The 55,914-nt window shown below is 67.1% G+C and carries 62 protein-coding genes (2 of these 62 cut by a window edge); 14 read left to right on the top strand and 48 right to left on the bottom strand.

Annotated elements, in window-relative coordinates; translation table 11 throughout:
• Window positions 1–402, top strand: partial view of a DUF389 domain-containing protein gene (locus tag ACFXJL_RS28260; RefSeq protein WP_358876468.1) — the 3' portion only. 543 nt of this gene lie to the left of the window's left edge; the window shows 402 of its 945 coding nt (coding positions 544–945); its start codon lies off the left edge, out of view; it ends in the stop codon at window positions 400–402.
• A 214-nt stretch (window positions 403–616) separates the two neighbouring features.
• Here the strand turns inward: ACFXJL_RS28260 and glmM are convergent, their stop codons facing one another.
• From glmM to rplM, 3 genes are all read right to left on the bottom strand, one after another.
• Entirely contained in the window at window positions 617–1,975 is a 1,359-nt protein-coding gene (gene glmM / locus ACFXJL_RS28255; RefSeq protein ID WP_358876469.1) for a phosphoglucosamine mutase, read from the bottom strand.
• A 171-nt stretch (window positions 1,976–2,146) separates the two neighbouring features.
• The gene (gene rpsI / locus ACFXJL_RS28250) at window positions 2,147–2,665 is read right to left on the bottom strand and encodes a 30S ribosomal protein S9 (RefSeq protein ID WP_358876470.1); all 519 of its coding nucleotides are present in this window, start codon (window positions 2,663–2,665) and stop codon (window positions 2,147–2,149) included.
• 41 nt (window positions 2,666–2,706) lie between these two features.
• A complete protein-coding gene (gene rplM, locus ACFXJL_RS28245; RefSeq protein WP_358876471.1) occupies window positions 2,707–3,150 on the bottom strand; it encodes a 50S ribosomal protein L13 in 444 nt (147 codons plus the stop codon).
• A gap of 642 nt (window positions 3,151–3,792) precedes the next feature.
• Between rplM and ACFXJL_RS28240 the strand changes: the two genes are divergently transcribed.
• On the top strand, window positions 3,793–4,371 hold the full coding sequence (locus ACFXJL_RS28240; protein WP_384696965.1) for a hypothetical protein: 579 nt from the start codon (window positions 3,793–3,795) through the stop codon (window positions 4,369–4,371).
• A 32-nt stretch (window positions 4,372–4,403) separates the two neighbouring features.
• Here the strand turns inward: ACFXJL_RS28240 and ACFXJL_RS28235 are convergent, their stop codons facing one another.
• Window positions 4,404–6,026 (bottom strand): ABC-F family ATP-binding cassette domain-containing protein, encoded by a 1,623-nt coding sequence (locus ACFXJL_RS28235; RefSeq protein WP_384631761.1) that lies wholly within the window; start codon window positions 6,024–6,026, stop codon window positions 4,404–4,406.
• Window positions 6,027–6,082: 56 nt separating this feature from the next.
• Here ACFXJL_RS28235 and ACFXJL_RS28230 point away from each other — a divergent pair, with 56 nt between their 5' ends.
• On the top strand, window positions 6,083–7,021 hold the full coding sequence (locus ACFXJL_RS28230) for a hypothetical protein (RefSeq protein ID WP_384631763.1): 939 nt from the start codon (window positions 6,083–6,085) through the stop codon (window positions 7,019–7,021).
• Here ACFXJL_RS28230 and truA read toward each other — a convergent pair.
• From truA to ACFXJL_RS28045, 37 genes are all read right to left on the bottom strand, one after another.
• Entirely contained in the window at window positions 6,992–7,861 is an 870-nt protein-coding gene (gene truA / locus ACFXJL_RS28225) for a tRNA pseudouridine(38-40) synthase TruA (protein WP_384696961.1), read from the bottom strand. The genes ACFXJL_RS28230 and truA overlap by 30 nt on opposite strands.
• Before the next feature lie 100 nt (window positions 7,862–7,961).
• Complete coding sequence (rplQ, locus tag ACFXJL_RS28220; protein ID WP_358876476.1) at window positions 7,962–8,468, bottom strand: 50S ribosomal protein L17; 507 nt, start codon at window positions 8,466–8,468, stop codon at window positions 7,962–7,964.
• Window positions 8,469–8,601: 133 nt separating this feature from the next.
• Window positions 8,602–9,624: a DNA-directed RNA polymerase subunit alpha gene (locus ACFXJL_RS28215; RefSeq protein WP_003956430.1), complete on the bottom strand. Its 1,023-nt coding sequence runs from the start codon at window positions 9,622–9,624 to the stop codon at window positions 8,602–8,604.
• Between the two features lie 125 nt (window positions 9,625–9,749).
• Window positions 9,750–10,154: a 30S ribosomal protein S11 gene (gene rpsK, locus ACFXJL_RS28210; RefSeq protein ID WP_003956432.1), complete on the bottom strand. Its 405-nt coding sequence runs from the start codon at window positions 10,152–10,154 to the stop codon at window positions 9,750–9,752.
• Between the two features lie 98 nt (window positions 10,155–10,252).
• A complete protein-coding gene (gene rpsM, locus ACFXJL_RS28205) occupies window positions 10,253–10,633 on the bottom strand; it encodes a 30S ribosomal protein S13 (RefSeq protein WP_146481856.1) in 381 nt (126 codons plus the stop codon).
• 194 nt (window positions 10,634–10,827) lie between these two features.
• Window positions 10,828–10,941: a 50S ribosomal protein L36 gene (gene rpmJ / locus ACFXJL_RS28200; RefSeq protein ID WP_003956441.1), complete on the bottom strand. Its 114-nt coding sequence runs from the start codon at window positions 10,939–10,941 to the stop codon at window positions 10,828–10,830.
• 58 nt (window positions 10,942–10,999) lie between these two features.
• The gene (gene infA, locus ACFXJL_RS28195; RefSeq protein ID WP_003956442.1) at window positions 11,000–11,221 is read right to left on the bottom strand and encodes a translation initiation factor IF-1; all 222 of its coding nucleotides are present in this window, start codon (window positions 11,219–11,221) and stop codon (window positions 11,000–11,002) included.
• Between the two features lie 357 nt (window positions 11,222–11,578).
• Window positions 11,579–12,415: a type I methionyl aminopeptidase gene (map, locus tag ACFXJL_RS28190; protein ID WP_358876539.1), complete on the bottom strand. Its 837-nt coding sequence runs from the start codon at window positions 12,413–12,415 to the stop codon at window positions 11,579–11,581.
• A 143-nt stretch (window positions 12,416–12,558) separates the two neighbouring features.
• On the bottom strand, window positions 12,559–13,209 hold the full coding sequence (locus ACFXJL_RS28185) for an adenylate kinase (protein WP_358876477.1): 651 nt from the start codon (window positions 13,207–13,209) through the stop codon (window positions 12,559–12,561).
• Complete coding sequence (gene secY, locus ACFXJL_RS28180) at window positions 13,209–14,528, bottom strand: preprotein translocase subunit SecY (protein WP_358876478.1); 1,320 nt, start codon at window positions 14,526–14,528, stop codon at window positions 13,209–13,211. The genes ACFXJL_RS28185 and secY overlap by 1 nt, the downstream gene beginning before the upstream one ends.
• Before the next feature lie 234 nt (window positions 14,529–14,762).
• Complete coding sequence (gene rplO, locus ACFXJL_RS28175) at window positions 14,763–15,218, bottom strand: 50S ribosomal protein L15 (protein ID WP_329022223.1); 456 nt, start codon at window positions 15,216–15,218, stop codon at window positions 14,763–14,765.
• A 1-nt stretch (window position 15,219) separates the two neighbouring features.
• Window positions 15,220–15,402, bottom strand: a complete 183-nt coding sequence (gene rpmD / locus ACFXJL_RS28170) for a 50S ribosomal protein L30 (RefSeq protein WP_358876479.1) — start codon at window positions 15,400–15,402, stop codon at window positions 15,220–15,222.
• On the bottom strand, window positions 15,402–16,007 hold the full coding sequence (gene rpsE, locus ACFXJL_RS28165; RefSeq protein WP_005313527.1) for a 30S ribosomal protein S5: 606 nt from the start codon (window positions 16,005–16,007) through the stop codon (window positions 15,402–15,404). Before rpsE ends, rpmD begins: the two co-directional genes overlap by 1 nt.
• A gap of 46 nt (window positions 16,008–16,053) precedes the next feature.
• Window positions 16,054–16,437, bottom strand: a complete 384-nt coding sequence (rplR, locus tag ACFXJL_RS28160; protein ID WP_329022220.1) for a 50S ribosomal protein L18 — start codon at window positions 16,435–16,437, stop codon at window positions 16,054–16,056.
• Window positions 16,438–16,440: 3 nt separating this feature from the next.
• Complete coding sequence (gene rplF, locus ACFXJL_RS28155) at window positions 16,441–16,980, bottom strand: 50S ribosomal protein L6 (protein ID WP_358876480.1); 540 nt, start codon at window positions 16,978–16,980, stop codon at window positions 16,441–16,443.
• A 20-nt stretch (window positions 16,981–17,000) separates the two neighbouring features.
• Window positions 17,001–17,399 (bottom strand): 30S ribosomal protein S8, encoded by a 399-nt coding sequence (gene rpsH / locus ACFXJL_RS28150; RefSeq protein WP_329022216.1) that lies wholly within the window; start codon window positions 17,397–17,399, stop codon window positions 17,001–17,003.
• Between the two features lie 264 nt (window positions 17,400–17,663).
• Complete coding sequence (locus ACFXJL_RS28145) at window positions 17,664–17,849, bottom strand: type Z 30S ribosomal protein S14 (protein ID WP_003948630.1); 186 nt, start codon at window positions 17,847–17,849, stop codon at window positions 17,664–17,666.
• Between the two features lie 3 nt (window positions 17,850–17,852).
• Window positions 17,853–18,410 (bottom strand): 50S ribosomal protein L5, encoded by a 558-nt coding sequence (gene rplE / locus ACFXJL_RS28140; protein WP_250923446.1) that lies wholly within the window; start codon window positions 18,408–18,410, stop codon window positions 17,853–17,855.
• Complete coding sequence (gene rplX / locus ACFXJL_RS28135) at window positions 18,410–18,733, bottom strand: 50S ribosomal protein L24 (protein WP_250923445.1); 324 nt, start codon at window positions 18,731–18,733, stop codon at window positions 18,410–18,412. The genes rplE and rplX overlap by 1 nt, the downstream gene beginning before the upstream one ends.
• Window positions 18,734–18,735: 2 nt before the next feature.
• A complete protein-coding gene (gene rplN / locus ACFXJL_RS28130; RefSeq protein WP_023539336.1) occupies window positions 18,736–19,104 on the bottom strand; it encodes a 50S ribosomal protein L14 in 369 nt (122 codons plus the stop codon).
• Window positions 19,105–19,200: 96 nt separating this feature from the next.
• Complete coding sequence (rpsQ, locus tag ACFXJL_RS28125) at window positions 19,201–19,485, bottom strand: 30S ribosomal protein S17 (protein ID WP_329022213.1); 285 nt, start codon at window positions 19,483–19,485, stop codon at window positions 19,201–19,203.
• Complete coding sequence (gene rpmC, locus ACFXJL_RS28120; RefSeq protein ID WP_329022211.1) at window positions 19,485–19,709, bottom strand: 50S ribosomal protein L29; 225 nt, start codon at window positions 19,707–19,709, stop codon at window positions 19,485–19,487. The genes rpsQ and rpmC overlap by 1 nt, the downstream gene beginning before the upstream one ends.
• The gene (gene rplP / locus ACFXJL_RS28115) at window positions 19,709–20,128 is read right to left on the bottom strand and encodes a 50S ribosomal protein L16 (RefSeq protein WP_072485538.1); all 420 of its coding nucleotides are present in this window, start codon (window positions 20,126–20,128) and stop codon (window positions 19,709–19,711) included. Before rplP ends, rpmC begins: the two co-directional genes overlap by 1 nt.
• Before the next feature lie 5 nt (window positions 20,129–20,133).
• Window positions 20,134–20,967 carry a 30S ribosomal protein S3 gene (gene rpsC / locus ACFXJL_RS28110; protein WP_358876481.1) on the bottom strand — a complete coding sequence of 278 codons (834 nt, stop codon included), beginning with the start codon at window positions 20,965–20,967 and terminating at the stop codon, window positions 20,134–20,136.
• Window positions 20,967–21,314, bottom strand: a complete 348-nt coding sequence (gene rplV / locus ACFXJL_RS28105) for a 50S ribosomal protein L22 (protein WP_358876482.1) — start codon at window positions 21,312–21,314, stop codon at window positions 20,967–20,969. Before rplV ends, rpsC begins: the two co-directional genes overlap by 1 nt.
• Window positions 21,315–21,365: 51 nt before the next feature.
• Window positions 21,366–21,647 carry a 30S ribosomal protein S19 gene (gene rpsS / locus ACFXJL_RS28100; RefSeq protein ID WP_030351437.1) on the bottom strand — a complete coding sequence of 94 codons (282 nt, stop codon included), beginning with the start codon at window positions 21,645–21,647 and terminating at the stop codon, window positions 21,366–21,368.
• A gap of 12 nt (window positions 21,648–21,659) precedes the next feature.
• The gene (gene rplB / locus ACFXJL_RS28095) at window positions 21,660–22,496 is read right to left on the bottom strand and encodes a 50S ribosomal protein L2 (RefSeq protein WP_358876483.1); all 837 of its coding nucleotides are present in this window, start codon (window positions 22,494–22,496) and stop codon (window positions 21,660–21,662) included.
• Between the two features lie 39 nt (window positions 22,497–22,535).
• Window positions 22,536–22,868: a 50S ribosomal protein L23 gene (rplW, locus tag ACFXJL_RS28090; RefSeq protein ID WP_358876484.1), complete on the bottom strand. Its 333-nt coding sequence runs from the start codon at window positions 22,866–22,868 to the stop codon at window positions 22,536–22,538.
• Window positions 22,868–23,521: a 50S ribosomal protein L4 gene (gene rplD, locus ACFXJL_RS28085; protein ID WP_329022203.1), complete on the bottom strand. Its 654-nt coding sequence runs from the start codon at window positions 23,519–23,521 to the stop codon at window positions 22,868–22,870. Before rplD ends, rplW begins: the two co-directional genes overlap by 1 nt.
• 5 nt (window positions 23,522–23,526) lie before the next feature.
• A complete protein-coding gene (gene rplC, locus ACFXJL_RS28080) occupies window positions 23,527–24,171 on the bottom strand; it encodes a 50S ribosomal protein L3 (RefSeq protein ID WP_153486756.1) in 645 nt (214 codons plus the stop codon).
• Window positions 24,172–24,185: 14 nt separating this feature from the next.
• Complete coding sequence (rpsJ, locus tag ACFXJL_RS28075; protein WP_003948644.1) at window positions 24,186–24,494, bottom strand: 30S ribosomal protein S10; 309 nt, start codon at window positions 24,492–24,494, stop codon at window positions 24,186–24,188.
• Between the two features lie 541 nt (window positions 24,495–25,035).
• Complete coding sequence (locus tag ACFXJL_RS28070; protein WP_384696947.1) at window positions 25,036–25,587, bottom strand: hypothetical protein; 552 nt, start codon at window positions 25,585–25,587, stop codon at window positions 25,036–25,038.
• 583 nt (window positions 25,588–26,170) lie between these two features.
• On the bottom strand, window positions 26,171–30,946 hold the full coding sequence (locus tag ACFXJL_RS28065) for a putative T7SS-secreted protein (protein ID WP_384696944.1): 4,776 nt from the start codon (window positions 30,944–30,946) through the stop codon (window positions 26,171–26,173).
• 185 nt (window positions 30,947–31,131) lie between these two features.
• Entirely contained in the window at window positions 31,132–31,473 is a 342-nt protein-coding gene (locus tag ACFXJL_RS28060) for a hypothetical protein (RefSeq protein WP_384696941.1), read from the bottom strand.
• A 266-nt stretch (window positions 31,474–31,739) separates the two neighbouring features.
• Entirely contained in the window at window positions 31,740–33,551 is a 1,812-nt protein-coding gene (locus ACFXJL_RS28055) for an alpha/beta hydrolase (RefSeq protein WP_384696938.1), read from the bottom strand.
• Window positions 33,552–33,556: 5 nt separating this feature from the next.
• Entirely contained in the window at window positions 33,557–34,012 is a 456-nt protein-coding gene (locus ACFXJL_RS28050; protein WP_384631782.1) for a hypothetical protein, read from the bottom strand.
• Window positions 34,013–34,279: 267 nt separating this feature from the next.
• The gene (locus ACFXJL_RS28045; RefSeq protein ID WP_384696933.1) at window positions 34,280–35,767 is read right to left on the bottom strand and encodes a glycosyl hydrolase family 18 protein; all 1,488 of its coding nucleotides are present in this window, start codon (window positions 35,765–35,767) and stop codon (window positions 34,280–34,282) included.
• A 504-nt stretch (window positions 35,768–36,271) separates the two neighbouring features.
• Between ACFXJL_RS28045 and ACFXJL_RS28040 the strand changes: the two genes are divergently transcribed.
• Both ACFXJL_RS28040 and ACFXJL_RS28035 read left to right on the top strand, forming a co-directional pair.
• On the top strand, window positions 36,272–37,984 hold the full coding sequence (locus ACFXJL_RS28040) for an RNA ligase family protein (protein ID WP_384696930.1): 1,713 nt from the start codon (window positions 36,272–36,274) through the stop codon (window positions 37,982–37,984).
• The gene (locus ACFXJL_RS28035; protein ID WP_384696927.1) at window positions 37,971–40,124 is read left to right on the top strand and encodes a poly(A) polymerase; all 2,154 of its coding nucleotides are present in this window, start codon (window positions 37,971–37,973) and stop codon (window positions 40,122–40,124) included. Before ACFXJL_RS28040 ends, ACFXJL_RS28035 begins: the two co-directional genes overlap by 14 nt.
• A gap of 209 nt (window positions 40,125–40,333) precedes the next feature.
• On the opposite strand, the gene ACFXJL_RS28030 is transcribed toward ACFXJL_RS28035, so the two are convergent.
• Complete coding sequence (locus ACFXJL_RS28030) at window positions 40,334–42,094, bottom strand: D-glucuronyl C5-epimerase family protein (RefSeq protein ID WP_358876494.1); 1,761 nt, start codon at window positions 42,092–42,094, stop codon at window positions 40,334–40,336.
• 843 nt (window positions 42,095–42,937) lie between these two features.
• Between ACFXJL_RS28030 and ACFXJL_RS28025 the strand changes: the two genes are divergently transcribed.
• Window positions 42,938–45,052: a PIG-L family deacetylase gene (locus ACFXJL_RS28025; protein WP_384696985.1), complete on the top strand. Its 2,115-nt coding sequence runs from the start codon at window positions 42,938–42,940 to the stop codon at window positions 45,050–45,052.
• 115 nt (window positions 45,053–45,167) lie between these two features.
• Here ACFXJL_RS28025 and tuf read toward each other — a convergent pair whose 3' ends face one another.
• The 6 genes from tuf to ACFXJL_RS27995 form a co-directional block, all read right to left on the bottom strand.
• Complete coding sequence (tuf, locus tag ACFXJL_RS28020; protein ID WP_347728023.1) at window positions 45,168–46,361, bottom strand: elongation factor Tu; 1,194 nt, start codon at window positions 46,359–46,361, stop codon at window positions 45,168–45,170.
• Between the two features lie 161 nt (window positions 46,362–46,522).
• On the bottom strand, window positions 46,523–48,649 hold the full coding sequence (gene fusA, locus ACFXJL_RS28015; RefSeq protein WP_358880963.1) for an elongation factor G: 2,127 nt from the start codon (window positions 48,647–48,649) through the stop codon (window positions 46,523–46,525).
• A 38-nt stretch (window positions 48,650–48,687) separates the two neighbouring features.
• Window positions 48,688–49,158, bottom strand: a complete 471-nt coding sequence (gene rpsG, locus ACFXJL_RS28010; protein ID WP_006347241.1) for a 30S ribosomal protein S7 — start codon at window positions 49,156–49,158, stop codon at window positions 48,688–48,690.
• 2 nt (window positions 49,159–49,160) lie between these two features.
• Entirely contained in the window at window positions 49,161–49,532 is a 372-nt protein-coding gene (gene rpsL, locus ACFXJL_RS28005) for a 30S ribosomal protein S12 (protein WP_003948652.1), read from the bottom strand.
• Window positions 49,533–49,899: 367 nt separating this feature from the next.
• A complete protein-coding gene (locus tag ACFXJL_RS28000) occupies window positions 49,900–50,742 on the bottom strand; it encodes a hypothetical protein (protein ID WP_384696921.1) in 843 nt (280 codons plus the stop codon).
• 147 nt (window positions 50,743–50,889) lie between these two features.
• A complete protein-coding gene (locus ACFXJL_RS27995) occupies window positions 50,890–51,339 on the bottom strand; it encodes a helix-turn-helix transcriptional regulator (RefSeq protein WP_351547891.1) in 450 nt (149 codons plus the stop codon).
• A 182-nt stretch (window positions 51,340–51,521) separates the two neighbouring features.
• Between ACFXJL_RS27995 and ACFXJL_RS27990 the strand changes: the two genes are divergently transcribed.
• The 8 genes from ACFXJL_RS27990 to ACFXJL_RS27955 all read left to right on the top strand — a co-directional run.
• A complete protein-coding gene (locus tag ACFXJL_RS27990) occupies window positions 51,522–51,821 on the top strand; it encodes a WhiB family transcriptional regulator (protein ID WP_358880961.1) in 300 nt (99 codons plus the stop codon).
• 404 nt (window positions 51,822–52,225) lie between these two features.
• Window positions 52,226–52,852, top strand: a complete 627-nt coding sequence (locus ACFXJL_RS27985; RefSeq protein WP_384696917.1) for a hypothetical protein — start codon at window positions 52,226–52,228, stop codon at window positions 52,850–52,852.
• Entirely contained in the window at window positions 52,849–53,034 is a 186-nt protein-coding gene (locus ACFXJL_RS27980; protein WP_384696914.1) for a hypothetical protein, read from the top strand. Before ACFXJL_RS27985 ends, ACFXJL_RS27980 begins: the two co-directional genes overlap by 4 nt.
• Window positions 53,035–53,278: 244 nt before the next feature.
• Entirely contained in the window at window positions 53,279–53,701 is a 423-nt protein-coding gene (locus ACFXJL_RS27975) for a hypothetical protein (RefSeq protein ID WP_351559966.1), read from the top strand.
• 96 nt (window positions 53,702–53,797) lie between these two features.
• Window positions 53,798–54,397 carry a phage tail protein gene (locus ACFXJL_RS27970; RefSeq protein WP_351559964.1) on the top strand — a complete coding sequence of 200 codons (600 nt, stop codon included), beginning with the start codon at window positions 53,798–53,800 and terminating at the stop codon, window positions 54,395–54,397.
• A gap of 85 nt (window positions 54,398–54,482) precedes the next feature.
• Window positions 54,483–54,773: a hypothetical protein gene (locus ACFXJL_RS27965; RefSeq protein ID WP_358880958.1), complete on the top strand. Its 291-nt coding sequence runs from the start codon at window positions 54,483–54,485 to the stop codon at window positions 54,771–54,773.
• Window positions 54,774–54,838: 65 nt separating this feature from the next.
• On the top strand, window positions 54,839–55,162 hold the full coding sequence (locus ACFXJL_RS27960) for a hypothetical protein (protein WP_358880957.1): 324 nt from the start codon (window positions 54,839–54,841) through the stop codon (window positions 55,160–55,162).
• A 78-nt stretch (window positions 55,163–55,240) separates the two neighbouring features.
• Window positions 55,241–55,914, top strand: the 5' portion of a protein-coding gene (locus ACFXJL_RS27955; RefSeq protein ID WP_384696909.1) for a hypothetical protein. Its footprint extends 256 nt past the window's final position; the window shows 674 of its 930 coding nt (coding positions 1–674); its start codon is at window positions 55,241–55,243; its stop codon lies off the right edge, out of view.

The raw sequence follows: 55,914 nt of genomic DNA, 5'->3' as shown, positions 1-55,914 counted from the left end.
GTGGCCATAGTGATCACGGTGGGCTTCAGCCATCTCATGACGTGGCTGGGGCAGTTCGACGCGGCGAAGTTGGAGGCGGACCGGCCCAACACCGCCTTCATCTACCAGCCCGATGTGTTCTCGTTCGTGGTCGCGCTCCTGGCCGGGGTGGCGGGGACCCTCTCACTGACGTCGGCGAAGTCCGGAGCGCTGGTGGGGGTGGCGATCTCGGTCACCACCGTGCCGGCCGCGGCCAATGCGGCGGTCGCCTTCAGCTTCCAGGAGTACCGCCAGGCGTGGGGTTCCACGGAACAGCTCCTGTTGAACCTGGGCGGGATCGTGCTGGCCGGTACGGTGACGCTCCTGGTCCAGAAGGCGCTGTGGGCCCGCCGTACCGCTGGTCCCCGCCTTCGGGGCATCTGAGGGCCCCATCAGGGGCCGGGGAGGTACGAGGCGCCACCGGCGGACACCAGTCGACCGCCGGAGCCGTACGGCCCCTTCCGCGGGTTCCGGCCGGCCCGTACGTTCTCGCCGGGAACAGCGCTCCTGTCGACGGCGTTGGGTGCGACCGCTGCACGATGCCTTTGGCCCGTCCGGCGCCCGGGCGACGAGCAGCGGTCCCCCATCCGTCCGATGTCTATCCGAGCGTGGACTTCACCGCGTCCGCCAGCCGCCCGGCGACCGATCGGGCCTGCTCGATGTCCGCGGCCTCCACCATGACCCGCACCAGCGGTTCGGTGCCCGATGGGCGCAGCAGCACCCGTCCGGTGGCGCCGAGTTCGCGTTCGGCGTCCGTGACCGCGTTCGCCAGTTCCGCACAGGTGTGCACACGGGACTTGTCCACGTCGGGAACGTTGATCAGGACCTGGGGCAGCCGGTCCATCACCGCCGCGAGGTCGGCCAGGGAACGGCCGGTCGCCGCGACCCGGGCGGCGAGCATCAGACCGGTCAGCGTGCCGTCGCCGGTGGTCGCGTGGTCGAGGACGATGACGTGTCCGGACTGTTCGCCGCCCAGCGCGTAGCCGTGCTCCTTCATCGACTCCAGGACGTACCGGTCGCCGACACCGGTCTGCACGATCTCCAGACCCTCGCGTTCCATCGCCAGTTTGAAGCCGAGGTTGGACATCACCGTGGCGACGACGGTGTTCCCGCGCAGTGTTCCCGCCTCGCGCATGGCGATGGCCAGCACGGCGAGGATCTGGTCCCCGTCAACCTCTTCGCCGGAGCCGTCCACGGCCAGGCAGCGGTCGGCGTCACCGTCGTGCGCGATGCCGAAGTCGGCCCCGTGCTCGACGACAGCGGCCTTCAGCTGGTCCAGATGGGTCGATCCACAGCCGTCGTTGATGTTGAGTCCGTCGGGGGCGGCGCCGATGGTGATGACCTCGGCCCCGGCCCGGGCGAATGCCTCGGGTGACACCTTCGCCGCTGCCCCGTGGGCCTCGTCGAGGACGACCTTCAGCCCGTCGATCCGGTTGGGCAGTACGGACATGAGGTGGGCGACGTAGGTGTCGAAGCCCTCGTCGTAGTCGCGCACCCGTCCCACGCCCGCACCGGTCGGGCGCTCCCAGGGCGCGCCGGTGCGGTGCTGCTCGTACACCGTCTCGATGCGGTTCTCCAGATCGTCGGCGAGCTTGTGGCCGCCGCGGGCGAAGAACTTGATGCCGTTGTCCGGCATGGCGTTGTGGCTGGCGGAGAGCATCACGCCGAGGTCGGCACCGAGTGCACCGGTGAGATGGGCGACTGCTGGCGTCGGCAGCACGCCCACCTTCAGTACGTCCACTCCCGCGCTCGCGAGCCCCGCCACCACGGCGGCCTCCAGGAACTCTCCCGACGCACGCGGATCACGTCCGACCACGGCGGTCGGCCGATGCCCCTCAAAGGTCCCCGCCTCGGCGAGCACATGCGCCGCGGCGACCGAGAGACCGAGCGCGAGCTCCGCCGTCAGGTCCGCATTGGCGACACCGCGCACACCGTCCGTGCCGAAGAGTCGTCCCACAGCTGTCCTCCGAAATACTCCGTGAAGCTTCGTGATGCTCCGAGAATGCAAGCTTATGAACGCTTCAAGCCCGTTCTACGACCAGTGGTCCCAGTGGTCATGGAAAAACGTACGCCCCCGCGGCACTGGGTGCCGCCGGGGCGTACGTAAAAGAACAGACCGAGCAGGCGATTAGCGCTTGCTGTACTGCGGAGCCTTGCGGGCCTTCTTCAGACCGGCCTTCTTGCGCTCGACCGCACGGTCGTCGCGGCTCAGGAAGCCTGCCTTCTTCAGCGGGCCGCGGTTGTTGTCCACGTCCGCCTCGTTCAGCGCGCGGGCCACACCGAGGCGCAGGGCGCCGGCCTGGCCGGAAACGCCGCCACCCGAGATACGGGCGACAACGTCGTAACGGTCGTCGAGCTCAAGCACCTTGAAGGGCTCGTTGACTTCCTGCTGGTGCACCTTGTTGGGGAAGTAGTCCTCAAGGGTGCGACCGTTGATCTTCCACTTGCCGGTGCCCGGAACGATCCGGACGCGGGCGATGGCGTTCTTGCGACGGCCCAGACCGGCGGCCGGCTGGGGGTCGCCGAAGCGGGATGCGAGGGACTCGGAGGTGAACTCGCCCTCGACGGGCACCTCCGACTCGAAGGTGGTGACCTCTGCGTAGGTCTCTTCGCCCTCGACGGGGATTTCAGCGGTGGTCTCGGCCACGATGCTCCTCAGATTCTTTTCGTCTTAGGGGGTGGCCGGAACTACTGCGCGACCTGGGTGATCTCAAACGGAACAGGCTGCTGCGCAGCGTGCGGGTGGTTCTCGCCCGCGTAGACCTTCAGCTTCGAGAGCATCTGGCGACCCAGGGTGTTCTTGGGGATCATGCCCTTGATGGCCTTCTCAACGGCCTTCTCCGGGCTCTTCGCCATCAGCTCGTCGTAGCGGACGGAACGCAGACCGCCCGGGTAGCCAGAGTGGCGGTACGCCATCTTCTGGGTCTTCTTGTTGCCGGACAGGTGAACCTTGTCGGCGTTGATGATGATGACGAAGTCGCCCATGTCCATGTGGGGGGCGTAGATCGGCTTGTGCTTGCCCCGGAGGAGGTTCGCTGCCGTTGTCGCCAGACGGCCCAGGACGATGTCCTGCGCGTCGATGATGTGCCACTGGCGCGTGACATCGCCGGGCTTGGGGCTGTACGTACGCACGGTCGTAGCCTTCGCTTCTTCAGTGAGTGGGTCTCCCTGGGCCCGAAAGCCCGGAGAGTGGGTCCTGACAAGGCCGCCCGGTCGATCACAACAGCTCTGGTGACACCTCGGGGACGCAACCCGGATGTCTACCGCTGGTCATTGACCGGTGGACCGGCGTAAGGGCCCCTCACGTGAGATAGAGCAAGCCAATACGCATAACGAAGCAGAAGCTTACCCGGGGCCCGCCGGAAGGGTCAAAACGCGGTTGTCGCACCTCTCCGAGGTCCGGTGCCGCGACGCTTCGCAAAGGGTGGGACACACGGCGAAATCACCGCAGGTCACCGCCATCGCAAAACGCTTGAGCCCCAGGAGCCGTCAGACTACGCCAAGGCCGTGTCCGTGCATCCCATGACCCCCAGCCCTCAGCCCCCCAGCCCTCAGCCCCCCAGCCCCCAGCCCCCGGGCTCTGAGGCGTAGGACCCAACAGCAGACCGGCCGGTCCCCCGCCATGGTCGCCCGCCGATCCCGACGAGAAGCCCGGACCCCTCAGCACGACCAAAGACACGAACGAAGACACGAACGACAAGAACGACGAAAGTCGACCCCTGCGCCCACTTCCGGCGCCTGTGACGCCCCTCTCACTTCTCCTAGGGTCCCGCCATGCAGCAGCTGAGCGAGTTCCTCGTCACCCAGAAGATCACGCCGATGGTGAACCGCTATCTGGTCGCCACTCCGGAAGGCGGCACGGTCCTCGCCTTCGCCGAGCAGAAGCGGCTCGCCCTCAAGGAACGGGTCACCCTCTGGAGCGGCGAGGACCGCACCGAGGAGATCTGCACCTACCGCGCCCGCAACGTCATGGACCTAGGACCCACCTGCGATGTCACCGGCAGGGACGGCGAGGCCATCGGCTCCTTCCGCAAGGACGTCACGTCGTCACTGCTCCGCTCCACCTGGCAGCTCGCCCCCGAAGACGGACTGCCGGCGGTGGGCACCGAACGCAGCGGGGGCATCGCCATCGCCCGACGGATAGGGAAGGTCGCCGATGTCGTCCTGCCGTTCACCGTCCCCCTGCCGTTCGTCTTCCACTTCGACTTCGTACGGCAGGACCGACCCGTCCTGAGCGTCGAACGGATGTGGGGGGTGCGGGACCGCTACCGCGTCCAGATCCACGATCCGGCCCTGGACCGCAGGCTCGCCCTCGCCCTCAGCGTGGCCCTGGACGCCTTCCAGTCCCGCTGACGGCCCCGAACACCGCCCGGGCCGCCCAGGAGCTACCGGGCGCGCTCCACCCGCCGCTCGTCCCACACAGGGCCGTCGGTCTCCCGCACCACCCCGTCCGAACCGAACACCAGATAGCGGTCGAAGGACTTCGCGAACCAACGGTCGTGCGTCACCGCCAGCACCGTTCCGTCGTACACCTCAAGCCCGTCCTGCAAAGCCTCGGCCGACTCCAGGTCGAGGTTGTCCGTCGGCTCGTCCAGCAGGAGCGCCGTCGTACCGGCGAGCTCCAACAGCAGGATCTGGAACCGCGCCTGCTGCCCGCCCGAGAGCTTGTCGAACGGCTGGTCACCCTGCCGCTCCAGCTCATAGCGGCGCAGGACCGACATCGCACCGCCCCGGTCCTTGGCCTGTTCGGTCCACAGGATGTCCACCAGGGTCCGGCCCAGCAGTTCGGGATGGGCGTGGGTCTGTGCGAAGTGCCCGGGCACCACCCGGGCACCCAGCTTCCACGTGCCCGTGTGGGCCACCGATCCATCGCCCGCCAACAGCCGCAGGAAGTGCGACTTGCCCGAGCCGTTGGAGCCGAGCACGGCGACCCGCTCGCCGTAGTAGACCTCCAGGTCGAACGGCTTCATCAGCCCCGTCAGCTCCAGACCCGTGCAGGTCAGGGCACGCACCCCGGTCCGGCCGCCGCGCAGCCGCATCCGGATCTCCTGCTCGCGCGGCGGCTCCGGCGGCGGGCCCGCATCCTCGAACTTCTTGAACCGGGTCTGCATCGCCCGGTACCGCGACGCCATGTCCGGGCTGATCGCCGCCTGCTGCCGCAACCGCAGGACCAGCGCCTTCAGCCGGGCGTGCTCCTCGTCCCAACGCCGCTTGAGCTCCTCGAACCGGGCGAACCGCTCCTTGCGGGCGTCGTGGTACGTGGCGAACCCGCCGCCGTGCACCCAGACGTCCGACCCCGCGGGGCTCGGCTCCACACTGACGATCTTCTGTGCGGTACGGGCGAGCAGCTCACGGTCGTGGGAGACGAAGAGGACCGTCTTGCGGGTCTCCTTCAGCCGCTCCTCCAACCAGCGCTTACCGGGTACGTCCAGATAGTTGTCCGGCTCGTCCAGCAGCAGGACCTCGTCGGGGCCGCGCAGCAGTGCCTCCAGGGCGAGCCGCTTCTGCTCACCGCCGCTCAGCGTGCCCAGCAGTCGCCACTGCGCCTTGTCGTACGGCACACCCAGCGCCGCCACGGTGCACATGTCCCAGACCGTCTCGGCCTCATAGCCGCGCGCTTCCGACCAGTCACTGAGCGCCTGCGCATACGCCATCTGCGCGGCTTCGTCGTCGACGGTCATGATGCGCTGCTCGGCGGCGTCGACCGCGGCTGCGGCTTCCCGCACCCGGGGTTGGGCGAGGGACACCAGCAGGTCACGTACGGTCCGCTCGTCGCGCACCGAACCGATGAACTGGCGCATCACCCCGAGGCCACCGCTGACGGAGACCGTGCCGCTGTGCGGCTGCAACTCCCCGGAGATCAGCCGCAGCAGGGTCGTCTTGCCTGCGCCGTTCGCTCCGACCAGGGCGACCACCGCCCCGTCGCCCACTCGGAACGAGGCATCCGCGAGCAGCACCCGCCCGTCGGGTAGGTAGTACTCCAGGTGTGCTGCTTCGAGATGTCCCATGTCCCCCATAGTGACGGCCCCTCCCGCGCAACCCCAACCGGTTTAGGATTCGCAGCATGAGCTTTGGCCAGGGGGGACCTCAGTGGGGGTCCGGCGGACAGCATCACGACCCGTACAACTCCCGTCAGGGAGCGCCCGATCGGTTCGATCCGTTCGGTGCGCAGCGGTCGGCGGGGGATCCTGACACACCGGACTGGGCGGCCCTGGCCGAGGCGTCCGCGGCCCGGGCCCGCCGCAGGCGCTGGCTCATGATCGGTGGTGGGGCGCTGGCCACGGCCGCGATCGCGGGAATCGTGGCCACGGCGATCGTCAGCTCCAACGACGACGGCGACGACCGTGCGCAGAACACCTCCAGCGAACTGCCCGGCCCGGAGAACCTGCCGAGCGGCAGCGGCGGTCCCGACCCGTCCTTCTCCTCGGTCGCCCCCGCTCCCCCGCCCGATCCCAAGGACTTCATCTCCAGCGAGACGAAGGACACCGCCCCGCTGAGCGTCGACACCCTCTTCCCCGGCAGGAAGCTGACGATGACCGGGCGCTCGTACGCCAAGGGGGCGACGGCCCGCACCGGCACCTGTACCGCGGCGGTGCAGGGCGGTCTCGGGCCGGTGCTCGCCCGTAACGGCTGTGACCAGGTCTTCCGCGCCACCTACAGCAAGGACGGGGTGGCGGTCACCGTGGGAGTGGCCGTCTTCGGCAAGGAGAGCGAGGCGAAGGCCGCCATCGCACAGCGGGTGCGCGGACAGAACCTCGCCCCCCTGGCGGGGGCGGGCGTCAACACCTTCTGCAAGGCCGGTCCTACCTGCCGCTTCACGGCCAACTCCTACGGCAGGTACGCGTACTTCACCACCACCGGCTACACCACGGGCAAGGACGTGGTGACGGGCGACACCAAGGCGTTCCAAGCCGGCGATGACCTCGCCGAGTTCGTCTTCCGACAGATCGTGGCCCGGGGCAATGCACAGGCGTCAGCAGCAGCCGTCGCGCCCGCCGGCTGACAGCGGCAGCGAACGCCGGTTGCGCGCCTCCACGTTGCGGGCCGCCAACAACTCGTCAGCGGGGTAGCCGACCTCTTCGAGGGTGAGGCCGTGGGGGCGTACGACATGGACGGCCGAGTCCCGTACCCCTGCGGCGAGCACCGTGGCGGGCCACTGCACCGGCCGGTGTCCGTCACCGACGAACAACAGCGCACCCACCAGTGAGCGCACCATGTTGTGGCAGAAGGCGTCGGCCCGCACGGTCGCGATGATGACCCCGGCGTCGTCCCGCTGCCAGGAGAACTGCTGGAGGGTACGGATGGTGGTCGCGCCCTCGCGCTTCTTGCAGTAGGCGGCGAAGTCGTGCTCGCCCACCAGCCGCCGTGCGGCCTCGTTCATGGCGTCGACGTCCAACGGCCAGTCGTGCCACAGCACATGGCCGCGCAGCAGCGGATCGACACCACCGGGGTTGTCGGTGACCCGGTACGCGTAGCGCCGCCAGATCGCCGAGAAGCGTGCGTTGAACCCCGCCGGTGCCTCCGCGACCCGCCAGATCCGCACATCGCGCGTCAGCCGCCCCGCGAGCCGCTTCAGCAGCTTCTCCTTGTGCTCGGCCCACAGCTCATCGGGCACGTCGACATGGGCGACCTGCCCGCGGGCGTGCACCCCGGCGTCGGTCCGCCCCGCGACGGTCAGCTCATGGGTCCGCGCGGACCGGGTCACCGTGCGCAGCGCGTCCTCGATCTCGCCCTGTACGGTGCGTCGCCCTCCGGCCTGTTTGGCCCACCCGGAGAAGTCCTTGCCGTCGTACGACAGGTCCAGCCGCAGCCGGACCCAGCCGGCCGCCACCTCATCACTCACGTGTTCAGTTCCTCTCAGGGCCCTCGATCCCACCGAGGGCGCCGGACAAGCGGAACGGGTCCGCTCCCCGAAGGGAACGGACCCGTCACCAAAGACGCGATCAGGCGTCCTTGGACTCCTTGGCGTCCTCGACCGGCTTGGCGTCCTCGACCGGAGCGGCCTCGTCGGCAGCGTCCTTCTTGAGGGCGTCTTCCTTGACCGCGCGCTTGGCGGCGGCCTCGGCCTCGGCGACGGTCGCCTTCTTCGCGATCTCGCCCTCGACGAGCTCGATCACGGCCATGCGGGCGTTGTCACCGCGGCGGTTGCCCACCTTGGTGATACGGGTGTAGCCACCCGGGCGCTCCGCGTACCGCGGCGCGATCTCGGTGAAGAGCGCGTGCACGATGCCCTTGTCCGTGATCGTCTGAAGAACGAGGCGACGGTTGTGGATGTCGCCCTTCTTCGCCTTGGTGATCAGGCGCTCGGCGACCGGACGCAGGCGGCGGGCCTTGGCCTCGGTCGTGGTGATGCGGCCGTGCTCGAACAGCTGCTTCGCAAGGTTCGCGAGGAGCAGACGCTCGTGCGCGGCGCTGCCGCCCAGACGGGCACCCTTGGCGGGCTTCGGCATGGTGTTTCTCCTTGTGTGCTGCACCGGCCGTACCAGGTACCGGTGTCAGTTCCCCCGAAGCGGCTGCCACGGGGAAGTCATTCGGCATCCGTACGGGACGCGGGTGGCGTCCCGTACGGATGCTCGGTGGTGCTTAGTACTGCTCGGTCTCGACGAAACCGGCGTCCGCGTCGTCGTCGGCGCCGAAGGCGTCAGCGGCGGCGGTCGGGTCGAATCCGGGCGGGCTGTCCTTGAGCGCCAGGCCCATGCCGGCCAGCTTCGCCTTGACCTCGTCGATCGACTTGGCACCGAAGTTGCGGATGTCGAGCAGGTCCGCCTCGGAGCGGGCGACGAGCTCGCCCACCGAGTGGATGCCCTCGCGCTTGAGGCAGTTGTAGGAGCGAACGGTCAGCTCCAGCTCCTCGATCGGCAGGGCCAGGTCCGCGGCGAGCGCGGCGTCCGTCGGGGACGGACCCATGTCGATGCCCTCGGCGTCGATGTTCAGCTCGCGGGCGAGACCGAACAGCTCGACCAGGGTCTTACCGGCGGAGGCCATGGCGTCACGCGGACGCATCGCCTGCTTGGTCTCGACGTCGACGATCAGCTTGTCGAAGTCGGTGCGCTGCTCGACTCGGGTCGCCTCGACCTTGTAGGTGACCTTGAGGACCGGCGAGTAGATCGAGTCGACCGGGATGCGACCGATCTCCTGGCCGACCTGCTTGTTCTGCACGGCGGAGACATAGCCGCGACCGCGCTCGACGGTCAGCTCCATCTCCAGCTTGCCCTTGCCGTTCAGGGTGGCGAGGACAAGGTCGGGGTTGTGCACCTCGACACCGGCCGGGGGCGCGATGTCGGCGGCGGTGACCAGACCCGGGCCCTGCTTGCGCAGGTACATCACGACCGGCTCGTCGTGCTCCGAGGAGACGACCAGCTGCTTGATGTTGAGGATCAGGTCGGTGACGTCCTCCTTGACGCCCGGCACGGTGGTGAACTCGTGCAGGACACCGTCGATGCGGATGGACGTGACCGCCGCACCCGGGATCGAGGAGAGGAGCGTACGGCGGAGGGAGTTACCGAGGGTGTAACCGAAGCCCGGCTCCAGCGGCTCGATCACGAACCGGGAGCGGTACTCGTCGACGACCTCTTCGGTCAGCGACGGACGCTGAGCGATCAGCATGGGGGAATCCTTCAGTCGTGGGCGCCCGCTATTTGACGCCCGACGGATGTCTTACAAGGGTACGGGCGGCACGACCCGAAGGAGCCGTACCGCCCGTAACCACAGCCACTCAGCTCAAGCGAGCGTCAGACGCGACGACGCTTGGGCGGACGGCAGCCGTTGTGCGGGGTGGGGGTGACGTCCTGGATCGAACCGACCTCAAGGCCAGTGGCCTGGAGGGAGCGGATCGCGGTCTCACGGCCGGAGCCGGGACCCTTGACGAAGACGTCGACCTTGCGCATGCCGTGCTCCTGCGCGCGGCGGGCGGCCGACTCGGCGGCCATCTGCGCGGCGAAGGGGGTGGACTTGCGCGAGCCCTTGAAGCCGACGTGGCCGGCGGAGGCCCAGGAGATCACGTTGCCGGACGGGTCCGTGATCGAAACGATGGTGTTGTTGAACGTGCTCTTGATGTGCGCGTGGCCGTGAGCGACGTTCTTCTTTTCCTTGCGGCGCACCTTCTTGGCAGCGCCCTGACGACCCTTGGGGGGCATCTATATCTCCTACGGGAGGTGGTCGGTCCTACAGCGAAGACCGCTTGGCTGTGCGGCGCCCCGGGCAGTCCCCGGGATTCCGCAGCGTCCGCTGAGGACTACTTCTTGCCCGGCTTCTTCTTGCCGGCGATGGCGCGACGCGGGCCCTTGCGGGTACGAGCGTTGGTGCTGGTGCGCTGGCCGTGGACCGGAAGTCCACGACGGTGACGCAGACCCTGGTAGCAGCCGATCTCGACCTTGCGGCGGATGTCGGCCTGGATCTCGCGGCGGAGGTCACCCTCGGTGCGGAGGTTGGCGTCCACGTACTCGCGGATCTTGACCAGGTCCTCTTCGGCCAGGTCACGAACGCGGGTGTTCGGGTTCACGCCGGTCGAGGCGAGGATCTCCTTGGACCGGGTACGCCCGATACCGAAGACGTAGGTGAGTGCGATCTCCACACGCTTTTCGCGCGGGATGTCAACACCGGAAACGCGTGCCATTCAATGGCTCCTGTGTGATCGGGGGTCTTCCGCAGAACCACTCCCTGGCCGCCGACTCCGTGCTGGAGTGGTACGACCGGGTCTCCGGCCCCCGCCGGAGGTGTCGCCGACCCTTATGGGCTGGGCGGGCTCTGCGTATGTACGAATTCGCTTGCGTCGCGCGAAGAACTGCGAGGTGCAGAAGTCGGCGTGCGTCAGCCCTGGCGCTGCTTGTGGCGCAGGTTGTCGCAGATGACCATGACCCGACCGTGACGGCGGATCACCTTGCACTTGTCGCAGATCTTCTTGACGCTCGGCTTGACCTTCATTGGATGTCAGGTTCTCCGGGTCAGTGCCATCGCCCCCGTGAAGGGGACCAGGCAAGATCTACTTGTACCGGTAGACGATCCGGCCACGCGTCAGGTCGTACGGAGACAGCTCCACCACGACCCTGTCGTCCGGAAGGATTCGGATGTAGTGCATCCGCATCTTGCCGGAGATGTGCGCGAGGACCTTGTGACCGTTCTGAAGCTCCACCTTGAACATCGCGTTCGGGAGGGACTCGATCACGGTGCCCTCGATTTCGATGGCACCTTGCTTCTTGGCCACGCTTCGCCCTTCGAATCGGCTACCTTGATCAGCTCCCGTCCACCGTGTGCGGACACACGGGTACACGAGAGCCGACGCATCAGTCTACGTCAGGGCATTCGAAAAGACGAATCCTGGAAGCTTGCCCACTCGTAGAGATCGTTACTCGGCCGATTCCAGAACCGAATCGGCCATCCGGCAACTGAGGGTCACCGGAGCTCGGGTTCCAGCCCGCATTTCCCTAGGGCGCACTACCCAGGAGAAGGTCTCACCAGCAAGTGCGGCGCCAGAGCGGAAGACCCATAGCGGTTCACCCGTACGAGTCCGTGCCCACGCCTCCGCCCGCCCTGACCCTGCGCCACCGGCGACGGGCCCTGCTCAGCCCAGCGGGTCGGGCGCGGCCGTGATCCCGAGTTCGGCGAGCTTGGCCCGGCCGCAGTCGGGCGAGGTGAGCACCAGCGGGCCCTCCGCGGTCACCGCGACCGAGTGCTCCCAGTGCGAGGACCAGGTGCCGTCGGTGGTGATCACGGTCCAGTCGTCGGCGAGGACCTCGGTCTTCGGAGTCCCCAGGGACACCATCGGCTCGATCGCCAAGCAGAAGCCGGGCACCAGCCGCGGCCCCTTGCCCCGCTTGCGCGAGACGTAGTTCAGCAGATGCGGATCCATGTGCATCTGGGTGCCGATGCCGTGGCCGCCGTAGTCCTCGATGATCCCGTACCGACCGCCACCGGGCTTGGGCTGACGGCGGATGTACGTCTCGATGGCGCGGGAGACGTCCACCAGACGGCTGCCGGACTTCATCGCTGCGATCCCGGCCCACATCGACTCCTCGGTCACCCGGGAGAGTTCGATCAACTCCGGGGCGTGACCGGTGCCGACGAACGCCGTGTACGCGGCGTCCCCGTGCCAACCGTCGACGATCGCTCCGGCATCGATCGAGATGATGTCGCCGTCCTTCAGGACGGTCTTGTCGTCCGGGATGCCGTGGACGACGACCTCATTGGCCGATGTGCAGATGGTCGCGGGGAAACCGCCGTACCCCAGGAAGTTCGACTTGGCGCCGTGGTCGGCGATGACCTTGCGGGCCACCTCGTCCAGATCCCGGGTGGTCGCGCCGGGGACGGCGGCCTCGCGCGTCGCCGCGTGGATCGCAGCCACGACCAACCCCGCCTCGCGCATCTTCGCGATCTGCTCCGGGGTCTTGATCTCCACCATCGCCTTGCCTTCCACCTCTGTCTTGTCCGGTACGGCCCGTGCGGTCCTCGCTCAACAGTACGGCCGCGGCGTCCATCGGACACCGCGGCCGTACCGTGACGGTCAGGACCTTCAGGTCTTGTCGACCTCGGCCGTCTTCTACTTCAGTGCTTCTTCAGTGCTTCCATCGCCCGCTCGGTCACATCCGCGACCTTGCCGAGCGCCGAGATCGTCACCACGAGGCCCTGGCCCCGGTAGTAGTCGATGATCGGCTCGGTCTGGGTGTGGTAGACCTCAAGGCGCTTGCGGACGGTCGTCTCCGAGTCGTCGTCGCGCTGATACAGATCGCCACCGCAGACGTCACAACGACCGTCCACCTTCGGGGGCGAGTACGTCACGTGGAAGACATGGCTTGAGTCATTGCGGCAGATGCGGCGGCCCGCGATCCGCTTGACGACCTCGTCCTCGGGGACCTCAAGGTCGAGCACCCCGTCCAATGTCATGCCCTCGGACTTCAGCATCCCGTCGAGCGCCTCAGCCTGCGAGACGTTGCGCGGGAAGCCGTCGAGCAGGAACCCGTTGACGGCGTCCGGCTGCTCCATCCGGTCCTTCGCCATGCCGATGGTGACCTCGTCGGGAACCAGCTCACCCTTGTCCATATAGGACTTGGCTTTCCGACCGAGGTCGGTGCCCTTGCTGATGTTGGCGCGGAAGAGATCGCCCGTGGAGATGTGCGGGATCGACAAGTTCTCGGCAAGGTACGCAGCCTGCGTTCCCTTGCCGGCACCGGGTGGTCCGACGAGGACGATTCGCATTAGCGGAGGAACCCTTCGTAATTGCGCTGCTGGAGCTGGCTCTCGATCTGCTTCACGGTCTCCAGACCCACACCCACGATGATGAGGATGCTCGTCCCGCCGAACGGGAAGTTCTGGTTCGCGCCTCCGAAGCCCGCCAACGCCATCGTCGGAACAAGAGCAATCAGACCCAGGTACAGCGAGCCCGGCCAAGTGATCCGGTTGAGCACGTAGCTCAGATACTCGGCAGTAGGTCGACCAGCCCGGATACCCGGGATGAAGCCACCATACTTCTTCATGTTGTCCGCGACTTCCTCGGGGTTAAACGAGATTGCCACGTAGAAGAACGCGAAGAACACGATCAACAGGAAGTACGCAGTGATGTAGTACGGGTGGTCGCCCTTGACGAAGTACTGCTCGATCCATGTCTTCCAGGAGGAAGTGCCGCTGGAGAACTGTGCCACCAGCGCCGGGATATAGAGCAGCGACGAAGCGAAGATGACCGGAATCACACCCGCCTGGTTGACCTTCAGCGGGATGTAGGTCGAGGTGCCACCGTAACTACGCCGCCCGATCATCCGCTTCGCGTACTGAACAGGGATACGACGTTGTGCCTGTTCCACGAAGACGACCAGGGCGACCATCACGAAGCCGATCAGAATGACCGTGCTGAACTCGATCCAGCCCTTGGCGAGCTTGCCGCTCTCCTTGATGGCCCAGAGGGCACCCGGGAAGCCGGCGGCGATCGAGATGAACATGAGGATCGACATGCCGTTGCCGATGCCGCGGTCGGTGATCAACTCACCGAGCCACATCACAGCGGCGGTACCCGCGGTCATGGTGATCACCATGACGACGGTGGTGTAGATGGTGCGGTCCGGCACGATCTGGCTGGCGACCGGGCAGCCGCTGAAGAGTGCACCGCTGCGAGCGGTCGCAACCAGACCCGTGCCCTGGAGCACGGCGAGGGCCACCGTCAGATAACGGGTGTACTGGGTGATCTTCGCGGTGCCGGACTGACCCTCCTTCTTGAGGGCCTCCAGCCGCGGAATGACCACGGTCAGCAGCTGCAGGATGATGCTCGCCGTGATGTACGGCATGATGCCGAGCGCAAAGATGGTGATCTGCAGCAGCGCACCGCCACTGAACATGTTCACCAGGCCGAACAGACTGTTGTTGTTCTGCTGGGCCAAGTTGACACAGGTCTGAACGTTCTGGTAATCGATGCCCGGTACCGGGATGTGAGACCCGAGTCGATAGAGCACGATGATGGCGAGCGTGAAGAGCAGCTTCTTGCGCAGGTCGGGCGTCTTGAACGCCCGGGCGAACGCGGTGAGCACGGTGCCTCCTGCGACCCCCGCGCTTCTGCGTCAGAGGTGACGGTCTTGAGGATCGATGAATACGAATCAGGAAATCCGCACGATCCCGATGGGGCAGACCGTACGGGGGTTCTTTACAGCAACATCGCACGCCACCTTACCGGCGGCAGTGCCCCGCTTGGAACGACCAACCGGGGATGCCCCATTTGAGAGGCATCCCCGGTCGGTGTTCAGCTTCCCACCACAGAACTTGTGTCAGACAAGCTCGGTGACGGCGCCGCCAGCGGCGGTGATCTTCTCCTTGGCGGAGCCGGAGACGGCGTCAACCGTCACCTGCAGCGCCACGGAGATCTCGCCCTGGCCCAGGACCTTGACGAGCTGGTTCTTGCGGACCGCACCCTTGGCGACCAGATCGGCCACCGTGACTTCGCCACCCTCGGGGTAGAGCGAAGCGAGCTTGTCCAGGTTGACGACCTGGTACTCGGTACGGAACGGGTTCTTGAAGCCCTTGAGCTTCGGGAGGCGCATGTGGAGGGGCATCTGCCCGCCCTCAAAGCGCTCCGGAACCTGGTAACGGGCCTTGGTGCCCTTGGTTCCACGACCGGCCGTCTTACCCTTCGACGCCTCACCACGACCGACACGGGTCTTCGCGGTCTTGGCACCGGGGGCCGGACGGAGGTTGTGGACCCTCAGCGGGTTCTGCTCCGCCATATCAGTCAACCTCCTCGACCGTCACGAGGTGGCGGACGGTGTGCACCATGCCGCGGAACTCGGGACGATCCTCCTTGACCACCACGTCGCCGAGCCTCTTCAGGCCGAGCGAACGCAGCGTGTCACGGTGGTTCTGCTTGCTGCCGATGTACGACTTCTTCTGCGTGATCTTGAGGCGGGTCATTACGCACCCGCTCCCGCACGTGCACGAAGCAGAGCCGCGGGGGCGACGTCCTCAAGGGGCAGACCACGGCGAGCCGCGATCTCCTCGGGACGCTGCAGGCCCTTGAGGGCCGCCACGGTCGCGTGCACGATGTTGATCGCGTTGTCGGAGCCGAGCGACTTCGACAGGATGTCGTGAACGCCGGCGCACTCCAGAACGGCGCGCACCGGGCCACCGGCGATAACACCGGTACCGGGGGAAGCAGGCTTGAGCAGAACGACGCCCGCAGCCTTCTCGCCCTGGATCGGGTGAGGAATGGTGCCCTGGATGCGGGGGACCTTGAAGAAGTGCTTCTTGGCCTCCTCAACACCCTTGGCGATGGCGGCCGGCACCTCCTTGGCCTTGCCGTAACCGACACCGACGGTGCCGTCACCATCGCCCACCACGACCAGCGCGGTGAAGCTGAAGCGACGACCACCCTTCACAACCTTGGCGACGCGGTTGATCGCGACAACGCGCTCAACGTACGCGGTCTTCTCGGCGGCAGCTGCGCCGCCGTCACGGCCCTTCCGGTCCCGCCGCTCGCCGCCACCGGCACCGCTTCCGCGGCGCTGGGGTCCAGCCATTGGATCTACCTCTCTCTGTTACGTCCGCTAGCTCCGGAACCGGGGCCTAGAACTTCAGCCCGGCCTCGCGGGCGGCGTCAGCCAGAGCGGCAATCCGCCCGGCGTACTGGTTGCCACCACGGTCGAACACGACGGCCTCGACACCAGCGGCCTTGGCGCGCTCGGCGACCAGGGCGCCGACCTGCTTGGCCTGGGCGCTCTTGTCGCCCTCACCACCGCGGATCGAGGTGTCCAGGGTCGACGCCGACGCCAGCGTGTGGCCGGCGATGTCGTCGATGACCTGCGCCACGATGTGGCGGTTGGAACGCGTCACAACCAGGCGCGGGCGCTCCGGCGAACCGGAGATGCGCTTGCGAACGCGGATGTGGCGGCGCTTGATGGCGGCGCGCTTGTACGCGTCACCCTTGGCGATCTTCACACCGTATGCCATGGCTTACTTACCCGCCTTTCCGACCTTGCGGCGGATGACCTCGCCCGCGTACTTGACGCCCTTGGCCTTGTACGGGTCGGGCTTCCGCAGCTTGCGGATGTTGGCGGCGACCTCGCCGACCTTCTGCTTGTCGATTCCCTCGACAGAGAACTTGGTCGGCGACTCGACCTTGAAGGAGATCCCCTCGGGGGCCTCGACCAGGATCGAGTGGCTGTAGCCGAGCTGGAACTCCAGGTTGGAGCCCTTCGCGGCGACGCGGTAACCAACACCGCTGATTTCGAGCGCCTTCGTGTACCCCTGGGTCACGCCGGTGATCATGTTGGCCACCAGCGTGCGGGACAGGCCGTGGAGGGCCTTGTTCTGACGCTCGTCGTTGGGGCGGGTGACGCTCAGAACGCCGTCCTCACCCTTCACGATGTCGATCGGCGCGGCAACGGTGTGGCTCAGGGTGCCCTTGGGACCCTTCACCGCGACCGTGCGGCCATCGATGGTGACGTCCACACCGGCGGGAACCTGGATGGGGAGCTTGCCGATACGCGACATTGCTATTCCTCCGTTCCCGACTACCAGACGTAGGCGAGGACTTCCCCACCTACGCCCTTCTTCTGCGCCTGCTGGCCGGTCAGGAGACCGTGGGACGTGGAGATGATCGCCACGCCCAGGCCGCCGAGGACCTTCGGCAGACTGGTGGACTTCGCGTACACGCGCAGACCCGGCTTCGAGATCCGCCGGATGCCCGCGATGGAGCGCTCCCGGTTGGGACCGAACTTGAGCTCCAGGACGAGGTTCTTGCCGACTTCGGCGTCCTCGACCTTCCAGCCCGTGATGAAGCCCTCCTGCTGGAGGATCTCTGCGATGTGCGACTTGATCTTGCTGTGCGGCATGGTCACGGAGTCGTGGTACGCCGAGTTCGCATTCCGCAGACGCGTCAACATGTCTGCGATCGGATCAGTCATGGTCATGAATTGGCCTTCGGCCTCTCTCGCCGGGGTTTCCTGTATGCGCCATCCCTCTCCCCACACTGGGGCGGGACGGGTGCGGCGCGGGGACCTACGGCGTAGTAAGTCGTTCAGGGCGGCGGACGCCCAACCCTCCTAGCCTAAGCCATGGAAGGACGGGCCTCCGCCTACCCTCTGCTTACCGAGAGCGTCCAGTAATCCCAAACTCCGGCCCGGTCGCCCGCGGGCGACCCTGAAGGTCACCGTCCGGGGACCGGGTGGAAGGGTTTACCAGGAGCTCTTGGTCACGCCCGGCAGCTCGCCACGGTGAGCCATCTCACGAAGGCACACGCGGCACAGGCCGAACTTGCGGTACACGGAGTGGGGACGACCGCAACGCTGGCAGCGCGTGTAGCCACGCACGCCGAACTTGGGCTTGCGGGCGGCCTTGGCAATGAGAGCCTTCTTTGCCACGGCTCACGCCTCCTTGAACGGGAAGCCGAGGTGACGCAGGAGCGCGCGGCCCTCAGCGTCGTTGGTCGCCGTGGTAACCACGGTGATGTCCATACCCCGGACGCGGTCGATCTTGTCCTGGTCGATCTCGTGGAACATGACCTGCTCCGTGAGACCGAAGGTGTAGTTGCCACGGCCGTCGAACTGCTTGGGGGACAGACCACGGAAGTCGCGGATGCGCGGAAGCGCGAGCGACAGGGTGCGGTCCAGGAACTCCCACATGCGGTCGCCACGGAGGGTGACGTGGGCACCGATCGGCTGACCCTCACGCAGCTTGAACTGCGCGATGGACTTGCGGGCCTTGGTGACGGCCGGCTTCTGACCGGTGATCGTGGTGAGGTCCTTGACGGCACCATCGATCAACTTGGAGTCGCGGGCGGCGTCGCCCACACCCATGTTGACCACGATCTTGACGAGCCCGGGAACCTGCATGACGTTCTCGTACGAGAACTCCTCAAGCAGCTTGCCCTTGATTTCCTCGCGGTACTTCGTCTTGAGACGCGGAGTGGTGGTGGTAGCCATCAGATGTCCTCACCCGTCCGCTTGGCAACGCGGATCTTGTTGCCCTCGTCGTCGAAGCGGAATCCGACGCGCGTCACAACCTTCTTGCCGTCCTTCTCCACGACGAGCTGAACATTGCTCACGTGGACGGGGGCCTCGGTGGTGACGATCCCGCCGGTCTGCGAACCACGAGCGGTCTGGCCGGCCTTGGTGTGCTTCTTGACCCGGTTGACACCCTCGACCAGGACACGGTCCTCGCGGGGGAAGGCCTGAATGACCTTGCCCTGCTTGCCGCGGTCCTTACCGGTGATGACCTGAACCAGGTCGCCCTTCTTGATCTTCATGCTTACAGCACCTCCGGCGCGAGCGAGATGATCTTCATGAACTTCTTCTCGCGCAGCTCACGGCCCACCGGGCCGAAGATACGGGTGCCGCGAGGGTCGCCGTCGTTCTTCAGAATGACAGCGGCGTTCTCGTCGAAGCGGATGTACGAGCCGTCCTGGCGGCGGCGTTCCTTCACGGTGCGAACGATGACCGCCTTGATGACGTCACCCTTCTTCACGTTGCCACCGGGGATCGCGTCCTTGACGGTGGCAACGATGACGTCACCGATGCCCGCGTAGCGGCGACCGGAGCCACCGAGAACACGGATGCAAAGGATTTCCTTGGCACCAGTGTTGTCGGCGACACGCAGTCGCGACTCCTGCTGGATCACGTGTATCTCCTGTTTGTCTGCCGGTTCCCCGGGGGACCGCTGAGCGGCCCCCCGGAGCCTGGCGGAACTGACTCGAAGGGTTACCCCTTCAAGTAATTACTTGGCCTTCTCAAGGATTTCGACGATGCGCCAGCGCTTCGTCGCCGAGAGGGGCCGGGTCTCCATGAGGAGAACACGGTCGCCAACGCCAGCGGCGTTCTGCTCATCGTGTGCCTTGAGCTTGCTCGTACGGCGGATGACCTTGCCGTACAGAGCGTGCTTCACGCGGTCCTCGACGGCAACGACGACGGTCTTGTCCATCTTGTCGCTGACAACGAGACCCTCACGGGTCTTGCGGAATCCGCGGGCAGTGTTCTCTTCAGTCACATTCGTCTCGCTCATCAGGCGCTCTCCACCATCTCGATGCCCAGCTCGCGCTCACGCATCAGGGTGTAGATCCGGGCGATGTCCTTGCGGACGGCCTTCAGCCGGCCGTGGTTTTCGAGCTGGCCCGTCGCCGCCTGGAAGCGGAGGTTGAACAGCTCTTCCTTGGCCTCGCGGAGCTTGTTGAGGAGCTCCTCGTTGCCCAGCTCGCGCAGCTCAGACGCCTTGGTTCCGGCCGACATCACGCCTCACCTGCCTCGCGCCGAACGATGCGGCACTTCATCGGAAGCTTGTGAGCAGCGCGGGTGAGCGCCTCACGAGCAATCTTCTCGTTCGGGTAGGAGAGCTCGAACATCACCCGACCGGGCTTGACGTTCGCGATCCACCACTCCGGGGAACCCTTACCGGAACCCATGCGGGTCTCGGCGGGCTTCTTGGTCAGCGGGCGGTCCGGGTAGATGTTGATCCAGACCTTGCCGCCACGCTTGATGTGGCGGGTCATCGCGATACGCGCCGCCTCGATCTGGCGGTTGGTCACGTACGCCGGAGTGAGGGCCTGAATGCCGTACTCGCCGAACGCAACCTGCGTACCACCCTTGGACATACCGCTGCGCTTCGGGTGGTGCTGCTTGCGGTGCTTGACCCTACGGGGGATCAGCATTTCGGTCAGGCCTCCGTTCCGGTGCTCTCAGCCGGAGCAGCGGCAGCGGCGTCGGCCTTGGGGGCCTCGGCTGCGGCGTTCTGCTGCTGCGGCTTACGGCCGCGTCCGCCACGCTCGCCACCGCGGCCACCACGGCCGGCCGGGCGGTCAGCGCCGCCACGAGCCGGGCGGTTGCCAGCGCGGGCAGCAGCGTTCTCAGCGCGGACCTCGGCGATGTTCTTGACGTCGCCCTTGTAGATCCAGACCTTCACACCGATGCGGCCGAAGGTGGTCTTGGCCTCGAAGAAGCCGTACTCGACGTTCGCACGAAGGGTGTGCAGCGGCACACGGCCCTCGCGGTAGAACTCCGAGCGGGACATCTCGGCGCCGCCGAGACGGCCACCACACTGGATCTTGATGCCCTTGGCGCCGGCCTTCATCGCCGACTGCATGCTCTTACGCATGGCACGGCGGAAGGAGACGCGGGAGGACAGCTGCTCGGCAACGGCCTGGGCCACGAGCTGAGCGTCAACCTCGGGGTTCTTGACCTCAAGGATGTTCAGCTGGACCTGCTTGCCCGTGAGCTTTTCGAGGTCGCCGCGGATGCGGTCGGCCTCGGCGCCACGGCGGCCGATGACGATGCCGGGACGCGCGGTGTGGATGTCCACCCGCACGCGGTCACGGGTGCGCTCGATCTCAACCTTCGAGATGCCGGCGCGCTCCATGCCGGACGTCATCATCCGACGGATGGCGACGTCTTCCTTGACGTAGTCCTTGTACAGCTTGTCGGCGTACCAACGGGACTTGAAGTCCGTGGTGATACCGAGCCGGAACCCATGCGGGTTAACCTTCTGGCCCATTACCGGGTTCCTTCCTTGCTGCTGACGACCACGGTGATGTGGCTGGTCCGCTTACGGATCCGGTAGGCGCGACCCTGTGCACGCGGGCGGAACCGCTTCAGGGTCGGGCCCTCATCCACGTACGCCTCGCTGATGACCAGCGTAGAAGCGTCACTGTGGTCGTAGTTGTGCGCGGCGTTGGCAATGGCGCTGTCCAGCACCTTGCCCACCGGCACGCTCGCGGCCTGCGGGGCGAAACGCAGGACCGCCTGAGCCTCCGTGGCATCCATGCCACGGATGAGGTCCACCACTCGGCGGGCCTTCATGGGCGTGACGCGGATGTACCGCGCTTGGGCCCTGGCTTCCATGGTTGTCCCTTCAGTGTCTGACACGTTCGTCATAGTCGTTTCCACCCCGCGTTAGCGGCGCTTCGACTTCCGGTCGTCCTTGACGTGGCCTCGGAAGGTGCGAGTCGGCGAGAACTCACCGAGCTTGTGGCCGACCATCGACTCGGTGACGAACACCGGGACGTGGATCTTGCCGTTGTGCACCGCGATCGTGTGGCCCAGCATCGCCGGGACGATCATCGAGCGACGGGACCAGGTCTTGATGACGTTCTTGGTACCTGCTTCGTTCTGTACGTCCACCTTCTTGATCAGGTGGTCGTCGACGAAGGGCCCCTTCTTGAGACTGCGCGGCATCTAAACCCGCTCCTAGCGCTTCTTGTTCGTCTTGCGGCGGCGGACGATGTACTTGCTGCTCGCCTTCTTGGGAGAACGAGTACGACCCTCCTTCTGACCCCACGGGCTGACCGGGTGGCGACCACCGGAGGTCTTGCCCTCACCACCACCGTGCGGGTGGTCAACCGGGTTCATCGCGACACCGCGGACGGTCGGGCGAACGCCCTTCCAGCGCATACGGCCGGCCTTGCCCCAGTTGATGTTCGACTGCTCGGCGTTGCCGACCTCGCCGATGGTGGCGCGGCAGCGAACGTCGACCAGCCGGATCTCGCCGGACGGCATGCGGAGGTGGGCCATGGCCCCCTCCTTCGCCAGCAGCTGCACGGAGGCACCCGCGGAACGGGCGAACTTCGCGCCGCCGCCGGGCCGCAGCTCGATGGCGTGGATGGTCGTACCGACCGGGATGTTGCGCAGCGCCAGGTTGTTACCGGGCTTGATGTCGGCGGTCGGGCCGTTCTCGACGCGGTCGCCCTGGCTCAGGCCACGCGGCGCGACGATGTAGCGCTTCTCGCCATCTGCGTAGTGCAGAAGGGCGATGCGCGCGGTGCGGTTGGGGTCGTACTCAATGTGAGCGACCTTGGCCGGCACGCCGTCCTTGTCGTGACGACGGAAGTCGATCACGCGGTAGGCGCGCTTGTGGCCACCGCCCTGGTGACGGACGGTCACACGACCGGTGTTGTTACGGCCGCCCTTGCTGTGCAGGGGGCGGACCAGCGACTTCTCCGGCGTGGACCGCGTGATCTCGACAAAGTCGGCGACGCTGGAGCCACGACGGCCCGGAGTCGTCGGCTTGTACTTGCGGATACCCATTTCTCAGTCCTCGTCCGATTCCGGACGACTCGACCTCACTTAAGAGGTCGGGCCGCCGAAGATGTCGATACGGTTGCCCTCGGCAAGGGTCACGATGGCGCGCTTGGTGTTGGCGCGCTTGCCGAAACCGGTGCGGGTGCGCTTGCGCTTGCCCTGCCGGTTGATCGTGTTGACCCCGGTGACCTTGACCGAGAAGACCGCTTCCACGGCCTGCTTGATCTGGGTCTTGTTGGCACGCGGGTCGACGATGAACGTGTACTTGTTCTCGTCGAGCAGTGCGTAGCTCTTCTCGGACACGACCGGCTTGACGAGGAGGTCACGCGGGTCCGTGTAGGTCTTGCTGGTAACGGTCGCCGTGGCGTTCTCGGACATCAGGCGTCGCTCCCTTCGGTCTCAAGGGCCTTGTCGGGGCCGGACACGAAGGACTCGAAGGCAGCCTGAGTGAAGACCACGTCCTCGGAGCGGATCACGTCGTACGTGTTCAGCTGGCCCGGCTCCAGGATGTGCACCTGGGGCAGGTTGCGGGCGGACAGCCACGCGGCCTCGTCGGCGCGGTCGACGACCAGGAGCAGGTTCTTGCGCTCCGAGATCTTGCCGAACAGCGTCTTGGCGGCCTTGGTGGAGACCTCGCCCTCGATCACGCCGGTGACGACGTGGATGCGCGAGTTGCGGGCCCGGTCGGTGAGGGCACCGCGCAGGGCGGCGGCCTTCATCTTCTTCGGGGTCCGCTGGGAGTAGTCACGCGGCACGGGGCCGTGGACGACGCCACCGCCGACGAACTGCGGGGCGCGGGTCGAACCCTGACGGGCACGGCCGGTGCCCTTCTGGCGGTACGGCTTCTTGCCACCACCGCGGACCTCGCCACGACGCTTGACCTTGTGCGTGCCCTGGCGGGCAGCGGCCAGCTGCGCGACGACGACCTGGTGGATCAGCGGGATGCTGACCTTGGCGTCGAAGATCTCGGCCGGGAGCTCAACGGTCCCGGTCTTGTCGCCTGCGGGCGACAGAATGTCAATGGTGCTCATAGTCCTCAGGCCCCCTTGGCCGCAGTGCGGACCAGGACCAGGCCGCCGTTGGGACCAGGAACCGCACCCTTGATCAGGAGCAGGCCCTTCTCCGCGTCAACAGCGTGAACGGTCAGGTTCTGTGTGGTGACCCGCTCGTTGCCCATACGGCCCGCCATGCGGAGGCCCTTGAACACACGGCCCGGGGTGGCACAGCCACCGATGGAGCCGGGAGAGCGGTGCTTGCGCTGGGTACCGTGACCGGCGCCGAGGCCCTTGAAGTTGTGACGCTTCATGACACCGGCGAAGCCCTTGCCCTTGCTCTTGCCCGTGACGTCAACCTTGACGCCGGACTCGAACACAGCAGCGGTGATCTCCTGGCCGAGCGTGTACTCGCTGGCGTCGGAGGTACGGAGCTCCACCAGGTGGCGGCGGGGGGTCACGTCGGCCTTGGCGAAGTGGCCCTTGAGGGGCTTGTTCACCTTGCGCGGGTCGATCTCGCCGAAGGCGATCTGGACCGACTCGTAGCCGTCGGAGTCATTCGTACGGACCTGGGTCACAACGCAGGGCCCGGCCTTGACGACGGTCACCGGGACGACACGGTTGTTCTCGTCCCAGACCTGGGTCATGCCGAGCTTCTCGCCCAGGACGCCCTTGATCTGCTTTGCCATCTCTTCCGCGCCTCTCAGAGCTTGATCTCGATGTCAACGCCGGCCGGAAGGTCCAGGCGCATCAACGAGTCAACGGTCTTGGGCGTCGGGTCGAGGATGTCGATCAGGCGCTTGTGCGTACGCATCTCGAAGTGCTCGCGCGAGTCCTTGTACTTGTGCGGCGACTTGATGACGCAGTACACGTTCTTCTCAGTGGGCAGCGGCACCGGGCCCGCGACCGACGCACCAGTACGCGTCACCGTCTCGACGATCTTCTTCGCCGACGAATCGATGACCTCGTGGTCGTAGGCCTTGAGCCGGATGCGGATCTTCTGTCCCGCCATGGCTACTTCGTAGTCCTGTCTTTTGTATGGACGCTCTGCAACTCGGTGAGTCCTGCGATCCCCTCCGACCCCCGCGGTCGGGCGTGTCGCACACCCTCTACGTAGATATCCCGAAGGATTTCCCAACCAAGGGGGTGCGGGCCTGGCCCGCGAATCGAGGGAGAACACCCACCGAGCGCTTGGCTGGTACCCCGCTGACGCTTCCCGGAAGATTCCCGTACGTCCGCTCCAGCGCTGCCCAGGAGGCAGATGGGGCGACGAGTACTGTGGGACTCGCTTCCGGTCCTCCCGGCGGGAGGCGCGCAGCATCGGCACTCAACCGAGCAACCCGGATAGTCTGCCACACGGGGTTGCAACCTGGCCAATCGAGCCGTAGAGGCTACCCCACGTCACAGAGAGCCACACACGGGGAGCCTGCGGGTGGGGGCGAGCACCATCAGTGCCCGGACAGGCGCTTAGCGTGATCAAGGCCCGGCGGCGGTGCGGTACGGGATGAACCCTCGGGTGGACGCCGGAACGGGGTTGCTACGCCGGAACGCCGTTACTTCGAGTAGACCCGCTCCACCATCGGTGTCGCCCACTCCGGAAAGACGTCCCGTGCGGGAAGCGGCGGGGCCGGGGATGTGCCGATCCCCGGCGAACCCGGTGGAATCTGACGGTGAGCGTACTGGCGTGACCACCAGAGCCAACGCCGCACGAACTGGTTGGCGCTCCACACCATGACCAGTCCACCTCGCAGCTCGGAAACCTCGGCCCAGTAGGTAGCGAGAAGGGCCGCCCGGGCCGAAGCGATCTCCTGGGCAGCCGGCTTAGAGTCCTCGGTCAGTTCAGTTCCGATGGCGAATCCCGCATGAGGGCTACCCCTCAGCAGAATGTCGCAGTCCCTGAGCACTAGTTCGAGAATCCGAAGCGGGACAAGTTGCGTCTGCCGCTCCAGATTTTCCAGCAGGCCGGCAAAGTCATCTGCCAGGACGGATTCCTGGCTGGGCGTCACACTGAGGCACCGGATTGCCTCACTCTCCTCGGGCCCACCACTCAGCATGCCGAGATAGGCGAGCGCCCTCGCCACCTGCCATCGGGTGAGTGAATCCATAAGCCTGATGCGGGATGGCCGAAAAGCCGGCCGCGTCGGCCAATCGACAGCGCACACATGCGGCTGCAAAGACGCAAGGCCGGGGTGCACCGGTGCTGGGTAGAGCGGCATATTTCCACCCGAGGCCAATCGAAATCACAGCCAGTTTGAAGTGAGCACGGGCGAGACAGCACCATTCTTAGCACCGCTAAATCCTAATCCACCATGACGGCAGCCATTACGGCCCTACAGTACTCGTCAGGCGGTACGTACGCATGCGCCTCCACATAGTGCACGATCATGACCGGCGAGGCATAAACGACGCCGTTTCCCGTCACCCGAATCTCTCCACTGGCGATGAATAGATCACCCCGAGACGTGTTGTCCCTCGCGGTTTGAAAGTCTGGACACAATTCACAGAAATGCATACCACGCTGAATGTTCTCCGCACCCGTACCCAACACAGCGAGCGCCTCAACTAGGCCCTCGGGCGCAGCTCCAGTCACATATGGGTGAATCTCATCTAGCCAACCCACGTTCAGCATTGCGGGCTGAGATTCCGTGTACTCATAGGGGCTCAGATCGGGGAAATAGGTCACACTTCTCACCTTGGCCTAACGTGTTCGCGGCAAATCAAAACATGCACTGCACCCATTCCGTCCCTAACGATTTCACTCAGAAACGTCGGAGAATCCACCGTGATCGACTTGCTGCTGATCGCCAGGTTCTTCGGAACGTCAACCGTATAGTTGGGCAAACTCTTACCAGGACCGAACGTCTCTACGGGCGGATGATTTCCTCCCGTTTCAATATCGTGAGCAAATCTGTCACCAAGTCGCGCACCGTCCTCGACATAAAACTTCAGCCAGGTCCCCGACGGAACAACCATATCTCCCGACCCGAATTGATAGTACCCATGCCCAGAGATTACCTGGGAATTATCGCTCCTACCTGTCTGGGTAACACTCTTTGCCCACGCTTCGCCCTTCCCCTCACCATGCGAGGGGGGTTGTGGCCGCCGATCCTGCTCCGCCGGACAGGGCGATAGTCCGAGCGGATCCGTCCAGGTGTGGGGGTTGTGCGGGTAGGTGGTCGGATTGGGGGCGGGGGTGAGGCCGAGGGGGTCCGGGGTGAGGTAGCGGGCGGTTTCGGGGTCGTAGTGGCGGAAGTAGTTGTAGTGGAGCCCGGTTTCGGGGTCGTGGTACTGGCCGGGGAAGCGTAGGGGCGTGTAGGTGGTCGCGTCCCGGTTCCAGGTCGTGGTGCCCCAGAGGGTCGCCCGGCTGTACCAGGCGATCGTGCCCGACTCGTCGATGAGCTCACTGGGGGTGCCGACGAGGTCGGTGGTGATGGCGAAGAACCGCTCGTCGATCGTGTCCTGGGAGGCGTCCGCGGTGAGGATGCGTTCGGTCTGGGCGAGCGGGCGGCGTCCCTGGTGGTCCCAGGTGAGGGCGACGGGGTGGGGCAGATCGTTCGAGGTGGTGATCTGTTCGGCCAGAGTGGTGCCGTCCCAGCTGAAACGCGTCTCCTCGACGACCGAATCACCATCCGGTGCGAGCCGCTGTTTGGCGGTGCGCCGGCCCAGCGGGTCATAGCGGTAGCGCCAGCGGGTGCCGTCCGGGGTGGTGACGGCGGTGAGGCGGTCCTCCGCGTTCCAGGTGTAGCGCCAGGTGTCGGGCCTGCGGGAGAGGCGGGTCTTCTGGCGCAGGGTGATGCGGCCCGCCGAATCGTGCTCGTAGCGGACGTTCCCGGCCCGGGTGAGGTTGGTCCCGGCGTAGGCGCGGGGCCCGGTGGCTTCCTGGCCGGGGTGCGTCGTGGGCCAGGAGGCAGCCGTCTGGTTGCCGGCTTCGTCGTACGCGTACGTCTCGGTCCAGTTCGCGGCGGTGACCGAGGTGACCCTGCCCGCCGGGTCGAGGTCGAAGCGCTGGGTGCCGCGAAGGTCGTCGTCGAGTGAGGTGAGGTAGCCGTCGGCACGGTAGGCGTAGGCGCGGCGGTTGAGGACGCGTTCGCCGGCGGTGGAGATCTCGGTGGCGAGCCGGCCGGCTTCGTCCCACGTGGAAGCGGTGCGCAGCATGTCGCCGAAGGTGCGCTCCAGCTCCCGCCCGGCAGCATCGTGGGTGAAGGTGATGCGATGGTCACCACTGGTCAGCAGGGTGGGACGGCCAGCTGGGTCATAGTCGTAGGTAGTGGCCCGGCCGCTCGGAGTCGTCCGGCGCGTTCGGCGACCCAGCGCGTCGTAGGTGTAGGTGGTGGCGAGGCCGTTGAACTGTTCGGTCTTGGCAAGTCCTCGGCGGTCGTACTGGAAGACCAGTTCGCCGTCCGGGCTGCTGGCCCTGAGCAGGCGTCCGGCGCGGTCATGCGTGTACTCGGTCACCTCCCCCGCCGCGTCCTTGCGGATGACCTGCCCGACGGAGTCGTGTTCGTAGGCGACGCGCGCACCGAGCGGCGTCGTACGCGCCGCGAGTTGCCCGGCCGGGTCGAGGCTGTAGGTGAGCGTGCGGCCGTCGAAGTCGGTTTCGGAGGTGAGCCGCCCGGCCGGGTCGTAGGTGTAGGACCAGTTCAGCCCCTGTGGATTGGTGACCTGGGTGAGGCGCAGCTCGCGGTCGTGCTGGAACTCGTAGCGCACCCCGTCGGGGTCGACGCGGGCGGACATGACGTCGAAGTGGGTGTGTTCGAAGCGGGTGGTCTGGCCGAGGGGGTCGGTGTGGCTGGTCCGGTTGCCCTCTCCGTCGTATGTCCAGGACTCGCTGGTTCCGTCCGGGCTGGTGCGGTGGGAGAGCTGGCCGTCGACGGTCCATCGAAGGGTCGTGATCGCACCGAGAGCATCCGTCGCCCGTATCGGTCGGCCGAAGGGGTCGCGCTCGATACGGGTGGTGCCGCCGAGCGGATCGGTGACCTCCAGCAGCAGTCCCGCGGCATCGCACCGAACCGTGGAAACCGCGCCGAGCGCATCGGTGACCGACGTGAGACGGCCGTGGGGGTCATAGCCGTAGCTGGTGGTGTGACCGGCCGGATCGGTGAGCGCGGTGCGGTTGCCCCGATCGTCGTACTCCTGGGCCCAACGTGCTCCATCCGGACCGAGGAGGGTGACGGGGAGCCCCAGCGCATTGCGCGTCGTCGTCAACTCGCCGCCGTCCGCCCGTACGACGGTGGCGAGTCGGCCGTCCGTGTCGTAGCGGAAGGCGGTGGTACGGCCCAGCGGATCGGTGCGGGTGAGTGCTCGACCGCGGCCGTCGTAGGTGAACCGGGTCGTGTGGCCGAGCGGGTCGGTGGTGGCGAGGACACGGCAGTTGGTGTCGATGAGATGCCGGGTGGTGTGACCGTCGGCGGTGGTGAGGGCGGTGGTGCGATGGCCGGTCGCGGAGTCCGGGAGGCCGTAGGCGATGGTCAGTTGGTAGTGACCCGCTTCACCGCCCTCGCCGATCACCCGGTCCTGTTCGTCGTAGACGTAGTCGTAGCGGCTGCGGTTGGAGTCGATCCACGTGATGATCCGACGCCGGTCGTCGTACGTGAAGGTGAGCGTGGCACCGGAAGGCTTGGTGACGGTGGTCAGGTTCCCGTCGTCATACCCGTAGGACATGACCGGGTGCGGTCCGTCCGGGGCGTCGAGTGCGAGTGAGGTGACTCGGTCTTCGTCCAGGGACAGGGCAAGACGGTGACCAGCCGAGTGGACGAGTGCGAGCGGTACGCCGTCGGGGGTGCGGTCGAAGGTGATGGTGTTCTGGTTGCGGTCGGAGATCTGAACCAGCCAGGCGTCACCGTCGTCCCCGGGTTCACCACCAGGTGGTGCGGTGAAGTGACGCGTCAGTCCACTGTCCGGGTCGGTGATCGTGTAGTCGCCGGCTTCGTCCCGAGCAAGGGTGCAGCGGCTGATGCCGCTCTCGGGAAGAGTGGGCAGTCCGGGGACGGGGTGCGGATAGGTCAGTAGGAGCCCGTCTGCGGTGACATGGATGACTCCTGCGGCGTCGACCTCAAGGCGTTCGTCGACCGTGGAGGACCAGGAGGGCCCGAAGAAACGGCCTGCACGGTAGCCCGACTCGACTCGACGGGTGAACAGCAGCGGCAGGGCCCCGGGCAGCATCACATCGGTCTGCGGCAGGAACATCCGCCCCGAGGCGAGGTCGACCGGATCGGTGTTGGTGGTGGTGCGTTGGCCGTCCTGGCGGTTGTGGGTGCCTTCCGGAGCATCGTCGACCGCCTTGCGGGCGCGACTGGCATCGGCTGCGAGGTCCGCCGCCTCCTTGGCGACCCTGGCTCCCTTGACCGCTGCGCCGCCGCCGCCCGTGGCTGCGGTGAGCAGCAGATCGGGCACCAGACGGCCGATGCCCTCGGCCGGGTCCTTCATGAAGCCGGTGACCATCTGCTTGCCGGCGCCCCACGGGTCGTTCGCCACCTGCACCAGACCGGCCGCGGTGTTGTTCAACGCCAGCGCGTACTCGGCCGGGTGCGTGAGGTTGTAGGGGTCGAGCGGGTTGACGCTTCGGACGAAGTTCACCAGCCCCGCCGTGCCTTTGATGACCCCGCCGACGAAGTGGGACTGGATCACCTCCATCTCGTTGAGTCCGCTCACCGCCTGCTCGTGGTACGAGGGCTTCGGCGGCGCCGCGTCGCGTGCTGCGCGCACCGCGGTACGCGCGGTCTCCGCGGCGCTGTTGCGCTGTTTGCGGGCTTCGCCGAGGAGTTCCTGAGCCTCTTTCATCAGCGCCGTACCCGGGTCCTTGAACTCGCCCGGGCGCGGCGGCAGCGACGAGGGGTCTCGTTGGTCGGGGGCCATCGCGTTGTACGCCTCGGCGGCCCGGTTGAAGGTCTCGTGCTTCGCCTTGTGCGCGTCCCACGCGTCTTCGGACGCCTTGGTGCCGGCCTTCCACTTCTCGATCGCCGTCTGTGCCTGCCCCTGCGCCCACTCGACGGTCGACGCGAACGCCTCCAGGGCACCTGCGGCATCCCCGTACGCGTCTGCGCCCTTGAGCCACTTCGGCGGTTCGATCGCCACCGTCTCCCGGAACGCCTCCGCCGCCTCCCCCTTCACCGAGGACGAGTCCAAGCCCTTCAGACCCTGGGCCACCGTCGTGAAAGATTTCTGGAAGTCCTTCAGATGAGCTGCGGTGGAGCGGAGTTTGGACGGAGAGCCGTAGATGAGTTTGGTCTTGTCGTCCGTCTGCCCCAGGTCGAGTTCATCGACCTCGGCACCCATTCGGTTGGCGAGCGACCGGGACTTTTCCCGCACCCAGTCGGCGCCCGAGTCCCATCCCACGTCCTTGAGCCGGTCCGCCGTCCAGTCCCCGGCGTCCTCGACCCGGTCGCCCGCCCACTCGGTGGCGTCCTCTACGGCGTCCTCAACCACATCTGGGGTCAGATCGCTGACCAGATCACCGATACCCATGACTTAGCTCCCCCGTCGCCCCCGCGAGCCAGGCTCAGGCGCTCCGACCTACCCGACCTCTACCAGCACCGTAGGAGGCCACGACTCAACCACAGCAGACGGTTTTTGGCCTCGGCGGTGGCCGAATCTCGCCAACGCGCGCATGTCACGCTCTTTCCTACGGGGAAGGCTGCGGTGGGCTGCGCCTATCTGGTGGGCGAAGTCGAGGGGATGCTCGTGGTGGCGGACCAGAAGTCGGACCGGACGTACGGGTCGGGGACGACGGAGCCTTCGAAGGGGGTGCCGTTGGGGGTGGTCTTAGGGGCTTCCACCTCGGAGTTGATGAAGCAGGGAGTTGTGATCCCGAAGAAGAATTGCCCCTTCTTCCCCACCATGGCAACCAAGCGGAAGTCCTCGGGGGTACTGGCGTAGATCGCTGGAAAGGTCTTGTTTCGGTTGACCCCGGTGATCTTGTAGCCCTTCTCCTTCCAGTACCGCTCGATCACTCCCAGTAGGCTGCCGCGTCTGGCTTCGGAGATCACGGTCATCACTGCCACGCGACGTGTAGCCGAGCCTGTCTCTTTGCCGTCAATGGTGTAAGAGTCGCAGCCACTCTCCGTGGAGGCATCGTGCACCCAGTTCACCGCGGGCCGAACCGAACTCATGGTGCCCATGATGATCGCGTCAGCCTGCTCAGCAGCCTCCTGCAAACTGATTTTGCTCACCTTGTCCCTGCCGCTTCCTTCGCCATCGGACACCCCACAACCCGCCAAACTCATGGCCAACACGACGGCCACAGCCGTCCTGGCTACCCTCATCGATGCTCCTGAGTGGTGATCGCGGACCCCTGGCCGGCGACAATCAGTGCGATGTTGTTCGCGGACTCCCAGTCCTTCTTGGGATTGAAGTAGTTGGAGTGCGCTGGCATCTGGACACCATTGTCGAGGTGCATACCCGGGCCGTCGTCAACTCTGAATCGCCGGGCGCCAAAGTCCGCGTGAGCGGGGTCGGTCCCGTAGTAGATCTGGCTCCCATCTGTTGCGACATTCCCGACGAGGAAGCCGCTGGCCCCTCCGATGACAGGGCCCAAAGGAGTCACACTTCCGATGAGTGCGCCGGCCTGAAGCCCCTTGGAAGAGTTCTGATCGGGGGCCCTGGTGACCGGGTCGTTCTCGGCCGCACCTACATAGACCCGATCACTGGACACACCCAAGTCCTCGGCCGTCTGCGCCCCCGTACCGGGACTGCCAACCAGAATGATGTTGTCCGCGCCCGGGATGCCTCCCTCCCTCTGAGCTGCCATGCCCACGGTGAGGGAGCCGTAGGAATGACCAATAGCTGTCATATGAGGATCGCCGTGCTGATTGGTAGCGCTTAGGCCGGCCATGAATTCGTTGTATGCCGGTGCGCCTGCTCGCGCATCCCTGTCACTTGCCACAGCCAGGTTGTCGAGGACCTTCTCCGCTGGAAGCTGCGGAGGGTCATACCCGAGCCACACGATCGACGCACTCGGAGCACCCAGGCGAGCGGTGTTCATTGCGGTGTCCCGCGCCCGCTGGATGTCATTTCTGGCGAAGTCCGCATCAAGGGAAGTCGCCAACCCAGGAACGTAGGCCGATACATTCTTCATGGTGTCCGGGTTGCCGAAAGACACAATGGCCCGCCCCAACCCCTCGTCCCCGATCCCCAGCAGGTACATCGGCGGCACACCCGGCTTCGGTTGGGCACGCAGCTGTTCGTCGATGCTCTTCAGCCCCGCCAGTTGGTTCTGTGAGCGCTCGTCCGGCTGCCCCTCCAGTTTGCCGATCAAGAGTTGGAGGTTGTCCCTGTTCGCCGTGTCCCTGATCTCAGCCGGGATTCCGTCCAGGTTGCCGATGCGGTCCGGGTAGGTCGCCAGGAGTTCTTCGCGGTGTTCCTGGGTGAGGCCGTCCCACCATCCCTTGCGGGCGGCCGGGGTTCCGCAGTCCGGGATGGCCTCCGGGAGGTATCCCTTCGCCGCTGTCCGGACGGCTGCTGCGTCGTGTGCCGCGTCCGTCCAGGTGGCCTTGGTCACGGCGAGACCCGGTGGGGCTTTCAGCGCGGCCAGGATGCGGCTGAAGCGGCCGTCGATCTCATTGGCGTTGCGGGTAGCGTCCCCGATGGCATCGGCGATCCGCTGGGCCTCGGCCTGGTGCGGGTTGGGGCCGATCAGCGGGGACGGTTGTTCGAGGACTCCGAGGCGGCGGGTGGTGCCGCCGGCGGCCGGCTGGTCCAGGATGTTGTTGCCGCCCGCGGGATAGCTGACCGAGCCGTCGGCGTGGACGGTGAACTTGCGGTTCGTCGCGTCTTCCAGGGCGAGATTGAGCCGTCGCTGTTCCTCGCCCAGTTCGTGGGCGAGCGCGTTCAGGGTCGTACGGATCAGACCGCATTCCGTGTACGCGTACTCGAAGTTGCGGTCGAGTTGTTTGAGGCGCCCCAGTGCTGCATCGGCCGCCTCTCCGACTTGGGATTCGGCCAGCGCATTGATCATCTGATTGCTGATGCGGTCCCGGGCGGCGTCGGCCTGGTTGCTGGCCACTCCCCAACCGTCGGCCGCGCCCTCTAACTCGGACAGCTTGAGATCACGCAGCGTCTGCCAGGTCAGCACGGCTGCTACCTGCCCTTCTCAGCGGGCGGGGCGGCCTTCTGGAAGGACGACTTCACGGCCTTCTCGTGCTCGCCCTGATCCGTGGCGACCTGTTTGAGGACCGGTGCCAGGGAGCCGCATTCATCACGTACGGCTCCCAGCCGCTTCTCCCAGGATGTGAGGACGGCTCTCAGCGCTCCGAGGCTCGCGAGTCCTGCCGTACCCGTATCAACTCCGCTGTGTGCCGCTCCGAGCTTGGCGTTGGCGCTCGCGGTGTTGGTGCGCAGCACTGCGGCTGCGGTGGCCGCCGAAGTCCAGGGCTGGGCCTCGTGCTTGAGGTCTCCCGTCGCGCCTTTGGCTCCCGGTTCACCAGGAGAGCCGGCGACGGACGCGAGCGACATGCCCGTACCCGTGCTGTCCGTGCGGGGCTGTCCCGCCAGATGTAACAGTTCCTGCCATGGGTCCGCCCCTGTCCCGGTCATGCCCGTCCCCCTCGTCCGGTGTGCTTCCGGCGGTCACGCTAGAGGGTCGGGAAAGGGGCGTTGGGTTCTTCAGCGCACGTTGGCGGAAAGAAAACCCGCTGGTCATAACAGATGCTCTGGGCTTGATACAAGGGTGCTCACGCTCACCCTTGTGGGCTAGGGGCCCGGGCTTGGGCTCAGCTGACCGCTGCACAGGCACGATGGTCGGAAGCCGCGCCGAGAAGCGCGTCCCCCGACCGTCGCGTCCTTCATCAGTCCTCGTCCGTCCTACCGCAGTCCGCTGTCGATCGCGGTCAGCAGCTCGGCGTTGTCCGTGTCACCGCGGAGGTTGGACAGGAAGGCGCCGCCCAGGCCGTACTGCTTGGCGTAGGCCATCTTCTCCGCCACCGTGGCCGGGTTGTCGTAGGACCACCATTCGATCCCGCAGAGGGCGTACGCATGTCCCACGGCCACCCGGGCACCGGGGCACCTCGTCTTGATGTTCCGGTAGTCCTCCAAGCCCACTCCGAAGGTGCCGTAGGCGGGTCCGGAAGCCCAGGCGTGGGGCTGGAAGTCGCGGACGCCTTCCCAGCCCCGGGCGTGGGACGCAACGCCGAACACGATCTTGTTCGGGTGGACTCCCCGGGCAGTCAGCTCGCGATAGGTCCGGTGGGCGTTGTTGTCGAGCTCGTCCACCCATCCGTGCATTGGAGCGTGCAGGAAAGCATGACGGCCCTGGTAGCCCGTGGGGGTGTAGTAGTCGTAGGACTTCACGTTGATCCAGTCGAGGTGCTGGGCGGCCCCCGCATGGTCGGCGTTGTCGAACACCAAGCCGCTGGTCCCGTAGATCGTGGCGGTGACCAGTTGCTCGCCCAGTGCGGTGCGCGCCGCCTGCGCCAGGGTCCGTACGGCATGGGGCCCGCCGGTCTCGCAGGCAGCGGTCACGGGGCACGTACCGGGGAGCTCCCAGTGCAGGTCGATGCCGTCGAAGACCCCCGCCCACCGACGGTCATTGATGAGCTGGGCACAGGATGCTGCGAACGCCGAGGGGTTCTGAAGCGCCTGTGGGAAGCCCGCCGAGTACTCGCTGCCGCCGAAGGACCAGAGGATCTTGAGCTGCGGATGCAGCTTCTTCAGCTTTCGCAGCTGGTTGATGTGACCGCTGAGCGGCTGGTCCCAGCTGTCGCCCTGGCCGTCGACGCTCTGTTCGGCCGGGACCGTACGCTCCAGCGCCCGATAGGTGTCGCCGACGGCACATTTACCGTTCTGGATCTTCCCGGATGCGTAGGTGAGGTGAGTGAGCTTGCCTGCGCTTCCGTTGGTCACGACGTTCTTGACGTCGAAATTCCGTGACCAGTGACCGTCTTCGGGAAAGACGCCCATTTTGACGGGGTACGCGGGCGGCGCGGGAATCGTTCCCGTCGTACGCGCCCTGAAGTGCTGACTCGAATAGCCTTCCACTCCATTGTTGCCTCTGGCGACCACGCTGAACGAGTATTCCGTGGCCACATTGAGTTGGGTGGCGGTGAAGCTCGTTTCCGTCGTGGTTCCCTGGCTGCGCCCGTCGCGGTACACGGTGTAGTAGGCGATTCCGCCCGGCGCGGTCGAGGGCGTCCAGCCGATCTTGATGGTGGTGTCGGTGACCGCCAGGGCGCTGAGGCCACCGGGCGATGTGGGCAAGTCCACCGCCTTCGTCACACCCCTGGCCTGCCGGTCCTGTACGTCCGCCTGTGCGCTGGTGGTCAGACCGGCGAGCAGCCCGAGGGGGAGCGCCACCGCCCATAGGGCGAGAGCCCTACCCTTTCTCGACCGCACCGTAAATAAGCCGACTTTCACTGTCGCTCCTCTGTCGAATCCGGAATTTTGGAGTACCGAAATGAGGGCATGAAGAACCGCATCGCCACGCAAACCCGGTCTCCGGTGACCGCGGCAAGTGGAGGTTAGGACTGGCAGAGTGCAAGGGTCAATGACTCTGAATCGTTTACGGCAAGATGAAGCAACTCTCATTCCTCATCTGGCCTCAGCTGATGCTCCGCATTTCAATGATCCAGGTATCGCCTGAGTGAACTGGCCCAAATATCCAGGCGAGACCCGAATGCGTCCCGATCACGGACAGAAAGGGCAACCGCGTCTTCTTCCGGTTTGACCGCCGACCTCGGCCCCGGATGGTGTCCGTCGCCGAATTCCCTGTGGCTCCAAGGGAAAATCGCTCGATCGCCCTGATCAACTACTTCTACAGTGGCCCGGCACATCCATCGTCAGCGCCGGGGGCCGATCATCATGCGGACGCACTATCCACGCACACCGCATCTGCCCTGGTCGCCGGGTGCCACGTCCGACGATGTACGGACCGGTGATCTGGCGCATCTCATCGGCCGTGAAGTGGTCGTCACCGAGAAGCTCGACGGCGAGAACACCACGCTGTACACGGACGGACTGCACGCCAGGTCCCTCGACTCGGCCCACCATCCCTCACGGGCCTGGGTCAAAGCCCTCCACAGCCGTATCGCCCATGAGATCCCGGCCGGCTGGCGCATCTGCGGCGAGAACGTGTACGCCCGGCATTCCCTCCCGTACGACCGGCTCGACGGCTACTTCTACGGGTTCTCCGTCTGGGACGCGCAAGGGCGTTGCCTGAACTGGGACAGGACGGTCCCCTTCCTGCGGGGATTGGGGGTTCCCGTGCCGGCCGTTCTCTGGAGGGGCGTCTTCGACGAGCGCGCCTTGCGTGCCCTGCGGCTCGATCTGTCCCGGCAGGAGGGATACGTCGTCCGGACCGTGGAGGGCTTCACGGCCGGCGACTTCCCGCACTCCGTGGCCAAGTGGGTGCGGGCCGGACATGTGCAGACCGACACCCACTGGATGCATGCGGCGGTCGTCCCCAACGGTCTGGGGCCAACTGCCGCGCTCTGGTCCGTACGCTCCGGAGGCCCGGCGAACGCCGCTGAACTCGCCGACGCGATCGGCGTGGGCTCGCAGGCGTCGAACCGGCTGCTCGCCGAGGTGGCGGAGCGACTGGAGCGTTCGGGCGATGTGCGGTTGACCGCGGTCCTCGCCGCCCTGTTGCACGGGGAACACCGATCCACCCTCGCGGCCAGGTTGCGACCCGCGTTGGGGATGCGGCTCGCCCGTCGGGTCGCGGATGTCGTCGGTCTCGCCCCCGGCCTGCATCGCCCCTACCCCGACAAGGAGCGCCGCACTGGTCTGTTGCGACTGTCGTACGCCGCTGACCTCGATGTTCTGCACTCGGTTGCCGCGGCGCTCGCGCAGAGCGCGGAGGAGCGGGAGCAGGTCGAGTGGTCAGCGCTGTGTGCGGACGAGGTCCGCAGTTGGGACCCGCCGCGGTTCGACGAACTGGCACCGGATGCGGCGGACCGCTGCCGGGCCGAGGCGCGGGACGCCTATTCGGAGGGTCGGATCAACGGTCCGGAGGAGGCCGCGGCAGCGACCTGGCGTTGGCGCGACGGTGACTTCCCCCGCCTGGTACAGATGGTCGGCCCGTCGGGCAGCGGCAAGAGCACCTTTGCCCGCGGGCTGGGCGCCGGCACCGTCATATCCCTCGACGAACTGCGGGAGGAGGCTGGGTCACGTGTCGACCAGCGGGGAAACAGCGATGTGCTGCGGACCGGTCTCGACCGGCTTGATCGGGCACTGGCCGCGGGCGGCACGGTCGTCTGGGACGCCACTTCGATCAATCGACACCAGCGCGCGCTGGTGCACAAGATCGCTCGGCGCCGCAATGCGCTGGTCACCCATGCGGTCATGGTGATGGACGAGGAACAGTTGAGGCGCCGTAACAAAGGTCGTGCCCATGCGGTGCCGGACGAGGTGCTGGAGTCCCAACTGCGACGGTACGAGCCCCCGTACCCGGGCCAGGCGCATCGCACCTGGTACATCGGCCCGGACGGGACCGTCGAAGACGCATACGGGGACCGCGACGAGAACGGCGGCAGGGACAGGGATGGGGAGGGGGACGGCCATGCAGACGAGTGAGGGGCTCTACCACCGGGTGCGCTGGGATGCCCGGTTCGATCCGGCCAGATTCACCCTGGGCGTGATGCAGCGCGGCGCCGAGCCCAAGCGGGTGCCGCTGACGTCGTTCGTACCGGGCGGGGAGGTCCCCTGGCACCGGGTGCTGTTCTTCGAGGCCGACGGCGAGGTGGTGTGGGACCGGCGGACGGGAGTGGACCGTATCGACCTCACCGACGCCGGACGGATGCAGGCCCCGCGCCGGCTCCCGTCCCCCTTCTTCGAGCCGACCACTCCCCAGAACTGGGACGGCACCGCCTGGGGTGCCACAGCCGTCCCGCGCTCGGGCTCGTCGACTCTGCGCGTGCTGACCTGGAACACCCTGTGGGACCGGTACGACGCCGAACTCCTGGACACCGCACGGCGCCGACCGCTGCTCCTCGAAGTGCTGCGGAACGCGGGCGCCGATGTGATCGCGCTCCAGGAGGTGACATCGGAACTCCTCAGGTTGATCCGGGCGACGGAGTGGGTCCGGAAGGACTACACGCTGGCGCCGGGCGGACGCGATGTGGACGAGTACGGACTGCTACTCCTCAGCCGTCTGCCGGTGAGAGAAGCCGGACACCATGTCCTCGGACCGCACAAGGCGCTGTCGGCGATCGTGGTGGAGTCGGAGCCCTACGGCCTGGTCACGGTCGCGGTGACCCATCTGACCAGCGACCACACGGCGGAGGGTCCTGCCATACGGGTCCGGCAGTTGGACGAGACGGCTGACGGGCTGGCCGCGCTGGAGGGCCCGACAGTGGTGCTGGGCGACTTCAACGACATCGGCAACACCGCGGAGTTGAGGCTCGGGCTCACCGATGCATGGACCTCGGTCCATGGCTCGGACGACCAGACGCCGACCTTCGAACCGTGCCGCAACCCGCTGGCGGCCTTGTCTTCCCTCACGGGCGGTTCGGGCAGGTTGGACCGAATACTGCTGCACGGCGCAGAAGCGCGACGGGTGGTGCTCAGGGGAGACATCCCGGACGCGGACGGCCTCTTCGCCTCGGACCACTACGGAGTCGAGGCGGACCTCGGCCCGCTGTCCGATCCCTTCGTCGAGACCACGGCCCGTCAGGTACGAGAGGTGTTCGCGGAGGGCATGGTGCATCTGGTCGGATCACGACGGCTGGGGTGCGCCCTGGCCGACGGCGATCTCGACCTGATCGCCGCACTGCCGGGAGAGGTCGCGATCGCGGCGGTCCGGGACCGACTCGCCACGGCCGTACCGGAGGCCACCGGCCTCCGGGTGGTGGAGGGCGCCCGGGTGCCGGGCGTACGGTTCCGGGTCGGCGGGCTGGGGGTGGACCTGGCCGTCGTCGGTACGGATGAGATCCCTCCCGATGAGGCCGTGGCGCGCCGGTCCGAGCTGGGCCGATCGGCGGCCGTCGCGCTGAGTGCGGTCAGCGATGCCCAGGCGGTTCTGGACCTGGTGGGCGCGCGGCGCGATGCCTTCGCCCGGCTGGCCCGGGAGGTGAAGGCATGGGCTCGCGCCCGCGGTCTGGACTCCGCGCCCTTCGGCGGGGTCCCGGGCATCGGCTGGGCGGTGCTGGCCGCCCGTACCGTGTGCGAGCAAGGCGCATCATCGGGGCCTGAGCTGCTGAAACACTTCTTCGGCAGCTGGGCGGCCTGGGACTGGCGCACGGCGGTGGGCGGCCCGGACACCGAGCTCCCGCTGACGGTCATGACCCCGAGCGAGCCCGTCCGCCCCTGTACGGAACGGGTGAGCACCGCCGGCCGTGACCTGATCGCGGAGGAACTGTTCCGCGCCTGGGAGGTCATGGAGACGCACACCGATCCCTGGCCCGAACTGCTTGCCGTACCGCCGTTGGATTCCCGCCACCGCCAATGGCTGGTCGTGACGGCACCCGAGGACCAGACCGGTCGCGTACGGGGCCGGATGCACGGCCTGCTCCGGGCCTTGGAGGAGGCAGGAGCCTCGTCCGTCCACGCCTGGCCGCGCCCCTTCACGACCAACCCGGTGCGGTACGCGATCGGCCTCGGCCCCAGGGCGTTGGACGCGGCCCGGCTCACGGATGTGTCCGCGGACTGGGTACGGGGGCTGGCTGGGGTCACGCTGGCGCCGTGGGAGGAGGCAGGCGCGCCACGTCTGCGGTGACACGGGCCCCGCTCGGAAGCCTCAGGCCGAAGGACCCTCCACTCGCCACCGGATCCAGCGCTCGCCACCCGATCCGGGGCTCCTCGCGGACGGACGTCGGTTCACGGCGAAAGCCCGCTCCGCCCCACACTCGGGGTGCGGGGAGAGCGGGCTTCGACGCCGCGTTACCAGTGCCGATGATCAGAACGGCGGCCCGTGGCTCCCGAGGGTCAGCGACCGTCGGTGGCGACCAGCGGCAGCGGGGCCCAGTAGCCCTTGAGGCCACCAGCGGTGATCCGGATCATGGGCCGGCCGTTCACGACCGCGCGCCGATCAAACGGCGCGTTGGACTCCTTCGCGAACTTCACCGTCTTCAGCGTGCCGGTCTTCCCGTCCGCACCGAACTTCACGCAGGTGATGTCCACCCCGGCGGGGAACGTCGCGGTGCGCTGAGGGTGGTAGGTCGTGGGGACGTACTCACCGCGCAGGAATGCCTTCGGGTACGCCTCGCCGATCCACCAGCCGCTGTACGCGCCGCCGTTGATCCGGTAGTAGATGCCGCGTCCCTGGATACGGCGGCGGATGTTGACCGGCGCCTGGGTGGCCCTGGCGAAGGTGACCTTCTTCGTCGCTAGCTGCTTGTCCTTCTTCGACTCGTGCCAGCCGTAGTTGCCCGCCGCGTCCAGCGTGTCGAGCTTGTACAGGGTGTGCGATCCGGCGGCAATCGCCGCGACGGAGCCCGAGCGCAGTCCGAAGGCGGGGAAGTCGTCGACCAACTGGTCGTGCTGGTAGGCCAGGCGCGCGCTGCCGGTCTGCCAGTGGAGTTGCCGCATCAGGTTGATGTGGTGCTGGTGGTAGGTCGGCGCGGGAATCCGGTGGGTGTCGCAGTAGTACGAGAACCAGCGGCTGTTGCGCAGATTGGGGAAGTGGTCGCGGATCGTGACGATCGAGCCGTCGTACAGCTCCTGGGCCAGCGGGTTGCCCGTCGCGACGAAGTAGTCCCAGAGCCCGAACATGGCGAAGATCATGCCGTTGTACGTGTAGTCGCCGGTGCCGGGCTTCGCCCCCGGGTACTCCTGGATCCAGAGGTAGCCGTCCTTGTCCCGGTTCACTGCCCACGGCTTGCCGTCGTCGGCGCGCAGCAGAGAGGCGAAGGCACCGTCGGCGGCAGCCTTGTAGAGGGTGCGCTCACTGCTGGTGATGCCGTTCAGCTCGGCGAGTTGTACGAAGAGGCTGATCGCCTCGCCCTGGGCCATGCCGGAGTACCAGGGGGCCTTGTAGTCGACGCCGCTGTGTTTGGCGTGCTTGAAGTCGAAGGGGTACGGGAAGTACCAGGCACCCCGGGCCTCGACGCGCTTGTCGATGAGCCGCTTCGCCTGGGCCTTGGCGCGCTTGAGGAAGAGCGCCTTGCGGGTGGCGTTCGTCTCGGTGCGATAGCTGGCGATACAGCCGAGCCCGAACTGCGCCTGGGTGACCGGCTGGTCGTAGCCGGGGGCGGTCCGCTTCGGGCGGTACATGATGGCGCCCGCGGCGTCGAGGTACGTGTACTCCGTGTTGGGTGTGACGTTCTCCCAGCGGGTGGGACGGTCCCGCCAGGGGCGCATGTACTCGGGTAGATCGGTGGCGCACTCGTAGCCGCCGGTCTTGAACTCGAACGGAAGGGTCTTCGGCACGGCCGCCCTCGCGGCCCCCGGGTCCACGGGCTCGTCGGCGTACGGAATCGACCGGGCGCGGGGCGGTGAGACAAGACCGCCTTCGAGCTGGTCCGGCAACGGCGGCAGCGGCGGCTCGGTGCCACCGGGAACGGTGGGCAGGCTCAGCGCGAGCGAACGAGGCATCCCCTGGAAAGGGTCGGCCGGCGAGGGCTCGAACAGCCCGGTGGCCTGAGCGGTGAACGTGCCCCCTCCCACCACGCCCGCACCCGCGATCGCCCCTCCCGCTACGCGAATGAAGCCTCTGCGGCCGATTTCCGCTCGTCTCTTCCCAGCCATGATGAACAAACCCCCCATGGGTGTAGCCAAGGGACAACTAGGGAGGATCCTATGCCGTGACCTGCGATAATTCGGTCGAATCATGAGAGTGCATGCAGTGCCCATCCGATACAGACATGGCTAGAAATGAAGCAACTCCCCTATATGTAGGGGAAGTTGCGCCATGACGTGCAGCTGATTCCAGCCGCAGATATCCATCCTTCTTGATGGTTTCAGCCATCGCGCGACGTCTGTTGACGAGGAAGACACACGACCTCGGCCCCGGCCCGGAACCGGACCCATGGCGCTGCCGGACGGGAAACTGGCCCCGGTCATCCGATCTTCCTGGCGTCGATCCCACGGGCGCTCCGCGCCGCCGCGGGAAGCCGCAGCGCCGACCGACGGCAGGGGCAGGCATCCGCTCCGGGCGGATATCACCAGGGTGATTCAGGCAGCGGCGGGTGAGACACCCGCCCGATACCGGCCAGAGCCATCGAACAGAACGGCCGTCACAGCGATCGTGCAGAGCGCGCGGGCCCCGACCCCCGCCCACCGGGCCTGCCAGGCACGGAGCGTGGCGCAGCGAGGTCCACGGTGGGTCCGGCTACCGCCGTCCGCCTTCGGGGACGGCACGCGTCCCGGCCATCGACAGCCCCGCGGCAGTCCCACCTGTGGGCCTCCCGTACCCAGCCGAGCAACCCTCCATGTCGATAATCCGTCTAGTTGATCGCGAACGGGTCTGACCAACCCGTTCGCACTCAAATCACACCACTGCATCGCAGACGGGGGCTTCTTGCCGGCCCGCTGCGGGGGGAAGCGGACGGAGCACACACCCACGTGAACGATGGACTTGCCCATGCCCAGGTGACGCATGCCCGGACACGGAAGACCAGCCCACGGCGGCGCAGCATCCTTGCCGCGCTCGGTGTCACCTCGATCGCCGCCGGGGCGCTCAGCGGCTGTTCCGTACCCGCGCCCCAGCGGCCCGTGCCCGCCGCTGACCCCGCTCCAGGCATGGCCATAGCCAGCTCCCGACGCGCCCAGTTGATGCAGATAGTCGCCCACCCGGACGACGATCTGTACTTCATGAACCCGGACACCGAACGGCTGTTGGACGCGGGGGTCCCGCTGCTGTCCGTGTACGTCAGCGCGGGCGAGCACACCGGCATCAACAAGATCCCCGGACGGCATCACCACGGGCCCGAGGACCGGCCCGGCTACTCCTCCGCCCGGCACCAGGGACTGCGGCAGGCGTACGCGACGCTGATCGGACTCGACAAGTTCAGCGACTGGACCAAGGGAGTCATCTCCCTCCGTGGCAATCGGCTCGCCGAGATCAACACCCTCACCAACGGGCACCGCCGCGTCGAGTTGGTCTTCCTCAATCTGCCGATGCACACCGGCCGCCGCTGGATGGCGTTGCCGAGTCTGTGGCGTGACAGAGGCGTCGGCGTACAGACCGTGATCGCCAAGGACTCGCCCCTGCGCAAGACCGTCTCGTACGGACACCAGGGGCTGATCGACGTCCTCGTCGGGCTGATGGAGCAGTACCGGCCGACCGTCATCCAGACGCTCGACCCCGATCCGGACATCCAGCACAGTGACGAGCGCACCCGCAAGCACGACAGCGAGCAGCCCGGCTACTCCGACCACGCGGACCACACGGCCGTCGCCTGTTTCAGCTGGGCGGCGATGGTGCGGTGGGTCGCTGAGGCCACGGCGGACGGTGGGCGGGTGCCCGGGTTCGTCGCGCAGGCGTTCCGCGGCTACTACAACCGGCACTGGCCCAAGAACCTGCCCCCTAGGGTGTTGAAGGAGAAGGCGGCTGCCCTGGTCCCCTACGGCGGTGATCCGGGTTGGGAGTGCGGCAACGCATCCGGTTGCGGTGACTACAGCGTGAGCGGTGACCGTCCGCTGAAGAACAGCAAGGGATGGGTGCGCTCCACCCACCACCGCTACCCCGGTGCGCGACCGGTCGTCGCCGTGGAGCGGACGGAGCGCCTGGCCGCGTACGGGGTGCTCGGGCTGCGTGCCGTCCGCTGGCGGGAGACCGCGCCGGGCAGCGGCCGGTGGGGCGCCCCCGACGACCTCGGCGGTGGACCGCTGGCTCCCGCGCTGGGCTCGGCGGTGTTGGAGGACGGCCGACAACTCCTGTTCGGGCTGCGGTTCGCGGCGCTCGGTGGGCGTGGCGCGGAGAACCGGCGCGAGATAGTCCTGCTGGAGGAGCGTGCCCCGGGCGGCGACTTCCGGGCCTGGCAGGGGCTGGGCAATCCGGAGTACAACGACGATCGCGGACGGCGTATCGGCGTCCCGGTCGCGGTGACCGCGGCGGACGGCCGGGTCCATTTGTTCGTGCGCACCGCCGACAAGCGGATCAGTACGCGCGTACGGGACGTGGACGGCGGCTGGAGCGCCTGGCGCATTCTGCTGAGCGAGGAGATCCAGGACGGTCTCGCGGCCGTCGTGGATCGCGCCGGTCGGGTGCACGTGTTCGCGGCCGGGCGGGACACCGTCCAGCACTGGGGGCAGGAGTCCCCCGGCCAGGACGTGTCGATCCGTACGCCAGCGCCGGATGGTCACGGCGTACGCTTCCCGGCTCCCGGCGGGCCGGTCGCCGCGCTGGCGACGAGCGACGGCGGTGTTCGGCTGTACTACCGGCAGCCTTCGAGCCCACTCGTGACGTCGATCCACACGGACGGGTCCCGCCAACACACCGAAGCGACGGGGTACGGGCCGTTGAGCGTGGCTGCCACACCCGGCGGGCCGGTCCTCCTGGAGCAGGACCTGGGCGGCCGGCCTCGGCTGCGTACCGCGAAGGCGGCCCTGTCCCCGAAGGGGCCCTTCGTGATCACGGGTACTCCCGCGCTGATGGTGACGGGCCACGGGCCCACGGCCGTCGGGATCGGGGCGGACGCCCGACCGTGGTCCTGGCAGGCACGGGGCGTCGCCAAGGAGACCCGTCCGATCAGCAAGGTCTGAGACCGGCCCGGATCCACCACGCTCGGAAGCACGAACATGCGAAGAGGCCCCACACCTTCCGGTGCGGGGCCTCTCCTTGGTGCTCGTTGGGAGCTACCAGGTCAAACCGTCAAAACTACTTGACGATCTTGGTGACCTGGCCGGCGCCCACGGTCCGGCCACCCTCACGGATGGCGAACTTCAGGCCCTCTTCCATGGCGACGGGCTGGATGAGGTTCACCGTCATGACGGTGTTGTCACCCGGCATGACCATCTCGGTGCCCTCGGGGAGGGTCACCACGCCGGTCACGTCCGTGGTACGGAAGTAGAACTGCGGGCGGTAGTTGTTGAAGAACGGGGTGTGACGGCCACCCTCGTCCTTCGACAGGATGTACGCCTGGGCCTCAAACTCGGTGTGCGGCGTAACCGAACCGGGCTTGATGATGACCTGGCCGCGCTCGACGTCCTCGCGCTTGATGCCACGGAGGAGCAGACCGACGTTCTCGCCAGCCTGACCCTCGTCGAGCAGCTTGCGGAACATCTCGATGCCGGTGACCGTGGTGGTGGTCTTCTCGGTCTTGATGCCGACGATGTCGACGGTCTCGTTGACCTTGAGGACACCACGCTCGATACGACCGGTGACGACGGTTCCACGACCGGTGATCGTGAAGACGTCCTCGATCGGCATCAGGAACGGCTTGTCGACATCGCGCTCAGGCTGCGGGATCGACTCGTCGACGGCGGCCATCAGGTTGAGGACAGACTCGCCCCACTCCTTGTCGCCTTCGAGAGCCTTGAGCGCCGAGACCTTGACGACCGGAAGGTCGTCGCCCGGGAACTCGTACTCGGAGAGGAGCTCACGAACCTCAAGCTCAACGAGCTCCAGGATCTCCTCGTCGTCCACCATGTCGGCCTTGTTCAGCGCGACGACGATGTACGGAACGCCGACCTGGCGAGCCAGGAGCACGTGCTCCTTCGTCTGCGGCATCGGGCCGTCGGTGGCGGCGACCACCAGGATGGCGCCATCCATCTGCGCCGCACCGGTGATCATGTTCTTGATGTAGTCCGCGTGACCCGGGCAGTCGACGTGCGCGTAGTGACGCGACTCCGTCTGGTACTCGACGTGCGCGATCGAGATGGTGATACCGCGCTGACGCTCCTCAGGAGCCTTGTCGATCTGGTCGAAGGCCGAAGCCTCGTTCAGGTCCGGGTACTTGTCGTGCAGCACCTTGGTAATGGCGGCCGTGAGGGTCGTCTTACCGTGGTCGATGTGACCGATGGTGCCGATGTTGACGTGCGGCTTAGTCCGCTCGAACTTCGCCTTCGCCACTGGGGTCCTCCTGGGGAGTGGTTCTGTACGCCTTACTCATCGGCGCCAGGTGATCTTTGCTGGGATGCCGGGGCCGGGGGCATTTCCTTGGAAAACTCTCGTAATCGGCTGGAATGCCCCAACGGCTCCGGTGATAAGCCTAAAGCGTCTACTCGGAAGAGTTACTCGCCCTTGGCCTTCGCGATGATCTCCTCGGCGACGTTCCGCGGAACCTCGGCGTAGGAGTCGAACTGCATCGAGTAGCTTGCGCGACCCGAGGTCTTGCTGCGGAGGTCTCCGACGTAGCCGAACATCTCCGAGAGCGGCACCAGGCCCTTGACGACCCGGGCACCGGCCCGCTCCTCCATGGCCTGAATCTGGCCACGGCGGGAGTTGATGTCACCGATGACATCGCCCATGTAGTCCTCGGGCGTGGTGACCTCGACGGCCATCATCGGCTCAAGAAGCACGGGGCTCGCCTTACGCGCGGCCTCCTTGAAGGCCTGCGAACCGGCGATCTTGAACGCGAGTTCGGAGGAGTCGACCTCGTGGTAGCCACCGTCGAGGAGCGTGACGCGCACGCCCGTCATCTCGTAGCCGGCCAGGATGCCGAACTGCATGGCCTCCTGCGCGCCCGCGTCCACCGAAGGGATGTACTCCTTGGGGATGCGGCCACCGGTGACCTTGTTCACGAACTCGTACGAGGCGTCGCCGCCCTCGATCGGCTCGATCGCGATCTGCACCTTGGCGAACTGACCGGTACCACCGGTCTGCTTCTTGTGGGTGTAGTCCACGCGCTCGACGGCCTTGCGGATCGTCTCGCGGTACGCGACCTGGGGCTTGCCGACGTTGGCCTCGACCTTGAACTCGCGGCGCATCCGGTCGACCAGCACCTCAAGGTGAAGCTCGCCCATACCACCGATGATGGTCTGGCCGGTCTCCTCATTGGTGTGCACCTGGAAGGAGGGGTCCTCCTCCGCGAGACGCTGGATGGCAACACCCAGCTTCTCCTGGTCACCCTTGGACTTGGGCTCGATCGCGACCTGAATGACCGGCGCCGGGAAGTCCATGGACTCCAGGATGACCGGGTTCTTCTCGTCCGCGAGCGTCTCACCGGTGGTGGTCTGCTTGAGGCCCATGACGGCGACGATGTCGCCCGCGCCCACCGACTCGATCTCCTCACGCTTGTTCGCGTGCATGCGGTAGATCTTGCCGATGCGCTCCTTGCGGCCCTTCACGGAGTTCAGGACCGCGGTGCCCGCGTTCAGGCGCCCGGAGTAGATCCGGATGAACGTGAGCTTGCCCAGGTGCGGGTCGCTCGCGATCTTGAACGCAAGAGCCGACAGCGGCTCGTCGTCGGACGGGCGACGCTTGACGACCAGCTCCGGGTCCTTGACGTCGTGGCCTTCGATGGCCTCGACGTCCAGGGGAGAAGGCAGGTAGCGCACGACCGCGTCGAGCAGGGGCTGAACGCCCTTGTTCTTGAACGCGGTGCCACAGAACACCGGCGTGATGGTGATGCCATCGGACTTGCCGGAGGCGATGGTGATACGACGGATCGCCGCGTACAACTGCTCCTCGGTGGGCTCGGTGCCCTCCAGGTACAGCTCCATCAGCTCTTCGTCGTTCTCGGCAACCGTCTCCAGAAGCTTGCCGCGGTACTCCTCGGCAGCCTCGGTGTGGGTGGCCGGGATGTCGACGACGTCGTACATCTCGCCCTTGGTCGCCTCGGCGGACCAGACGAACGCCTTCATGGTGACGAGGTCGACGACACCCTTGAAGTCGGCCTCGGCACCGATGGGCAGCTGCATGACGATCGGCACCGCGCCAAGGCGGCTGCTGATCATGTCGACACAGCGGTGGAACTCGGCACCGGTGCGGTCGAGCTTGTTGACGAAGCAGATGCGCGGCACGCCGTAGCGGTCCGCCTGACGCCAGACAGTCTCGGACTGGGGCTCGACACCCGCAACACCGTCGAACACGGTGACAGCGCCGTCGAGGACGCGGAGCGAACGCTCCACCTCGACGGTGAAGTCCACGTGACCCGGGGTGTCGATGATGTTGATCGTGTGATCGACCTCATCGAGCGGCCAGTGGCAGGTCGTCGCGGCGGACGTGATCGTGATGCCGCGCTCCTGCTCCTGCTCCATCCAGTCCATCGTGGCAGCGCCGTCGTGGACCTCACCGATCTTGTAGCTCACACCGGTGTAAAACAGGATGCGCTCGGTGGTCGTCGTCTTGCCCGCGTCGATGTGGGCCATGATCCCAATGTTGCGGACCTTGGCCAGGTCAAGCGAAGTGGTGGCCATATGGCTCAGTCTTCTCTCGGTCTCGATGTGGGTAGGGACTACCAGCGGTAGTGCGCGAAGGCCTTGTTGGACTCGGCCATCTTGTGCGTGTCCTCACGCTTCTTGACCGAAGCGCCGAGGCCGTTGGAGGCGTCCAGCAGCTCGTTCATGAGGCGCTCGGTCATGGTCTTCTCGCGGCGTGCGCGGGAGTAACCGACGACCCAGCGCAGCGCCAGGGTGGAGGCACGACCGGGCTTGACCTCGATCGGCACCTGGTAGGTGGCGCCACCGACACGGCGGGACTTGACCTCAAGCGAAGGCTTGACGTTCTCCAGCGCGCGCTTCAGGGTGATGACCGGGTCGGCGCCGGTCTTCTCACGAAGACCTTCCATGGCGCCGTAGACGATCCGCTCGGCGGTGGAACGCTTGCCGTTCAGCAGGATCTTGTTGATGAGCGACGTCACCAGAGGAGAGCCGTAGACCGGGTCGATGATGACCGGGCGCTTCGGGGCGGGGCCCTTACGAGGCATTCTTACTTCTCCTTCTTGGCGCCGTAGCGGCTGCGGGCCTGCTTGCGGTTCTTGACACCCTGGGTGTCGAGGGAACCGCGGATGATCTTGTAACGAACACCCGGCAGGTCCTTCACACGGCCACCACGCACGAGCACGATGGAGTGCTCCTGCAGGTTGTGTCCCTCACCCGGGATGTAGGCCGTGACCTCGATGCCGGAGGTCAGACGCACACGCGCGACCTTACGCAGGGCCGAGTTCGGCTTCTTCGGGGTGGTCGTGAACACACGCGTGCAGACGCCACGGCGCTGAGGAGAACCCTCAAGTGCGGGCGTCTTGTTCTTCTCGACCTTGTCCTGCCGGCCCTTCCGGACCAGCTGCTGGATCGTAGGCACTACTTCTCCGGTTTCTGTGTGCCGTTCAGTGAAACTAACCTGGAACATCTCCGACCCACGCGGTCGGGTGTGTCGAAGCTGCGAGGCTTCCGCCGACGTAGGCAGAGAGGCGCAGATTGCGGTGGCCGTTAGAAGACTCGCCATGCGGTTGAGGACACGCACACGAGCCCAGGCACACCCCAGGCACAAGGTGAGAGCGTACCTACCGCATGGGCTGCGGTCAAAACAAATGCACACGCACGGGAGAGCGGGCCGTTCCCCGGGGAAGAGGCCGTTCGGGGGCGGGGCGCCGGGGGACCTGGGAGGGGAGCCCCGGGGGATGCGGAACCGGGGGCCGCACGGGTCGGAGAGGGCGAAGGGTACACCGTTACGCCGGGTCACCGTCGGGCGGGGCGGGCGGGGCCTCCGGTGCGTCGGGTACGTCCGGTGTGTCGGGCGCGTCGGGGGGTTCGCGGCGGGGGCGGCGGGACCGCGCGGTGGGGGTGGAGGGGAAGTCGAGCCGGGGGATGGTGGGGACCTTGGACTTGCGGCTCTTGGGGGCGAGGGAGGGGGGCCGGGTGGTGGGGGTTCCGGTGTCGTCGTCCTGGCGGTGCTGGCGGTGCTGGCGGCCCTCACGGTTCCGCCGGGCCTGCTGGTCGTGCTGGTCGTGCTGGTCGTGCCGGGCCTCGGGTGTCGCGTCCTCGCCGTCCTTCATGTCCTTGATGCCCTTGATGTCGGACCGGGGGCGCGGGTGCCGGGGGCTGTCGCGGGCGGGGTGGTCACGGTCCGGGCCGCCGGCGGCCGTGCGGGGGTCCGGAGGGTGACGGCCGGCCGGGTCGTCCCCGGCGCCGCCGTCCGCCGGGTACCGCCCGCGCTCGTCCTGCGGGAAGGGGATGACCGCCGCCTGACCGGGGGTCCGGCCCACCAGCCGGAGGGGCCTGGCGGCAGCGGCGGCGGCACGGGCCTCCTCCAGCGCGGGGCCGTACTCGGCCACCGCATCCCGCCACCCGCTGGCGTACGCTGCTATCTCGCGCCGGTCCAGCTCCTCCCGCAGCAGCACAGCGACCTCGGCGGGGGCACGGTCCTCCAACAGTCGGCCGAGCAGGGCGAGCAGCCCCGGAAGGTCCTCCGGGGACGCGGCGGGACGGGCAGGGACCTGTGACGCGCCGTGCCGTGCCTCGTCGCCCTCGGCCATCCGTATCTCTCGCCGCATCTCTCGCTCGCGTCCCATCGCTGCCCATCCCGCCCACGCGATCGGAGAGCAGGCCTCGGCAACACCTCTGATCCTTGGGGGCGTACGTACGGCCTGTGTGAAGCTGAAGTACAGGCTGTGACAGCTTACTGGGGGCCGAAAACGAGTGCGGGGGCCGCCGCCCGGTCAGTCCTTGGCGAGAGGGGCGCGGCGGGCCGGGGCCGGCGGCAGGAACTGGCCGGCGACCCGGATGAACATCTCCCGCTGGTCATCGGGGATGCCGAGCCCGGCGGCGGCCTCCTCCAGGGTGAGCCTGCGGCCCCCCGGGGCGGCCGGCGCCGCCCCGGCGGCCGAGTCGGCCTCCAGGGGCAGGGGTAGATCGTCCTCGGTGAGCCGGCCGGAACGGATGAGCATGTCGCGCACCGGCACGTCGAGCACATGGGCCAGCCGCCGGGTCGTCTCCAGGTCGGGCATGCTCTGCCGCTGGAGCAGCCGGGTGATGGCGGCGCGGTGGACCCCGGCCTCGTCGGCGAGCCGCGACTTGCCGCCACCCCGCGGGCTGTCGATGTCGAAGCCGCGGGCACGGATGAGCTCCTCGACCCAGGCGGCGAACTGATCCAGATCATTGGCGGTCACGGGTGGTCGCCTCCCTCCGAAGCGGACCTCAGACTATCGCGCTTGCGCGCACGGAATTACGTGATTCCGCGCGCGCACAGTGGGGATTCTGCGGAGATACCCCCTGTTTTGATTGCGCGTGCGCGCGCAACGTGCCAGTGTGCGGAACCGCAACGACCCCCGCAGAGTCAGGAGTTGCCGTTATGCCCCTCCCCGATTCCCTGGAGTCCGCCGGCTGGCGCGCCGCCGCCGCGTGTGCGGGACTGCCCCCGCACATTGTCTTCGCCCGACGAGAGTCGGAGGCCCGACCTGCACTGAGAGCCTGCGAGCGGTGTCCGGTGACCCGCCGCTGCGAGGAGAGCGTGGCACCGGCCGCGAGCTTCTTCGACGGGGTGAGCGCGGGGCGGCTCTGGCGCAATGGGCGGGTGGTGAGGTTGCGGGGTGGGGGTGTTGCGGGCTCGCGCGCTAGTGGGGTGGGGGCGTACGGGGACGGCGGGATGTAAACCCCGGTGCGGCGAGTATTCGCCCTACGCCGGGGGCGGGTGCGGGACCCCTGCGGGGCGCGTAGGGCTCCTCCGGTCGCCGCTCGCGCGCCCTGCGGGACCCGGGTCCCGGGTCCCGCAGGGCGCGCGGCCCTGTGGCAGAGGGTCCGTCCTCACACTCCCCCAGAGCTGCCTCTGGGAGGTGCCCCCGGACAGGGCTGGATTTGCCCGGCCCCGCCGACGAACCCGACCGCCTTCGACCTCGCCACCGAGGGAGGCGCACCCGCCGGCCCCGCGGGGAACCCGAGCAAACCCAGCCCCGCCGGCCCCGCCGGGAAACCCGAGCAAACCCAGCCCCGACGGCGATTGCGGCGCGGCGGCTCGGCGCCCGGCCGACGTACCACCAACCCGACCCCGGAGGCCCCATGACCACCCCCACCGACGCCACCCACTGGCTCACCACCCTCACCCACCGCTTCCCCCACCTCCTCACCGAACTCTCCCCCGGCTCCTCCGGCCCCATCGGCGGAGCCGGACGAACCACCCGCACCCACGCGCCCGCGCCCCTGCGTCTCCATGTGTCCGACGCCATTCGGGACATCACCGACGGAGTCGTCGAACTCGACGAGGCCGTCCACGAACGCCTCGGCCTCGGCCGCCCCCGCAAGGCGCGGGTCCCCGAGCGCCTGGCCCGGGTCGCCTCGCTCGTCGGCCGGATGGCCGACCACCCCGACCTCGTCGCACACATCGCCGACGAGGCCCGCCGGATGGCGGGGCGCTGCGCCCGCGCGGTCGGCGACGGCGAACCGATGACCCGCCTCGGCGGACGCTGCCCCTGGTGCGACTCCGTCTCCCTGCGCGCCTTCCCCGACCGGCTCGCGGTCCTCTGCGTCAACCCCGGCTGCCGGTGCGGCTCCGCCGTCTGCGGCTGCGGCGCGGACCCCGCGTACCGCCACAGCTGGAAGGAGGGCGGCTGGGACGCCCTGACCGGCACCGACCCGTCCGAGATCGCCGCCGCCCTGGACACCACCGGTGAAGGAGTACGCCGATGAACCCGTCCACCCCTCTGATCACCGGCGCCCTCGCTGCCACCGAGGCCGGCGTGGTGCCCGCCACCATCCGCAAGTGGGTCCAGCTAGGCCATCTGACACCCGCCGGGCGGCGCGGCCGGGCGCAGCTCTTCCGGCTGGATGAGGTCTTTGCCGCGGAGCGCGCGACCCGTCGCAGAGCCTAGGCCGACGGCCGGACGGCCGGACGGCAGGCCGGCAGGACACAGAGCAGAGAAGAGGCGGTCACCCCTCCCCGGGTGGCCGCCTCTCCGCGCATTTGCTGCGCGCGCGCACGAACTGGTTGCGCGTTCGCACGATCTGCGTCACAGTTGGTGCAGCGGCGGAGCTGTGCCCCTTCCCTCCAGGGCCCGGCTCCGCCGCCCGCATGTCCAGGACGAATGTCCCGAGGAACAGGAGTGACGCCTCGTCATGAACCAAGTCCCGAACAAGTTTCCCGATGTGCAGAAGATCGTCGTGGATCTCCTCACCCAGAGCCTGTCGGCGACGGCGGGCGTGACGGTGGTGGAGTCCCCGCCGGTCGGCTTCAACGGCACCACGAAGACGGTCGTCGTCTCCCGCCGGGGCGGGGCCTGGATCGACGACCTCCACCTCGACCAGCCGCTGATCGAGCTGGAGGTGTACGGGCCCACCAAGTCCGACGCCCACGTCCTGGCCAACGACGCGCGAGCCGCGCTCCTCGGCATGGCCGGCAGGGTCATCGACACCTCCGTGCCGAAGACGACGATCACCGATGTCAGCGAGGCGGACGGCCCGCGCTGGCTGCCGGACTACGTCTACACGGCGGCCAACCGCTACCTCTGCATCCTGCGCCTGTTCCTGCGCACCGACTGACCGGCCGCGCACTCGCCACCCACAGACCAGGCCTCGCCAATCCGGCGGGGCCTTTGCCGTACCCGCGGCAGCCAACCCAACACCCAAGGAGTTCCCATGGCAGGCAACAACTCTTCCGAGATCCGCGTCGCCGGCACCGGCCGTGTCCTGGTCGCGGCGGTCGGCGCCGCCGCGCCCAGCGCCTTCTCCGCCAACCCGGCGGCCGACTGGGGCGCCGCCTGGACGGACCTCGGCTACACCACCACCGACGGCGTGACCTTCGCCAAGAAGGACAAGCTCGACCCGGTGGAGACCTGGCAGGCCATCAGCCCGGCGCGGTTCGTCTACTCGGACCGCGATCTGACGCTGAAGTTCGCGATGCTCCAGTTCAACGAGGACACGCTGCCCTTCTTCATCGGCGGGTCCAAGTCGGATGTGAAGCCCGTGGGCGCCGGCACCTCCGGCGTCTACAGCCTGGACATCCCGGACGGCCCGACCTTCGACGAGCGTGCGCTCGGCCTGGAGTTCACCGACGGCAAGGACATCACCTACCGCTTCGTGATCCCGCGCGGCCAGGTGACCTCCGCCGACGACGTGAAGCTGGCCCGCAAGTCGGCGGCCTCGCTCGGTGTCACCTTCACCGCGCTGTCCCAGGGCGCGACGGCGCCGCTGGCGACCTTCCTGATGAAGGACCCGGCGTACTCCGTCACCCCGTAACACCCGCCGGACCGGGGCCGGCCCTCTCCACGGGCCGGCCCCGCCCCCGCCCGCTCCCCCGCTACCACCACCTGGAGGCACACCCATGGCCCGCTTCGACGTCAACGCAGCCCGCGCCCAGCGCCTGGAGTCCGTCGGCACGACCTGGTCGTTCGACCTGGACAAGGACACCTTCGAACTGCCCACCGAGCTGAGCCGCGCGACCGCGAGGGCGCTGCGCGAGCTGGACGACAACGATGTGGACGGGCTGCTGTCGCTGCTCATGGGCGAGAAGCAGTTCGCGCGCTTCGAGAAGCACGACATCACCATGCAGGACATCGCGGCGATCCTGGACGCCTACGGCAAGGAGACCGGGCTCGGCCTGGGGGAAGACTGAGCCTCGTCGAGTTCACCGATGAACACGCCGAGGCCCTCGAAGCCGATCTGCTGCGCCACTACGGCGTGGACCTCCTCGACTGGCACCGCGGACGGCTGTCCTCCCGCCGGCTGTCGGTGCTGATCGAGCACCTGCCGCGGGACAGCGCGGTGAACCGTGCGCTGCACGGGGAGGCGGCGGAGTGGTCGGTGACCGATCACTTGCTGGCGGCGGTGGTGGATCATCTGGCCGCCGCGAACTGGCTCTTCACCAGCGTCCACTCCGACGACCCGCCCGACCCCCCGGACCCGGTCCCGAGGCCGGGCTCCGCCCCCTCCGAAGAGCCCGAGGCCGAACCGGACTCCCCGCCCGCGAGCGCGGACCTGGCCCGTTTCTTCGGTATGGGCTGACCGCCGGTCCGGTGGGGCTCGCAGGCAGGCCCGCCGCACCGGAGAGGCTCGGCCACAGAGCCCCAGTGAGGTGCACCCATGGCACGAGACATCAAGGCAATCGACGAAGCCCTGGTCAAAGTCGAGAAGGAGCTGAAGGAGGGAAAGGATGAAACCCGCTCGACGGTAACCAGGCTGAAAAATTCCGAGACCCATGTGGCGGAGATCTCCAAGTCTTTTGCGAGGAGATCCGAAACAGTCATCGAAGAGATCGCCAAGACCAAGGCGTACATGACTGACACCAAGGTCTCCATAGCCCGGACCGAAGCAATCATCACCGACACCAGGGTCGACATTGCCCTCACCGATGCGGACATCACCCAAACCAAAGCAGACATCGCCCTCACCGAGGTTGACATATCCAAGACCAAAGCGGATATCGCCCTCACCGAGGTTGACATATCAAGGACCGACGCCAGAATCACCCAGACCTACGCGGAATGGAGCCACAGCAAGACTCAGTACAACACCGCCCTAGTGGGACTGGGTGGCACTCTCGCCGTCCTGACCGCAACAATCGCCCTCTTCAAGGTGGACGAAAAAGGCATCACCATTCTGGGTGCCACTCGGGAGTGGGGCGGTCCGCTCGGAAGACTGTGGAAGAAATTCCTGGAAAAGGTCGAGGAGAAGTGGGCCTCAAAAGCCCAGAAAAGACAACGCCGACGCGACGCCTGGGTCGCCGATCAAATCGACAGAGCAGTCCTACACTACAA

Source organism: Streptomyces sp. NPDC059256, assembly GCF_042753785.1.
Classification (GTDB): Bacteria; Actinomycetota; Actinomycetes; order Streptomycetales; family Streptomycetaceae; genus Streptomyces.
The sequence above is the reverse complement of the archived record's forward strand: the minus strand, read 5'-3'. Positions and strand labels throughout refer to the sequence as shown.

Coding starts and splice junctions, on each gene's coding strand:
- rplV (WP_358876482.1), bottom strand. CDS start 21,314: ATGGAAGCCAGGGCCCAAGCGCGGTACATCCGCGTCACGCCCATGAAG.
- rpsS (WP_030351437.1), bottom strand. CDS start 21,647: ATGCCGCGCAGTCTCAAGAAGGGGCCCTTCGTCGACGACCACCTGATC.
- rpmD (WP_358876479.1), bottom strand. CDS start 15,402: ATGACCCGCCTCAAGATCACGCAGAAGAAGTCGTACATCGGCAGCAAG.
- rplB (WP_358876483.1), bottom strand. CDS start 22,496: ATGGGTATCCGCAAGTACAAGCCGACGACTCCGGGCCGTCGTGGCTCC.
- ACFXJL_RS27985 (WP_384696917.1), top strand. CDS start 52,226: ATGACCACCCCCACCGACGCCACCCACTGGCTCACCACCCTCACCCAC.
- ACFXJL_RS28030 (WP_358876494.1), bottom strand. CDS start 42,094: ATGGCTGGGAAGAGACGAGCGGAAATCGGCCGCAGAGGCTTCATTCGC.
- ACFXJL_RS28065 (WP_384696944.1), bottom strand. CDS start 30,946: ATGGGTATCGGTGATCTGGTCAGCGATCTGACCCCAGATGTGGTTGAG.
- fusA (WP_358880963.1), bottom strand. CDS start 48,649: ATGGCCACCACTTCGCTTGACCTGGCCAAGGTCCGCAACATTGGGATC.
- ACFXJL_RS28215 (WP_003956430.1), bottom strand. CDS start 9,624: ATGCTGATCGCTCAGCGTCCGTCGCTGACCGAAGAGGTCGTCGACGAG.
- ACFXJL_RS28035 (WP_384696927.1), top strand. CDS start 37,971: ATGCAGACGAGTGAGGGGCTCTACCACCGGGTGCGCTGGGATGCCCGG.
- ACFXJL_RS28040 (WP_384696930.1), top strand. CDS start 36,272: ATGCGGACGCACTATCCACGCACACCGCATCTGCCCTGGTCGCCGGGT.
- rpsK (WP_003956432.1), bottom strand. CDS start 10,154: ATGCCCCCCAAGGGTCGTCAGGGCGCTGCCAAGAAGGTGCGCCGCAAG.
- ACFXJL_RS28240 (WP_384696965.1), top strand. CDS start 3,793: ATGCAGCAGCTGAGCGAGTTCCTCGTCACCCAGAAGATCACGCCGATG.
- rplE (WP_250923446.1), bottom strand. CDS start 18,410: ATGGCTACCACCACCACTCCGCGTCTCAAGACGAAGTACCGCGAGGAA.
- rplQ (WP_358876476.1), bottom strand. CDS start 8,468: ATGCCGAAGCCCGCCAAGGGTGCCCGTCTGGGCGGCAGCGCCGCGCAC.
- ACFXJL_RS27990 (WP_358880961.1), top strand. CDS start 51,522: ATGCCCCTCCCCGATTCCCTGGAGTCCGCCGGCTGGCGCGCCGCCGCC.
- rplF (WP_358876480.1), bottom strand. CDS start 16,980: ATGTCGCGTATCGGCAAGCTCCCCATCCAGGTTCCCGCCGGTGTGGAC.
- rpmC (WP_329022211.1), bottom strand. CDS start 19,709: ATGTCGGCCGGAACCAAGGCGTCTGAGCTGCGCGAGCTGGGCAACGAG.
- ACFXJL_RS28230 (WP_384631763.1), top strand. CDS start 6,083: ATGAGCTTTGGCCAGGGGGGACCTCAGTGGGGGTCCGGCGGACAGCAT.
- ACFXJL_RS27980 (WP_384696914.1), top strand. CDS start 52,849: ATGAACCCGTCCACCCCTCTGATCACCGGCGCCCTCGCTGCCACCGAG.
- rplP (WP_072485538.1), bottom strand. CDS start 20,128: ATGCTGATCCCCCGTAGGGTCAAGCACCGCAAGCAGCACCACCCGAAG.
- ACFXJL_RS27970 (WP_351559964.1), top strand. CDS start 53,798: ATGGCAGGCAACAACTCTTCCGAGATCCGCGTCGCCGGCACCGGCCGT.
- rpsM (WP_146481856.1), bottom strand. CDS start 10,633: ATGGCACGCGTTTCCGGTGTTGACATCCCGCGCGAAAAGCGTGTGGAG.
- rpmJ (WP_003956441.1), bottom strand. CDS start 10,941: ATGAAGGTCAAGCCGAGCGTCAAGAAGATCTGCGACAAGTGCAAGGTG.
- ACFXJL_RS27965 (WP_358880958.1), top strand. CDS start 54,483: ATGGCCCGCTTCGACGTCAACGCAGCCCGCGCCCAGCGCCTGGAGTCC.
- ACFXJL_RS28060 (WP_384696941.1), bottom strand. CDS start 31,473: ATGACCGTGATCTCCGAAGCCAGACGCGGCAGCCTACTGGGAGTGATC.
- rplR (WP_329022220.1), bottom strand. CDS start 16,437: ATGGCATACGGTGTGAAGATCGCCAAGGGTGACGCGTACAAGCGCGCC.
- ACFXJL_RS28235 (WP_384631761.1), bottom strand. CDS start 6,026: ATGGGACATCTCGAAGCAGCACACCTGGAGTACTACCTACCCGACGGG.
- rplC (WP_153486756.1), bottom strand. CDS start 24,171: ATGGCAAAGCAGATCAAGGGCGTCCTGGGCGAGAAGCTCGGCATGACC.
- rplO (WP_329022223.1), bottom strand. CDS start 15,218: ATGGCGGAGCAGAACCCGCTGAGGGTCCACAACCTCCGTCCGGCCCCC.
- rpsE (WP_005313527.1), bottom strand. CDS start 16,007: ATGGCTGGACCCCAGCGCCGCGGAAGCGGTGCCGGTGGCGGCGAGCGG.
- rpsC (WP_358876481.1), bottom strand. CDS start 20,967: ATGGGCCAGAAGGTTAACCCGCATGGGTTCCGGCTCGGTATCACCACG.
- rplX (WP_250923445.1), bottom strand. CDS start 18,733: ATGAAGATCAAGAAGGGCGACCTGGTTCAGGTCATCACCGGTAAGGAC.
- ACFXJL_RS28000 (WP_384696921.1), bottom strand. CDS start 50,742: ATGGGACGCGAGCGAGAGATGCGGCGAGAGATACGGATGGCCGAGGGC.
- rpsQ (WP_329022213.1), bottom strand. CDS start 19,485: ATGAGCGAGACGAATGTGACTGAAGAGAACACTGCCCGCGGATTCCGC.
- rpsJ (WP_003948644.1), bottom strand. CDS start 24,494: ATGGCGGGACAGAAGATCCGCATCCGGCTCAAGGCCTACGACCACGAG.
- ACFXJL_RS27975 (WP_351559966.1), top strand. CDS start 53,279: ATGAACCAAGTCCCGAACAAGTTTCCCGATGTGCAGAAGATCGTCGTG.
- ACFXJL_RS28185 (WP_358876477.1), bottom strand. CDS start 13,209: ATGCGAATCGTCCTCGTCGGACCACCCGGTGCCGGCAAGGGAACGCAG.
- map (WP_358876539.1), bottom strand. CDS start 12,415: ATGGTGGAGATCAAGACCCCGGAGCAGATCGCGAAGATGCGCGAGGCG.
- rplD (WP_329022203.1), bottom strand. CDS start 23,521: ATGAGCACCATTGACATTCTGTCGCCCGCAGGCGACAAGACCGGGACC.
- rpsH (WP_329022216.1), bottom strand. CDS start 17,399: ATGACCATGACTGATCCGATCGCAGACATGTTGACGCGTCTGCGGAAT.
- rpsG (WP_006347241.1), bottom strand. CDS start 49,158: ATGCCTCGTAAGGGCCCCGCCCCGAAGCGCCCGGTCATCATCGACCCG.
- ACFXJL_RS28050 (WP_384631782.1), bottom strand. CDS start 34,012: ATGACCGGGACAGGGGCGGACCCATGGCAGGAACTGTTACATCTGGCG.
- ACFXJL_RS28070 (WP_384696947.1), bottom strand. CDS start 25,587: ATGGATTCACTCACCCGATGGCAGGTGGCGAGGGCGCTCGCCTATCTC.
- rplW (WP_358876484.1), bottom strand. CDS start 22,868: ATGTCCGAGAACGCCACGGCGACCGTTACCAGCAAGACCTACACGGAC.